Source organism: Pigmentiphaga litoralis (genome assembly GCF_013408655.1).
In the GTDB taxonomy this organism is placed as follows: domain Bacteria; phylum Pseudomonadota; class Gammaproteobacteria; order Burkholderiales; family Burkholderiaceae_B; genus Pigmentiphaga; species Pigmentiphaga litoralis_A.
In genome coordinates this window covers 749327-804461 of sequence record NZ_JACCBP010000001.1, presented here as the reverse complement: position 1 = coordinate 804461, position 55135 = coordinate 749327, and the positions used below count along the sequence as shown (strand labels likewise).

General features: G+C 66.2%; 58 protein-coding genes (2 of these 58 cut by a window edge). 30 read left to right on the top strand and 28 right to left on the bottom strand.

The window, feature by feature from the left end; translation table 11 throughout:
- Positions 1-143: the 5' end (the start) of an aldehyde dehydrogenase family protein gene (locus HD883_RS03465; RefSeq protein WP_179587813.1), read on the bottom strand. Its footprint begins 1360 nt before the window's first position; 143 of the gene's 1503 nt are visible here — the first part of the coding sequence; its start codon is at positions 141-143; its stop codon lies beyond the left edge, outside the window.
- Positions 144-165: 22 nt separating this feature from the next.
- Positions 166-1959 carry a thiamine pyrophosphate-binding protein gene (locus tag HD883_RS03460; RefSeq protein WP_179587814.1) on the bottom strand — a complete coding sequence of 598 codons (1794 nt, stop codon included), beginning with the start codon at positions 1957-1959 and terminating at the stop codon, positions 166-168.
- Positions 1960-2040: 81 nt separating this feature from the next.
- On the opposite strand from HD883_RS03460, the gene HD883_RS03455 reads away from it, so the two are divergent.
- Entirely contained in the window at positions 2041-3303 is a 1263-nt protein-coding gene (locus HD883_RS03455) for a citrate synthase (protein ID WP_179587815.1), read from the top strand.
- A gap of 378 nt (positions 3304-3681) precedes the next feature.
- Positions 3682-4359, top strand: coding sequence for a chemotaxis protein CheB (locus HD883_RS03450; protein WP_179587816.1), 678 nt, complete (start codon positions 3682-3684; stop codon positions 4357-4359).
- Between the two features lie 21 nt (positions 4360-4380).
- Here HD883_RS03450 and HD883_RS03445 read toward each other — a convergent pair whose 3' ends face one another.
- A complete protein-coding gene (locus HD883_RS03445; RefSeq protein ID WP_179587817.1) occupies positions 4381-5886 on the bottom strand; it encodes an aldehyde dehydrogenase family protein in 1506 nt (501 codons plus the stop codon).
- A 141-nt stretch (positions 5887-6027) separates the two neighbouring features.
- Between HD883_RS03445 and HD883_RS03440 the strand changes: the two genes are divergently transcribed.
- From HD883_RS03440 to HD883_RS03430, 3 genes are all read left to right on the top strand, one after another.
- The gene (locus tag HD883_RS03440) at positions 6028-6246 is read left to right on the top strand and encodes a DUF1653 domain-containing protein (protein ID WP_179587818.1); all 219 of its coding nucleotides are present in this window, start codon (positions 6028-6030) and stop codon (positions 6244-6246) included.
- Positions 6247-6249: 3 nt separating this feature from the next.
- The gene (locus HD883_RS03435; protein WP_179587819.1) at positions 6250-6735 is read left to right on the top strand and encodes an NUDIX domain-containing protein; all 486 of its coding nucleotides are present in this window, start codon (positions 6250-6252) and stop codon (positions 6733-6735) included.
- Between the two features lie 119 nt (positions 6736-6854).
- Positions 6855-7373: a CinA family protein gene (locus tag HD883_RS03430; RefSeq protein ID WP_179587820.1), complete on the top strand. Its 519-nt coding sequence runs from the start codon at positions 6855-6857 to the stop codon at positions 7371-7373.
- Positions 7374-7415: 42 nt separating this feature from the next.
- Here HD883_RS03430 and HD883_RS03425 read toward each other — a convergent pair whose 3' ends face one another.
- Positions 7416-8003, bottom strand: coding sequence for a hemerythrin domain-containing protein (locus HD883_RS03425; protein WP_179587821.1), 588 nt, complete (start codon positions 8001-8003; stop codon positions 7416-7418).
- A 155-nt stretch (positions 8004-8158) separates the two neighbouring features.
- Here HD883_RS03425 and HD883_RS03420 point away from each other — a divergent pair, with 155 nt between their 5' ends.
- Positions 8159-8995: a DUF2243 domain-containing protein gene (locus HD883_RS03420; RefSeq protein WP_179587822.1), complete on the top strand. Its 837-nt coding sequence runs from the start codon at positions 8159-8161 to the stop codon at positions 8993-8995.
- A 92-nt stretch (positions 8996-9087) separates the two neighbouring features.
- Entirely contained in the window at positions 9088-9705 is a 618-nt protein-coding gene (locus tag HD883_RS03415) for a hypothetical protein (protein ID WP_179587823.1), read from the top strand.
- Between the two features lie 6 nt (positions 9706-9711).
- Here the strand turns inward: HD883_RS03415 and HD883_RS03410 are convergent, their stop codons facing one another.
- A complete protein-coding gene (locus tag HD883_RS03410; RefSeq protein WP_179587824.1) occupies positions 9712-10404 on the bottom strand; it encodes a DUF4142 domain-containing protein in 693 nt (230 codons plus the stop codon).
- A 105-nt stretch (positions 10405-10509) separates the two neighbouring features.
- Here HD883_RS03410 and HD883_RS03405 point away from each other — a divergent pair, with 105 nt between their 5' ends.
- The gene (locus HD883_RS03405) at positions 10510-11484 is read left to right on the top strand and encodes an SDR family oxidoreductase (protein WP_179587825.1); all 975 of its coding nucleotides are present in this window, start codon (positions 10510-10512) and stop codon (positions 11482-11484) included.
- A gap of 12 nt (positions 11485-11496) precedes the next feature.
- Here the strand turns inward: HD883_RS03405 and nadE are convergent, their stop codons facing one another.
- From nadE to HD883_RS03375, 6 genes are all read right to left on the bottom strand, one after another.
- Positions 11497-12321: an ammonia-dependent NAD(+) synthetase gene (nadE, locus tag HD883_RS03400; RefSeq protein ID WP_179587826.1), complete on the bottom strand. Its 825-nt coding sequence runs from the start codon at positions 12319-12321 to the stop codon at positions 11497-11499.
- A 42-nt stretch (positions 12322-12363) separates the two neighbouring features.
- Positions 12364-13227: a c-type cytochrome gene (locus HD883_RS03395; protein WP_179587827.1), complete on the bottom strand. Its 864-nt coding sequence runs from the start codon at positions 13225-13227 to the stop codon at positions 12364-12366.
- On the bottom strand, positions 13224-14996 hold the full coding sequence (locus HD883_RS03390) for a GMC family oxidoreductase (RefSeq protein ID WP_179587828.1): 1773 nt from the start codon (positions 14994-14996) through the stop codon (positions 13224-13226). Before HD883_RS03390 ends, HD883_RS03395 begins: the two co-directional genes overlap by 4 nt.
- On the bottom strand, positions 14993-15769 hold the full coding sequence (locus HD883_RS03385) for a gluconate 2-dehydrogenase subunit 3 family protein (RefSeq protein WP_257021974.1): 777 nt from the start codon (positions 15767-15769) through the stop codon (positions 14993-14995). The genes HD883_RS03390 and HD883_RS03385 overlap by 4 nt, the downstream gene beginning before the upstream one ends.
- Positions 15770-15845: 76 nt before the next feature.
- Positions 15846-16229, bottom strand: a complete 384-nt coding sequence (locus HD883_RS03380) for a hypothetical protein (RefSeq protein WP_179587829.1) — start codon at positions 16227-16229, stop codon at positions 15846-15848.
- Positions 16230-16325: 96 nt separating this feature from the next.
- Positions 16326-20438, bottom strand: a complete 4113-nt coding sequence (locus tag HD883_RS03375; RefSeq protein ID WP_179587830.1) for a CheR family methyltransferase — start codon at positions 20436-20438, stop codon at positions 16326-16328.
- 288 nt (positions 20439-20726) lie between these two features.
- On the opposite strand from HD883_RS03375, the gene HD883_RS03370 reads away from it, so the two are divergent.
- From HD883_RS03370 to HD883_RS03360, 3 genes are all read left to right on the top strand, one after another.
- The gene (locus HD883_RS03370; protein WP_179587831.1) at positions 20727-21653 is read left to right on the top strand and encodes a DUF72 domain-containing protein; all 927 of its coding nucleotides are present in this window, start codon (positions 20727-20729) and stop codon (positions 21651-21653) included.
- Positions 21650-22090, top strand: a complete 441-nt coding sequence (locus tag HD883_RS03365) for a DUF1810 domain-containing protein (RefSeq protein WP_257021973.1) — start codon at positions 21650-21652, stop codon at positions 22088-22090. The genes HD883_RS03370 and HD883_RS03365 overlap by 4 nt, the downstream gene beginning before the upstream one ends.
- Positions 22091-22168: 78 nt before the next feature.
- Positions 22169-23287, top strand: coding sequence for an alpha/beta hydrolase (locus HD883_RS03360; RefSeq protein WP_306455905.1), 1119 nt, complete (start codon positions 22169-22171; stop codon positions 23285-23287).
- 107 nt (positions 23288-23394) lie between these two features.
- Here HD883_RS03360 and HD883_RS03355 read toward each other — a convergent pair whose 3' ends face one another.
- Both HD883_RS03355 and HD883_RS03350 read right to left on the bottom strand, forming a co-directional pair.
- Positions 23395-24729: an aspartate aminotransferase family protein gene (locus HD883_RS03355; protein ID WP_179587832.1), complete on the bottom strand. Its 1335-nt coding sequence runs from the start codon at positions 24727-24729 to the stop codon at positions 23395-23397.
- A 49-nt stretch (positions 24730-24778) separates the two neighbouring features.
- Positions 24779-26320, bottom strand: a complete 1542-nt coding sequence (locus tag HD883_RS03350) for a cation:proton antiporter (protein ID WP_179587833.1) — start codon at positions 26318-26320, stop codon at positions 24779-24781.
- 84 nt (positions 26321-26404) lie between these two features.
- Between HD883_RS03350 and HD883_RS03345 the strand changes: the two genes are divergently transcribed.
- The 3 genes from HD883_RS03345 to HD883_RS03335 all read left to right on the top strand — a co-directional run bounded on the left by HD883_RS03345 (position 26405) and on the right by HD883_RS03335 (position 31013).
- Complete coding sequence (locus HD883_RS03345) at positions 26405-28042, top strand: carboxylesterase/lipase family protein (protein ID WP_179587834.1); 1638 nt, start codon at positions 26405-26407, stop codon at positions 28040-28042.
- Positions 28043-28206: 164 nt separating this feature from the next.
- Positions 28207-29121: a beta-glucosidase gene (locus HD883_RS03340; RefSeq protein ID WP_179587835.1), complete on the top strand. Its 915-nt coding sequence runs from the start codon at positions 28207-28209 to the stop codon at positions 29119-29121.
- A 17-nt stretch (positions 29122-29138) separates the two neighbouring features.
- Complete coding sequence (locus HD883_RS03335; protein ID WP_179587836.1) at positions 29139-31013, top strand: ABC transporter ATP-binding protein; 1875 nt, start codon at positions 29139-29141, stop codon at positions 31011-31013.
- Positions 31014-31083: 70 nt separating this feature from the next.
- Here the strand turns inward: HD883_RS03335 and HD883_RS03330 are convergent, their stop codons facing one another.
- On the bottom strand, positions 31084-31566 hold the full coding sequence (locus HD883_RS03330) for a host attachment protein (RefSeq protein ID WP_179587837.1): 483 nt from the start codon (positions 31564-31566) through the stop codon (positions 31084-31086).
- Between the two features lie 127 nt (positions 31567-31693).
- On the opposite strand from HD883_RS03330, the gene HD883_RS03325 reads away from it, so the two are divergent.
- Entirely contained in the window at positions 31694-32479 is a 786-nt protein-coding gene (locus HD883_RS03325) for an HAD family hydrolase (protein WP_218863258.1), read from the top strand.
- Here HD883_RS03325 and HD883_RS03320 read toward each other — a convergent pair.
- A complete protein-coding gene (locus HD883_RS03320) occupies positions 32469-33311 on the bottom strand; it encodes an SDR family oxidoreductase (RefSeq protein WP_179587839.1) in 843 nt (280 codons plus the stop codon). The two genes, HD883_RS03325 and HD883_RS03320, sit on opposite strands and share 11 nt — an antisense overlap.
- A 19-nt stretch (positions 33312-33330) precedes the next feature.
- A complete protein-coding gene (locus tag HD883_RS03315; protein WP_179587840.1) occupies positions 33331-33840 on the bottom strand; it encodes a ferritin-like domain-containing protein in 510 nt (169 codons plus the stop codon).
- Positions 33841-34040: 200 nt separating this feature from the next.
- Between HD883_RS03315 and HD883_RS03310 the strand changes: the two genes are divergently transcribed.
- Together HD883_RS03310 and HD883_RS03305 are read left to right on the top strand one after the other, a co-directional pair.
- Positions 34041-34259, top strand: coding sequence for a hypothetical protein (locus HD883_RS03310; protein ID WP_179587841.1), 219 nt, complete (start codon positions 34041-34043; stop codon positions 34257-34259).
- A gap of 77 nt (positions 34260-34336) precedes the next feature.
- Positions 34337-34618: a hypothetical protein gene (locus HD883_RS03305; protein ID WP_179587842.1), complete on the top strand. Its 282-nt coding sequence runs from the start codon at positions 34337-34339 to the stop codon at positions 34616-34618.
- Positions 34619-34635: 17 nt separating this feature from the next.
- On the opposite strand, the gene HD883_RS03300 is transcribed toward HD883_RS03305, so the two are convergent.
- A complete protein-coding gene (locus HD883_RS03300) occupies positions 34636-34917 on the bottom strand; it encodes a hypothetical protein (protein ID WP_179587843.1) in 282 nt (93 codons plus the stop codon).
- A gap of 217 nt (positions 34918-35134) precedes the next feature.
- On the opposite strand from HD883_RS03300, the gene HD883_RS03295 reads away from it, so the two are divergent.
- The 3 genes from HD883_RS03295 to HD883_RS03285 are packed head-to-tail and all read left to right on the top strand — an operon-like array spanning position 35135 to position 36426.
- Positions 35135-35428, top strand: a complete 294-nt coding sequence (locus tag HD883_RS03295) for a KGG domain-containing protein (protein ID WP_179587844.1) — start codon at positions 35135-35137, stop codon at positions 35426-35428.
- Positions 35415-35744 carry a hypothetical protein gene (locus HD883_RS03290; protein WP_179587845.1) on the top strand — a complete coding sequence of 110 codons (330 nt, stop codon included), beginning with the start codon at positions 35415-35417 and terminating at the stop codon, positions 35742-35744. The genes HD883_RS03295 and HD883_RS03290 overlap by 14 nt, the downstream gene beginning before the upstream one ends.
- Before the next feature lie 25 nt (positions 35745-35769).
- Positions 35770-36426, top strand: a complete 657-nt coding sequence (locus HD883_RS03285) for a YbhB/YbcL family Raf kinase inhibitor-like protein (RefSeq protein WP_179587846.1) — start codon at positions 35770-35772, stop codon at positions 36424-36426.
- Between the two features lie 4 nt (positions 36427-36430).
- On the opposite strand, the gene HD883_RS03280 is transcribed toward HD883_RS03285, so the two are convergent.
- Both HD883_RS03280 and HD883_RS28000 read right to left on the bottom strand, forming a co-directional pair.
- Complete coding sequence (locus tag HD883_RS03280; protein WP_373563418.1) at positions 36431-36904, bottom strand: FAD-dependent oxidoreductase; 474 nt, start codon at positions 36902-36904, stop codon at positions 36431-36433.
- Positions 36840-37031 carry an FAD-binding protein gene (locus HD883_RS28000; RefSeq protein ID WP_373563301.1) on the bottom strand — a complete coding sequence of 64 codons (192 nt, stop codon included), beginning with the start codon at positions 37029-37031 and terminating at the stop codon, positions 36840-36842. Before HD883_RS28000 ends, HD883_RS03280 begins: the two co-directional genes overlap by 65 nt.
- Positions 37032-37247: 216 nt before the next feature.
- Here HD883_RS28000 and HD883_RS03270 point away from each other — a divergent pair, with 216 nt between their 5' ends.
- Entirely contained in the window at positions 37248-37439 is a 192-nt protein-coding gene (locus HD883_RS03270) for a hypothetical protein (RefSeq protein ID WP_179587847.1), read from the top strand.
- A gap of 57 nt (positions 37440-37496) precedes the next feature.
- On the opposite strand, the gene HD883_RS03265 is transcribed toward HD883_RS03270, so the two are convergent.
- Positions 37497-39515: a S9 family peptidase gene (locus tag HD883_RS03265; protein WP_179587848.1), complete on the bottom strand. Its 2019-nt coding sequence runs from the start codon at positions 39513-39515 to the stop codon at positions 37497-37499.
- Complete coding sequence (locus tag HD883_RS27585) at positions 39512-41896, bottom strand: hybrid sensor histidine kinase/response regulator (protein WP_179587849.1); 2385 nt, start codon at positions 41894-41896, stop codon at positions 39512-39514. Before HD883_RS27585 ends, HD883_RS03265 begins: the two co-directional genes overlap by 4 nt.
- Positions 41897-42028: 132 nt before the next feature.
- Here HD883_RS27585 and HD883_RS03255 point away from each other — a divergent pair, with 132 nt between their 5' ends.
- Complete coding sequence (locus tag HD883_RS03255; RefSeq protein WP_218863262.1) at positions 42029-42658, top strand: SIR2 family protein; 630 nt, start codon at positions 42029-42031, stop codon at positions 42656-42658.
- Positions 42659-42662: 4 nt separating this feature from the next.
- On the opposite strand, the gene HD883_RS03250 is transcribed toward HD883_RS03255, so the two are convergent.
- Together HD883_RS03250 and HD883_RS03245 are read right to left on the bottom strand one after the other, a co-directional pair.
- Positions 42663-43649, bottom strand: coding sequence for a TIGR03885 family FMN-dependent LLM class oxidoreductase (locus tag HD883_RS03250; RefSeq protein WP_179587850.1), 987 nt, complete (start codon positions 43647-43649; stop codon positions 42663-42665).
- Positions 43646-43936, bottom strand: a complete 291-nt coding sequence (locus HD883_RS03245) for a hypothetical protein (protein ID WP_179587851.1) — start codon at positions 43934-43936, stop codon at positions 43646-43648. The genes HD883_RS03250 and HD883_RS03245 overlap by 4 nt, the downstream gene beginning before the upstream one ends.
- Before the next feature lie 239 nt (positions 43937-44175).
- Here HD883_RS03245 and HD883_RS03240 point away from each other — a divergent pair, with 239 nt between their 5' ends.
- Both HD883_RS03240 and HD883_RS03235 read left to right on the top strand, forming a co-directional pair.
- The gene (locus HD883_RS03240) at positions 44176-45522 is read left to right on the top strand and encodes an SDR family oxidoreductase (protein ID WP_179587852.1); all 1347 of its coding nucleotides are present in this window, start codon (positions 44176-44178) and stop codon (positions 45520-45522) included.
- Positions 45510-45974, top strand: coding sequence for a DUF2269 family protein (locus tag HD883_RS03235; RefSeq protein WP_179587853.1), 465 nt, complete (start codon positions 45510-45512; stop codon positions 45972-45974). The genes HD883_RS03240 and HD883_RS03235 overlap by 13 nt, the downstream gene beginning before the upstream one ends.
- Here the strand turns inward: HD883_RS03235 and HD883_RS03230 are convergent, their stop codons facing one another.
- Complete coding sequence (locus tag HD883_RS03230) at positions 45975-47279, bottom strand: NAD(P)/FAD-dependent oxidoreductase (protein ID WP_179587854.1); 1305 nt, start codon at positions 47277-47279, stop codon at positions 45975-45977.
- Positions 47280-47539: 260 nt separating this feature from the next.
- Between HD883_RS03230 and ctaD (HD883_RS03225) the strand changes: the two genes are divergently transcribed.
- Together ctaD (HD883_RS03225) and HD883_RS03220 are read left to right on the top strand one after the other, a co-directional pair.
- Complete coding sequence (gene ctaD, locus HD883_RS03225; RefSeq protein WP_179587855.1) at positions 47540-49165, top strand: cytochrome c oxidase subunit I; 1626 nt, start codon at positions 47540-47542, stop codon at positions 49163-49165.
- 54 nt (positions 49166-49219) lie between these two features.
- Entirely contained in the window at positions 49220-49750 is a 531-nt protein-coding gene (locus HD883_RS03220; protein WP_179587856.1) for a DUF2244 domain-containing protein, read from the top strand.
- Here the strand turns inward: HD883_RS03220 and HD883_RS03215 are convergent.
- A complete protein-coding gene (locus HD883_RS03215; RefSeq protein ID WP_179587857.1) occupies positions 49737-49898 on the bottom strand; it encodes a hypothetical protein in 162 nt (53 codons plus the stop codon). The two genes, HD883_RS03220 and HD883_RS03215, sit on opposite strands and share 14 nt — an antisense overlap.
- On the opposite strand from HD883_RS03215, the gene HD883_RS03210 reads away from it, so the two are divergent.
- Both HD883_RS03210 and HD883_RS03205 read left to right on the top strand, forming a co-directional pair.
- The gene (locus HD883_RS03210; protein ID WP_179587858.1) at positions 49891-50334 is read left to right on the top strand and encodes an Hsp20/alpha crystallin family protein; all 444 of its coding nucleotides are present in this window, start codon (positions 49891-49893) and stop codon (positions 50332-50334) included. The two genes, HD883_RS03215 and HD883_RS03210, sit on opposite strands and share 8 nt — an antisense overlap.
- A gap of 58 nt (positions 50335-50392) precedes the next feature.
- Positions 50393-50827: an Hsp20/alpha crystallin family protein gene (locus HD883_RS03205; RefSeq protein ID WP_179587859.1), complete on the top strand. Its 435-nt coding sequence runs from the start codon at positions 50393-50395 to the stop codon at positions 50825-50827.
- 123 nt (positions 50828-50950) lie between these two features.
- Here the strand turns inward: HD883_RS03205 and HD883_RS03200 are convergent, their stop codons facing one another.
- From HD883_RS03200 to HD883_RS03190, 3 genes are all read right to left on the bottom strand, one after another.
- Complete coding sequence (locus HD883_RS03200) at positions 50951-51508, bottom strand: DUF4142 domain-containing protein (protein ID WP_179587860.1); 558 nt, start codon at positions 51506-51508, stop codon at positions 50951-50953.
- Positions 51509-51616: 108 nt separating this feature from the next.
- A complete protein-coding gene (locus HD883_RS03195; RefSeq protein ID WP_179587861.1) occupies positions 51617-52522 on the bottom strand; it encodes a manganese catalase family protein in 906 nt (301 codons plus the stop codon).
- A 170-nt stretch (positions 52523-52692) separates the two neighbouring features.
- Positions 52693-53610, bottom strand: a complete 918-nt coding sequence (locus HD883_RS03190) for a ZIP family metal transporter (protein ID WP_257021972.1) — start codon at positions 53608-53610, stop codon at positions 52693-52695.
- A gap of 474 nt (positions 53611-54084) precedes the next feature.
- Here HD883_RS03190 and coxB point away from each other — a divergent pair, with 474 nt between their 5' ends.
- Both coxB and ctaD (HD883_RS03180) read left to right on the top strand, forming a co-directional pair.
- Positions 54085-55116: a cytochrome c oxidase subunit II gene (coxB, locus tag HD883_RS03185; protein WP_179587862.1), complete on the top strand. Its 1032-nt coding sequence runs from the start codon at positions 54085-54087 to the stop codon at positions 55114-55116.
- Positions 55113-55135 carry the 5' end (the start) of a cytochrome c oxidase subunit I gene (ctaD, locus tag HD883_RS03180; RefSeq protein WP_179587863.1) on the top strand. It continues 1909 nt past the right edge of the window, so only the first 23 of its 1932 coding nucleotides appear in the window; the start codon lies at positions 55113-55115; the stop codon falls past the right edge of the window. Before coxB ends, ctaD (HD883_RS03180) begins: the two co-directional genes overlap by 4 nt.

Below are 55135 nucleotides of genomic sequence, written 5' to 3'. Positions count from 1 at the left end.
AGGCCGGGGTTCAGGGTGGGCACGTAACGGCCACTGGCCGGCGCATGCCATTCGCCACCGTAGAACAGGTCGCGATGGGTCGGGATCACGGTGGCGGGATCGATGCTGCCCTTCTTGGGGGCGGTAGACACGGTGCTGCTCATGAAAGGCCTCGTTCGTATCGGTTCATTCGTCGTGGCTGCGGGTCATGCCGGCGGCCATGGACGGGCTGTAGCCCGCGGTCACGTGCACGTCCACCACCACGGCAGCGCCTTCACGCACCGCGGCAATGGCTTCGCGCAGCACGTCGGCCAAGCTGGCGGGGTCGGTGACCGGGCCGACACCCTTGAGCCCCTGGGCGCGCGCCATCATGGCCAGGTCGGGCGCCGGGTCATCGATGCGCTGGCCGATCCAGCGGTTTTCGACCGGGCGGCCGCGTTCCTTGGCCACGCGTTCCTGGTGCACTTCGTCGTTGAAGAAGGACCGGTTGTTGGCCGTGATGATCAGCATCGGAATGCCGGCATTGGCCGCAGTCCACAGGCCCGCATTGCCCATCATGAAGTCGCCATCGCCCAGGATGGACACGGGCAGGCGGCCCGTATCCTTCAAGGCCAGCGCCGACCCCACCGACATGCCCGGTCCGGACCCGATGCCGCCACCGCCGTCGCCGCCCAGGTAGTCGAGCGGATGACGGAAGTGCCACATGTCGCCGGCCCAGCCCAGCGGCAGGCGCATCAGGCAGATGTCATCGTCACCGACCACGTCCTTGAGCGTCGCGGCCAGCGCGTGGATGCTGATCGAACCATCAGCCGCGGCGGCAGGCTTGGCCCACTCGGCCGGCGTGTAGTCGCTGGCCGGCTTGACGTCCAGTCGCGCCAGCAGTTCTTCGACCACGGGTTCGATCCCGCAGGCCAGGTAGATGTCGGCGGGCGGCAGGCCCTGGTGGTCCATGCTCCAGCCGTTGTGGATGTATTGATCGACCGATACCTGGATGACCTTGCAGCCGACGGGCGCATTGCCCCAGCCCTGCTTGAGCGTGCCCGCCAGGTCGACCCAGTCCAGGCTCAGCACCACGTCGGCCTGCTTGAGCAGCGCGCCCGTGTCGCCGGACAGGAAGACGCCCGGGGGCGCCAGGTGCAGCGGATGGTCGGTCGGGAAGGCGGCGCCCGTCTTCAGGTCGGTCAGCACCTTGGCGTTCAGCGTTTCAGCCAGTTGCACGCGGCGGTCCCAGGCGGCCTTGTCCCGTGTGGCGCGGCCCATCAGGATCATCGGGTTCTTCGCCCCCTTCAGCAGCGCCAACGCCTGATCCACCAGCTTGGGATCCGGATAGGTGGTGGGCGGCGGCGCATAACGGGACGCATCGGGCAGCGGCGGGATCGCATCCAGCTTCTGTTCCTGCATGGCCGCATCGAAGCAGACATAGGTCGGTCCGGGCGGCGCGGTTTCGGCGATCTGCTTGGCGCGCAGCAGCGCTTCATACGATGCGCCCACCGATGCCGGCTGGCAGTCCCATTTGGTGTAGTGGCGCACCAGCGCGCCCTGGTCTTGCGCGGTGTGCAGCCAGTCGATCCATGGACGGCGGCGGGCCGCATCGACGGGGCCGGTGGCGCCCATGATGACGACCGGCAGGCGATCGCACCAGATGTCATAGATGGCCATGGTGGCGTGCATCAGGCCGACGTTGCTGTGCACGATGGCGCCCAGCGGCTTGCCGGTGACCTTGGCATAACCATGCGCCATGGCCACGGCATGTTCTTCATGCAGGCACAGCAGCATCTGCGGTTTCTGGTTGCCCAGGTAATTCACCAGGCTGTCGTGCAGGCCGCGAAAGCTCGAGCCGGGATTCAGGCAGACATACGGAATGTCCAGGCTTCGAATCATTTCGGCGAGCGCGTCGCTGCCCCAGATGCCCTCGCTGCGGGAAGGCTGCGGAATGTCGCGCCTGACGGTGGCGGCAGGGCTGGGCACGGGAAGAGTCATGCGGGTCTCCGGTCTTATGGGTGTGGAACGCACTGTAAGATTGAACTTCACATTGATCAATCTTGATTGCACGTTCAACCTATGCCGCCTGATGATGCCGCCCGGATCTACCTGACTTCGGCTGAAGCCACCGCCCTGCTCGGCATCCGTATCCAGACGCTGTACGCCTATGTCAGCAAGGGGCTGATCCGCAGCGTCAAGCAGGTCGGCACCAAGGAACGTCTCTACCGGCGAGACGACATCCTGCGTGTCCAGGCCCGCTCGATGGCGCGGTCTGGCCACGGGGCTGTCGCGGGCGCGGCGCTGCAATGGGGCGAGCCGGTGGTGCCGACCTCGATTACTGAACTGACGCCCGAGGGCCCACGCTATCGCGGCCGGCTCGCCATGGACCTGGCAGTCAGTGGCGGCAGCTTCGAAGCCGTGGCCGAACTGCTGTGGACAGGGTTGTGGCACCCGGATATCGCGTGGCCGCGGCGTGCCCTGCCCCCGTCAGTCGCAACGGCGATCGCCCCCGTGCTGAGCGTGCCGCAAGGCAATGGCGAACTGGCCGAGATCCTGGCCATGGTCGTGCTGCGGCTCGGGTTGGCGCGCGGCACGGTCGAAGAACGCATCGTGGGTGGTCAGACGCAAGACGCCGCGCGCGAGATCATCACCGCCATGGCAGGATGCTTCGGCATGATCGGCCCGGCGCGCAGCTTTCATCGGGGCGGGCGCGGGTCGGTCGCGCAGCGCCTGCTGGAAGCCATGGGTGTCGATGCGCATGCGGCGAACGTGCATGCCCTGCAGGTGGTGCTGGTGCTGTTTGCCGATCACGAATTGTCGTCAAGCACGTTCGTTGCGCGGGTGGCGGCCTCGGTGGGTGCATCGCTGCACAGTTGCGTATCGGCGGCGCTGTGCAGTGCTTCAGGCGTCGAGCTGTCCCGCAACTATGACCGGATCGAAGACTTCCTGCATGCCGGCGCGTCGCGTCCGGCGTTGATGAAACGCGCGGTGGCCCTGCATCAGCAGGGGCTGGGCGTTCCCGGCTTCAGCCATCCGCTTTACCCCGAGGGCGATGCGCGCGCGGTGGGCTTGCTGGCCATTGCACGCGAACGGTCCGACGGCAACAAGCGTCTGCGTATGCTGCTCGATTTTGTCGACCAGGTCTCGCAAGACATGGGCTTGCCACCCCGGCATGAATTGGGTGCGCTGGCGGTAGCCCAAGCGATCGGGCTGCCTCGCTACAGTACCGGCGCAGTGTTCATGCTGGCGCGCACCGCGGGTTGGGTCGCCCATGTGCAGGAACAACGGCGCGCCGGGCAAATGATCCGCCCGCGTGCCAAATTCGTGGCCGCGGGTGCCTAAGCCGATACACATGACGCTTTGGTGACGAGGCGCAACAACCCACGGCAAGCCCGCCAGAGGCAGCGCCAATACGGCGTGCGCGACTGAATCGACCACCCGGAATCCCGTCCATGACAGGGATGAGGCAGGGACAGCAGGCGCATCGCATCCCGGGAGCGGTCGGGCGGCAGAATGGTCAACCCCTTACGCGCCGGATGGCACCTTGTGTCAGTCGTGTTCGGACAGCCCGAGCCGCGCCAGCGGCCGCTCCAGCATTTACAAACCGACATGAAAAGATCTGCCAGCGTTGTGATTTCCGCATAGAGTCGATTAACGAAGGAAGGCGCTGCCATCGAGATGTCGCCGTCTTTCCCCCAGACACCGAGTGACGGAGCCATGATGACCGACGCAACATCTGTGATCGTTGTAGGCGCGTCCCTGGGCGGTCTTGACGCCCTGAGCCGCATCGCCCATCTGCTGAAGCCGGACTTTCCGGCGCCTATCGTCGCGGTGATGCACACTGGCTCCCAAGACCCGCAGCGGATCGCCGATCGCCTGGGCAGCCGCTGCCAGCTACGTGTGACCTGTGCGCAGGATGGCGAGCGGCTGATACCCGGCACCATTTATCTATCCATGCCCAGCCACCGCCTGACGGTCGTGCCACCGGGCACGCTCCGGCAGACCCCGACTGCGGCCGTCAACGGTTCCACCGCGGACGCGCTCTTCCTGTCGGCCGCGCGGGCGTTTGGCGATCGGGTCATCGGCGTGGTCTTGAGCGGCGCGGGGGCGGACGGCACCGCCGGGATGGCGGCCATTCATCAGGCGGGTGGGGTCGGCATCGTGCAGCGGCCCGACGAAGCGGAAAGCACGGGCATGCCGACCAGCGCCATCCAGGGCGACCATCCGGATTACACGGCCTCGATCGAGAAGATCGCGGAGCTGCTCAGCACCCTGGTGCAGCGCGGCAGCGCCAAGGCGGGCCCTGCCGCCCTGCCCCGCGACGATCTGCTGAAAGTGGATACCGGCGGCGCCCAGGCAGCCGCGGTGCTCAAGCTCCCGACCGACCTGGGCGCCTGAGCGACATCGGTCAGGTCAGGATCAGCGGTGCTGCGCAGGCGATTGGTGGGTCGCCACCAGCCGCAAGGCGGTCAGATCCGCGCCCGACAGCACGCCGCCCCGGCCCAGCAAGCGGCCGTTTTCCCAGTTCGACAGCCCCAGTTCGGGCAGGCCCAAGGCATACTGCCCATCCACCCAGCGAGTAAACCCGTCGCCCACGAACGGCGCATCGATGTCGGCCCGGAAGCGGGCGTGCGCAGCGGGATCGGCCGCGATCAGGCTGGCCACGAAACGCGGGCTCCACCGGTTGAACAGGGCAACGGCTTCGTCCACGTCCTGCACGATCGCCAGCGTGACCTCGGGCGTGTCTTCCCACTCCCATTCCTGACCCAGTGCCTCTTCCGGCAGCAGCGTCGCGAAGGGTTCCTGCGACGCGCCTTCGGCCCGCTGCACCTTGACCTGCTGCGTAAAGACTTCGTGCGGCAGATAGGCTTCGCTGCCCGCCAGCACATGCAGGCGCGCGTCCTGACCCCGTGCCGATCCGGCAAGGCGCAAGGCATCCAGAAAGACCGGCACCAGTTCCGCAGCACGCGATACCGGAATGCAGCACACGTTCAAGGTGTTGCAGACCTTGCGATCCAGCGAGTTCTGCACGACCGCGCCAAAGCGCGCGGTGTCCGCCGTGGGATCGGCAACCATCCATGCGCCCCCGGTGCCATGCGCGCTGACCGGGATGCCGGCCTGGCGCGCCACGCTGCCCAGTTCCAGCACCGCATGGCCCGACCCGCGCGCCACGGCCAGCGCCAGGCGGCGGTCGCTGAACAGCGCCCAGCCCGCGGCGCGGTCTTCGGCATCAAGCAGCGTCACGGCGCCGGTCGGCAACCCCGCCGCGGCCAGCGCCGGATGCAAGGCGTGGCGCACGATTGCACGGGCGGTGCCGAGCGCATCGCTGCCAATGCGCAGTACGGCGGCGTTGCCGGTCGCCAGCACGCCGGCCGCATCGGCAAAGACATTGGGCCGCCCTTCAAACACAAAGCCGATCACGCCCAATGGCACGCGTACCGATTCCACCGTCCAGTCAGGGTGATCGACCTTTCCGACCATGGGGCTGATGCCGGTCATGGCGACCCAGCTGCGCAGGCCGGCAATCATGTCGGCGCGCATGCGGTCGGACACGGTCAGGCGGGTGGTCGAGCGTCCCCGGTCCTGCGCGCGGCGCACGTCGGCCTGGTTGGCGTCGACGATGCTCTGCCAGGTCGCCTCGTTTTCCAGCGCGTCGGCAAAGCGGTCATAGAAAGACGCCACGGCGCCCGGCGCGGCGCGCGGCAATTCGCGAAAGGCATCGGCCGCGGCCGATACGGCGTCTTCGACCAGGTGCTGGACGGCGGCCGGAATGTGCAGCAACGCGCCCGTGCGCTGGACCACCTGCAGGCGGTCGCCAGGCTGGAAGGCCGTGGCAAGGGCGTCGGATACCGTGGTGTAGCGGTCGCCGCCGTAGGGGATGACCATGCCCGCTTCAAGGCGGGTCAATCGGGAATCTGCTGTCATGATGTGGGGCATTCAAGAAAAATCCGGCGCGCCGACGCGCCGTCAATCCCATAGGGTAACGCGTCGCGCCGCGCGCCGCCCTGCTGCTACCATCGGGCGGGGCCCTTGCGACCCGCTTTCCACCCTGATGAGACCGACACGATGACCGAAGACGAAGCCCGCCAACTTGCCACCCACCGCCATTACAAGGGCGGCCTGTACCGTGTGGTCGGCAGCGCCCGCCATTCCGAAACGCTGGAAACCCTGACGGTGTACGAGCACCTGTGGCCGCACGAACGCGGCCTGTGGGTGCGGCCGCAGGCGATGTTCGAAGGCACGCTGGAAGACGGCCGCATCCGTTTCGAGCGCCTGACCCGCTGACCGATGGCGATCACCAGCGCGGGCATCCTGATGTACCACGTGCGCGACGGGCGGCTGGAAGTGCTGCTGGTCCACCCCGGCGGCCCGTTCTGGCGCAACAAGGACGCGGGCGCATGGTCGATCCCGAAAGGCGAAGTCGATGAAGGCGAAGACGACGCCGCGGCCGCGCGCCGTGAATTCCACGAAGAACTGGGAACGCGGCCCGAGGGCGATCTGATCCCGCTGGGCGAAGTGCGTCAGCGCAGCGGCAAGCGCGTCCGGGCCTTTGCGCTGGAAGGCGATCTGGACGCCGCCGCCGCGCACAGCATGACGTTCGAGATGGAATGGCCGCCCCGCAGCGGACGGATGGCCAGCTTTCCGGAAGTGGATCGCGCGGCCTGGTTCGACCTTGATGCCGCGCGAGGCAAGCTCATCGCCGGCCAGGTGCCCTTGCTTGATCGCCTGGCCGACCACCTGCAGGCGCCGCGTCCGGACGAGCAAGCTGAGTGACACATGAGCAGGGCTTGCGTGCAAGGGCGACGCCCAAGCATGCACCATCGCCGGGCACACACCCTGCTGAACGCTGAACGCCGCGACAGACGGCAACAGACCTGGGGGACCCACGCACTATGAATTCCTGTGAAACCACTGCCCACTACATGCGCCGCCACGGCCTTGTGCTGGTGACGGCCGAATCCTGCACTGCAGGCCTGATCGCCGCGAATCTGGCCGACATACCGGGCGCGGGCGCAACGCTGGACTGCGCCTACATCACCTATTCGCCCGACGCCAAACGCGAGGTGCTGGGCGTGCCGCAGGAAACCCTGCGCCGCAACAACCTGACCAGTGAACCGGTGGCCGAGGCCATGGCGCGCGGCGCGCTGGCGCGCAGCCGGGCCAACGTGGCGATTGCCGACACCGGTGTGGTCGACGATTCCGATCCCGCCATCCCGGCAGGAACGCAATGCCTGGCCTGGGCGTTTCAATTGAGCGGCGGCGAGGTCGCCGTGTTTTCGACCTGCTGCCGCTTCGACGGCGACCGCCGCGAGATCCGGGAAAAAACCGCCGAGCATGCGCTGGAGCGCCTGCCGCATTACCACCGGCAGGCGCTGCTGCAGCGCGAGCAGAGCCTGAGCAGCGCGGGCTGATCAGGGAAAGCTGAACAGCGCAGCCTGATCAGGGCTGCCTGATCAGCGCCAGCTGCGGTCGTCCCGGCGCATCATGCCGAAGGCGGCCAGACAGGCCAACCCGGCGATCCCGCCCAACAGATACACCGGCGTGGGAATCGACCGGGCCATGTCACAGGCGATTTCGCCCGACCGCGGAAGCACCAGCTGCATGCGGCGTTTGGTCATGGCGGCGCCCAGCTCGCCCAGCCGATCAGCCAGGATGCGCTCGGCTTCTGGCAGCAGAATCGTCTCTTCATCGGCCACGTGGTGCAGCACGTCGCGCATCAGCTCCATGACCGTATCGTCGTAGGCCGGATCGGTCGGCTCCATGCCGCGCAGCCTGGCAATCAGGCGCCGCATCTCGTCGTGCTCGGGCACGCTCTTGCGGATCGCTTCGTTGTCGGTCACTTCACGAATCGCCGGATAGAAGATCTCTTCTTCCAGCTGAGCGTGGATTTCAAGCGCCGTACAGATGGTGTCCACCAGTCCTTGTTTGACGCGGGGATTGGTGTCGATCTTGTAGCGGTGGAAGGTCACCAGGACGTGGCTGTGGTCCAGCCGGATCATGCGCGTGGCGCCGGGGGAAATGGTCGAGAGTGCAAGGTCCATGAGTCACCTGTCTGGGTCGGGGAAGCCTGTGCTTCAGCAACTGCTGTGCCGTGCGCCATGGCATTTCCCATCTCCACGCAACGGCACAGTCCTTGCACTTGCAGACATCCCCGCCGCGCAGCCAGCATTTGCGCGGCTTTCTGACTGGAGTGTGCATGTCCGCTGCATTGCGATGTTCGTTCCCATTGACCGTTGCGGCGCCGATTCGGCGCGGCGCCTTCCTGCTCGGCTTTGCACTGGCCGGTTTCTTCGACGGCATCCTGCTGCATCAGATCCTGCAATGGCATCACCTGCTGAGCGGCCTGGAAGGCGGGCGGTTCGCGGCGATCGGCACGCAGATCCTGGCCGATGGCGCTTTTCACGCGGTGATGTATGCCATTGCGTTGGCGGGCCTGTGGCTGCTGCTGCGCCACCGCGACCCGCTCGCCCGGACACGCGCGACGGCGCTGGCAGGCTATGCGGTCATCGGCTTTGCCGCCTGGCAGATCCTTGATGTGGTGGTCGTGCATTGGGTGCTGGGCCTGCATCGGGTCAGGATGGACGCCGCGACGCCCTGGATCTGGGACCTGGGGTGGCTGATCGTTTTTGGCGTGGCGACAGGCCTTTGGGGCTGGCGGCTGCTGGCGCGCAAGGGGCCATCGGGTCCTGCAGCCGGCAGCCCGTCGCGCGGCGCGGCAGCGGGGGGCACCTTGGGCGCCTTGGTCCTTGCCGCCGCCGTGCTGAACCTGGCCCCGGTCAACGCCCTGGATGACCGCGGCGAAGGCGGCGCCGGGCAGGTCACCCTGGTGACGCTGCCGGGCCAGGGCGCGCGGTCGGCCTACGCTTTCGCGCAGCGTTACGGCGCCGCGATCGTTGATACCAGCAACGATGGCACCGTCTGGCTCATGAATGTCCCCGTGGGGGCCCGCCGCATGCCGCGCTACACCGACGGTGCGTGGGTCGTGGCGGCGGGTGGCTGGGGCGGCTGCGCCGCGTGGCTGGCGGCGCGCTGATCGATTCCGGTGTGCGGCCGCCACCGGTCGGCACGCACCTTGCGAAACCCCGCAGGCGGCGCTAGGGCCGCAATCCAGCAAGGAGAAAGATCATGCAGATTCGTGTGGACCCGGCGCAATTGCCGTCTGCCTATCGCGCCCAGCGCACCGCGCGCGGACTGGGCTGGTTCAGCCTCGCACTGGGGCTGGCAGAGATCATCATGCCCCGCACCATGGCGCGCCTGTGCGGGGTGCACGCCAGCCCGTCGCTGATGCGATGCTACGGCGTCCGAGAAATCATTTGCGGCGTCGGGCTGCTGAGCAACCGCAACGCCCGGCCCTGGTTGTGGGCACGCCTTGGCGGCGATGTCCTGGACATGGGCACGCTGCTGACGCAGGCCGATGCCCACGGCGCTGCATCGGGCCGGCCGCAAGGCGCATTGTTGAATGTCGCAACCATTACCGCGCTCGACCTGCGTACGGCCATCGACTACGAGCCGATGGGTCAGGGACGGACCGTGGACTACTCGACCCGTTCAGGCTTTCCGTCGAACCCGGACAGCATGCGCGGCGTCGCGCGTGGACTGCGGAACACGCCCATGGGCGCCACCGGCGCGGCGGGTGCAATGACGCCGCAGGCTCGGCCCGAAAGCCTGAAGACGTCGACTCCCGTCGGTCGCGCGGGCGCCGCCGCGCCCACGCCGATGGCCCTGGCGCCCGATATCGAATAGCGCGAATCAGCGGGTCGGCACGGCCGTCCCGCGTTCGCGGTCCTGCCGTGGACGTTCGGCGGGCGGCGCCGACTCATCGGGCGCAGTCGTTCGTGGGACCGGATTGCGGGGCTCGCCCAGACCCTGATGCCGGGTCCCGGTCGGCTGTTGGCCGCCGGGCCTGGCGGCCGCTTCCGCCAGTTGCACGTGGCGCCGCATCAGGGTCAGGCCGCGTTCGATCACGGACCGGATGTCGGGGTCCTTGGCGTTGGGCTGGGCCTTTTCCAGCTGCGCGATGCCCTCACGGTTCTGGGCCAGCCCGGCCTCGCGCACATAGGCGTCATCGAAGTCCTTGCCGTTCTTTTGTCCCAACGACGTCAGAAGCTTCTTTTGCGAAGCCGACGGTTCGGTGGGCAGCGACATCTTGCGTACCGATGCCAGCGCCTTCAATTCGGTTTCCGCCTGCAGGTGATCGCGCGTCACGGTACGCGCAAATTCCCGTACCGGATCGGTGGTGGCGCGCGCACTGGCCATCTGGCCAGCTTCGATTTCGAAGCGGCCAAATTGCGCGGCGGCCTGCAGCAGATTGGCATCCGCCTTGGACAGTTCGGCGGCGGTCGAGGCCAGGGCGGGGGCAAACAGGCAGACGGCGCTGGTGGCCACACGCAAGGTCAGGCGGCGCATCGGGCTGATGCGCGTTGCTGAATGAGAAAAGATCATGGGAGGTCTCCAGGTGTGAACTCAACCATGACCCGCAAGCCGCATGCCACGCCGTCCTTCGGGAATGACGCTTGCGAAATGCCGGCTTATTGACTGGAGCGACCCATGATTCCTCGCAACACCACCATCGTGATCACCGGCGCATCGAGCGGCATCGGACGCGCGACCGCCGAATTGCTGGCTGCGCCCGGCGTCAAGCTCGTGCTGGCCGCGCGCCGCCGCAGCGCCCTGGACGTCGTCGCGCGCGAATGCCGGCGCTTCGGCGCCCTGACCCGGGTGGTGCCGACTGACGTGGCCGACGCCGAAGCCGTACGCGACCTGGCCGAGGCCGCCGCCACCTTTGGCGATGGCGAGATCGATGTCTGGATCAACAATGCAGGCATTGGCGCGGTCGGGGAATTCGATCGCACGCCGGTCACGGCACATGACCAGGTGGTGAAGGTCAACCTGCTGGGCTATCTGCATGGCGCGCACGCCGTGCTGCCCTACTTCAAACAACAGGGCACCGGCATCCTGATCAACGTGGTGTCGTTTGGCGCGTGGTCGCCTGCGCCTTACGCCGTGTCGTACAGCGCCAGCAAATACGGGTTGCGGGGCTATTCGGAAGCACTGCGTGCGGAGCTGTCCCGCTATACGGGCATCCGCATCTGCGACATTTTTCCGTCGGTGATCGACACACCGGGATTTGCGCATGGCGCCAATTACACCGGCAAGAAACTGAAGGCCCCGAAGCCGGTGTATGACCCGCGCCGCGTCGCGTCGGCCATCTTGCGGGCGATTGCCGATCCCACCTGCACGCAGATGACGGTAGGCAACGTGGCCAGGGCAGCCCGCCTTGCGAACGGACTGCTGCCCGCCCTGACCCGCCGCATCACGCGCGCCCTTTTCGAACAATACTTTGGCCGTGCCGCGCCATCACCTATCACCGATGGCACGCTGTTCACATCGACAGCGCCCGACAGCCCCATCGACGGCGGCTGGCGGGCGACCAGCGGGATATCGCGCACGGCGGCGGCAGTGGGCGTCATCGCCGCCGCAGGCGTGCTGGGCGCATGGATGCTCGCCCAGCGGCGGGACTAGACCGCCGTCAGATCAGGGCGCCACCGGCAACGCGCGCTTGTGCGCGGTGCCGCGATACACGCGGATCAGTTTTTCACTGGCCGCGGCATCCACTGGCTTGCCTTCCAGGAAGTCGTCGATCTGCTCATAGGTCAGGCCGAACGCGGCTTCGTCGGGCTTTTGCGGCGAATTCGTTTCCAGGTCGGCGGTCGGCACCTTCATGACCAGCTCTTCCGGCGCGCCCAGCCTGCGCGCCAGGTTGCGCACCGCGCGTTTGGACAGTCCACTCAAGGGAATCAGGTCGGCCGCGCCGTCCCCGAACTTGGTGAAAAAGCCCATCAAGGCTTCGGCCGCCTGATCGGTGCCGATCACCAGGCCTTCCTGGGCACCGGCCACCGCGTACTGCGCGATCATGCGCTGGCGCGCCTTGGTGTTGCCGGTCACGAAATCGGCATGCGCCTCGTCGCGATACACCAGGCCACCGGCTTCAAGCGCGGCGCGCATGGCGTCGGTGGCGGGCTTGATGTCCACGGTCAGGCGCTTGTCAGGCTGGATGAAATCCAGGCTGGCCTGCGCGGCCGCCTCGTCAGCCTGTGTGCCATACGGCAGGCGCATGGCATAGAACGTTGCGGGGTGCCCGGCGGCTCGCGCACGTTCGACGGCCAGCTGCGCCAACCGCCCCGCCGTCAGGGAGTCCACCCCGCCGCTGATGCCCAGCACATAGCAGCGGGCACGCGCGTTCACCAGGTAATCGCACAGAAAGGCCACGCGCCGCTCGATCTCGTGGTCCACATCCACGGGGTTGACGACGCCGAGTTCGGCAATGATGTCGCGGGCGTCGGGGCTCGTTGGGTTCATGGTGTCATTCCTCGTCAAGACTGTCCTCGTTCAGAAAAAAGCTCAGGGCTTCAAGCCATAGTAGTCGGCCAGCGACGCGATGTCCGAATCGCTCAGGCGCGAGGCGAAGGATCGCATCTCGCCCTGATCGTCGTTCGCGCGCTGGTTGCCGCGAAACGCGTTGAGCTGCGCGGCGATGTAGGCCGATGGCTGCGCGAACAACCCCGGCATCAACGGGCCGGCGCCGCGTGCGTCCATGCCGTGGCAATTGGCGCAGGCCGGCAAGGCCCGCTCCATGTCGCCGCCGGTGTGCAGCCTTGCTCCTGCCGACGGCGTGTCGCCGGGGGCCGCGGCCTGCACGGCCGGCGCAGCCTGCGCACCGTAGTACTTTGCCACCGACGCAATGTCCGCTTCGGACAGCGTCTTGGCAATGCCTGACATGATCGGGTGCGCGCGTGCGCCGTCCTGGTAGTCCGTCAATTGTTTGGCGATGTACTCGGCCGACAGCCCGGCCAATCGCGGGAAGGACGACGCCGCCGTGGCGGCTTGCGCGCCGTGGCAGGTCACGCACGCCGCCGCACCAGTGCTGCTGCCCGCGCTCGCGATCTTTTCGCCCTGGTCGGCCGCGCCGCCCTGGTCCAGTATCGTTTCCCATCGCGCTTTCGCCACCACGAAGTCGGTGCCGGTGCGCTCGCGCGGCGCGGGGGCTTTGGCCTGCGCCGCGGACGGATCCGGCGCGGGCGGCGGCGGCGACCCGGGCGGCGCCGTGGCGGCCGTGGTGGCAGGCCCCGAAGGCGCATCGCCTGCGCGCGGGTTGCCGTCGATCAGGCTGGTCGAGAAGGCAAGGTGCATGATGCCGACGAAGACAGCGGTGGCGGCCACCGCGCCGCCCACGCCAATGCCCAGGGGCTTGAGAGGGTTGCTCATGTCTTCACCAGGGGGCCAGGTTGCGGCAGGTACTGATTCTTTACGGCATCGACCGTCCAGTAGGCCATTGCGCCAACGGTGCCGGTCGGGTTGTAGCCAGAATTTTGCGGGAACAGGGCCGCGCCCGTCACGAACACATTCGGCACGTCCCAGCACTGCCCGTAGCGGTTCACGACGCTGGTGGCGGGATCGCTGCCGATGGGCGCGCCGCCAGTCAGATGGGTCGATTGGTAGGTGGTGGCGCCGTAGGGCCGCACCCGCGGGTTCGCCTCGGCCAGGGTCACGCCGCGAATGGCCTTGCCGATCTCGAACGCCTTGTCGGTCAGGAAGGCCGACATCTTGATGTCGTTGTCCGGAAAGTCATACGTGATGCGAAGCAGCGGCAGGCCCCATGCGTCCTTGTAGGTGGGGTCCAGGCTCAGGTAACCGGTGGGTGTCGACATGGCCGCGCCCGTGATCGTGATGGGCATGGAATGGTTGTAGTAGCGCTTGGCCGCCTGCTTCCATTCACCGCCCCATCCCGCCGTGCCTTTGGGTACCGGCCGATAGCCGATGGGCGCGCCGCCCACCACCTGGATCTGGATGTAGCCGCCGCCCACGAAGCCCAGCGGTCCGTGATCGAAGTTGTCGGAGTTGAAGTCGTCCATCGTCACAGCCGCGGCGCCCGCGCCCATGAAGGGGTTGATGTTGACCTTCTCGTCAAAGAACAGGTTGACACTGGACGTCGTCTGGTGCGTGTAGGCGCGGCCCACCGCCCCTTCGCGCGTGGCGGGATCGTATGGCTTGCCGATGCCCGACAGCAACAGCAACCGCACGTTGTGGATGCCGAAGGCGCACAGAAAGACCATCTCGGCGGGCTGGAAACATTCTTCGCCCGACGCGTCCACATAGGTCACGCCACGCGCCTTCTTCTTGTCGGGTGTCAGTTCGACGCGGAGCACATGGGCGTTGGCCCGCAGTTCGAAGTTCGACAGCTTCATCGCCGCCGGCAACACGCACACCTGCGGCGACGCCTTGGCGAAATGCTCGCAGCCATAGTTGGAACAGAAGCCGCAGTACACGCAGGCGTTCATGTTCAGGCCTTCGGAATTCTTGTACGGCCGGCTCACCAGCGCGGACGGCTGCACATAGGGGTGGTAGCCCATCTTGGCCGCCGCCTCGCCGAACAGGGCCGACGCGTACGGCACCTTGAGCGGCGGGTTCGGGTACTGCCGGGATCGCCACGGATCGAACGGGTTGCCGTTGGGCTGCAGCTTTTTGTTGAGGTTGCCTGCGTAGCCCGACGCACCGATCAGGTAGTCGAAGCGGTCGTAGTAGGGCTCCAGCTCGTCATAGGTCAAGGGCCAGTCCTGCGGCGTGATGTCGTCCGACAGGATCTTCGCGCCATACTTTTCCGTGTAGTGACTGCGGAACTTGAATTCGGTCTCGTCAAAGCGGTAGTAGGCGCCCGACCAGTGATTGCCCGCGCCGCCCACATGGGTCGCCGGAAACGCGAATTGCCACCGGCGCATCGGCAAGGCCTGCTCGGTGGGGGTATTGCGGAAGGTAAAGGTTTCGACCGCGGTGTTCTGGTGCAGCTCGTGGCGGCGGGTGTACTTCAACTCGTCGTGCACGGTGGGCGCCTGGAAATCGGGCGATGGCCAGCGCGGCTGTCCGCGCTCCAGCACCACGACGCTCTGGCCATTGGCCGCAAGCTCCTTCCCGATGATGGACCCGGTCCACCCTCCCCCCACGATCACGACGTCCTTGGCTGGCAGTGTCTTGCTCATCGCATGGGTCCTCCGTGGCCACCGTGCGCGGCATCGGCAATCGAAATCGGCGGGCGCGTCCACGCCACGCCGTGGCGTTCCACGTCACTCATGTAGCTTGCATAGGCGCCCGGAAAGCCCACCAGCTTCCAGGACGCCATGTCGCGATTGCCACCGTAGACGGGGTCGGCAAAATAGCCCTCCATCGTGGCGTCGAGCAAGGCGGCGAAAAACACGGCCGACGGCAGCGGCGTGGTCTTGATCTCGCCGGCCTGCATGCGCGTGAGCAACTGGTCTTGCGCGGCGGCGTCCAGATCGGCAAATCCGCCCTTGCCATTGCTGGCAGCCGCCTGGTCCAGACTCGCCAACCCGGCGCGAAACATTTGCGCGGGCGTGAACGACAGCTGGTAGCCCTGCTGCGGTTTGCCGGCCACGAACGGACCCTGTTTGTAGAAGTGGTCCCCACTGCCCCACGCCCCCGCCAACTGCTGGTCCAGGAACACCGCCACGCCGGCGTCTTTCGCGCCCGGCCCCAGCGCATCGGTCGGGATCAGGCGGTCGATGGCAGCTTCCACGGCGCGGACTTCCTTGGCATTGAAGAAGCGCCACACATAGGGTCCCGAGGCCGCCGCGGGCGGCGTGCCCGCAGCCGGTGCGGTCGTGGCGGCTGCGCTGGTGGCAGGTGCCTGGGCAGCGCTGGCGCCCGTTGGCAGGCCGGCGGCAGCCGCGGCCGGCCCGCCTGCCAGCAAGGCCTTCAGGACCTCGCGCCGCGTGAATCGAAGGGGGTGTTCCAAACCTGGCTCCTTGGAAGCGGCGGGCTTGACCGCCAATGACCGGGCGCCACCGTGTGCGCCGATGAACGACGCGCGCTCAACGCGGGGTTGACGGCGCGGGGGTATCGCGAGGGGTAATGGCCGGATTGCCGGACGGGGCGTTGCCCGGCGGATTCGTCATGGTCGCGCCGGACTGCGGCCGATTGGCCGGGGCGGCGTCGGTGCGGGGGGTGGGCATCGGGCGGCGCGGCGCGGACGTGGCGGCCGGCGGCTCGGGGGTCTGGCCCATGATGCCGCTGCTGCCGTTCACGCCCGACCCCGGATCGGACGACCCATGCTGCGACGGACCGGAGTGCGACGAACCGTGTTGCGACGATGACGCGGCGACGGCCGCGGACAGGGGCACGGCGGCAAGCGCCATGACCGAAAATGGAGCGGCGGCGGCCATTGCGCCGCTGGCAAGCATGCGGATCACCTTCATGGTGTCCTCCCTCTGGATGACTGACGGTCACGGTCAGCAACATTCATACCGTCAGGAACCTGACAGACACGCCTCGCGCGGGGGCTCGCCCTGCGCCTACTGCAAGTGTTCGAGCACGGCCGCCACGACGCGATCCACGGATACAGGCTTGCACAACCAGGTGTCAAAGCCTTCGAGCGTGCCGGGCTCGGCGCTGCCATGCGCGCCCAGGCCGGTCATGGCGATCGCCGGAATGCCGGCATTGCGCGGTGCCTTCCTCAACCTGCGGATGAGTTCCGTGCCATCCATGCCGGGCATCCGGATATCGGCGATCAGCACGTCGATGTCGTCATCCTGCAGCAGGTCCAGCGCGGCCTGTCCGGTCGTGGCGCCAAGCACTTTGGCGCCTTCGTCTTCCAGCAGCAGGCTCAATGCATCCAGCGCGTCGCGCGAGTCTTCCGCCAGCACGATCCGCACGCCCTGCAGCCGTTGCAGGGCCGGCGTGGCCGCGGCTTCCAGCGCCACCGGGTCTTCGGACAGCCGCAGGCGGATCGTGAAGGTCGCGCCCTTGCCTGGCCCGTCGGATCGCACCTGCAATCGTCCGCCATGGGCTTCGACGAAGTGACGCGACAGCGCCAATCCCACACCCAGGCCCGACGTGGTGCGCGTGGCATGCTGCGCGTCGAGCTGACTCAACAAGGTAAAGATGGAGTCGACGCTTTCCGGCGCGATGCCGATGCCGGTGTCGGCCACGTCGAGCCGCGCTTCGTTGCCATCGTCAACCAACGTGACGAACACATGGCCGCCACGCGGCGTGAACTTGATGGCATTGGCCAGCAGGTTGCCGACCGACTGTTCCAGCCGGGTGCGATCGGCGGACAGCAGCAACGGCGCGTTGATGCCCGACGCCGAGACCAGGACGCCCTTGGCCGAGGCATCGGCCGACACCCCGCTGACACAGCGCGCCACCAGCGCCGCAAAATCGACCGGCGTGCAGGTGATCTTGAGCTTGCCCGTCGATATCCGCGCAATGTCCAGCAGCTCGTCAATGATGCGGGCCTGGTCCCGCACGGCCCGCTTGACCGCATCCACCGCACGGCCGGCGGCGGGCACGCCCATCACGTCGGGCCCGCGCCCCAGCAGTTCCATGTTGAGCTGGATCAGATTGAGCGGATGCCGCAGTTCGTGCGACATCATTGCAAAGAACACGTCCTTCAATTCGTTGGACGCCAGCGTGCGCTGCAAGGCCTGTTCGCGCGCGGTCTGCTCGCGATGCTGCGTGGTCAGGTCGCGGGAAATCTTTGCGAAGCCCGGCGTGCCCTGCCCGGTCAGCGGATACAGCACGCCGCTGCAGTAGAACCGGCTGCCGTCCTTGCGGTAGCGCCAGCGGTCGTCGGACGAATGGCCGCTGCGTCTGGCCTGCGTCAACTCCCGTTCAGGAATGCCGAGTTCCTGTTCATCGCGGGTAAAGATCGAGCCATACGCCTTGCCATGCATTTCGGCGGCGGTATATCCGAAAATGCGTTCGGCCCCCACGTTCCAGCTGGTGATGATGCCCGCCTCGTTCATGGCGATGAAGGCGTATTCCTGCGTGGTTTCGGCCACCAGCCGCATGCGGGCCTGCGCCGCGCTGACACGCGCTTCGACCAGGCGGCGTTCGGTGATGTCGACAAAGATGATCACGGCGCCGTCGACCAGATTGTCGAACGTGCGATAAGGCACGACGCGGGTCAGGAACCAGGCGCCGTCCGTGCTGCGCACTTCGCGCTCGATCCGTGAGGTCGATGCCACGGTGCGGGCGACGTCAGCCGCCAGTTCCGGATATTGCAGCCGATGCGTCATCTGCGCGAGCGGACGGCCCCGGTCCGACAACGCAACGTCCATGACCTGGCGCGCATGGGGCGTGAACCATTGCACGGCCAGCGACCGGTCCACGCGAACGGCCGACAGGTCGCTGGACCGGATCAGATTCTGCAGGTCGTCATGAATGTCGGAGGTTTCTTCGGCCGCTTCGCGCAAGGCGACATTGACCGTGGTCAGTTCCTCGTTGATCGCATGCAGCCTTTCCTTGCCCGCCACGAGCGCGGCGGTCGACATCCGCAGTTCGTCATTGGCCGCCTCCAGCGCTTCATTCGACGTCAGCAGGCGTTCGTTGGAACGGCGCGCCCGCCGCGACTCATCGGCCAGCCGTTCCTGCAGATGGGCGATCTCCGCTTCCAGGGCCGCCACGCCGTCGGACCGCTTGAGCGAGACGACCGCGTTGCCCGACGCCGCCGGCGCGGCATCCGTGACTTCGTGAAAGACCACCAGCATCAGGTCCTGCCGGCTCTGGTCGTCATGGAAGGGCCGCACCGTGATGCGGATCACCGCGCCCGGCGTCTCGTCACCCAGCGCGACGCGGCGCGACTGCGCGGGTTGGCCGGTGGCAATGACACGTGTCAGGGCTTCGATCAGTTCGCGGCGCAACGCTGCGCCGACCAGCGCCAGCAAATGGCGCGGACCGGACTCGGTGTCGGCTTCACGCAGGTAGCGATTCGCGCCCGACGAAAGGTGCACCACTTCGTAGTCCGCCGTGACGACCACGCTGGGTGGCGAATACCGTTCGATGGCGCGCCGATGCACCTCGGCATACACCACCTTGCGCGTGCCTTCGGATGTGTCGGCCACGGATTCCAGCGGGTTGCCTCGCGCGCTGACCAGGGCCAGCGTCGGCGAGCGCTGACCGGGCACGTTGACCCGCGCGCGATAGAGCCCGTGCGTCCCGTCCACCGGCCGGAACCACACTTCGCCCTGCTCCCCCACGCCTTCAGGACCGACGAACAGATAGCCCTCGGGGACCAGTGAACGGTGGAAGGCCCGCAGCAGGGTATCGCGGGCGTCGGCCTTCAATTCCGGCAGCAGCGTGCGGCATACGATCAGGTGCAGTCCCGAAAACGGCGGGTCGCGAAACACATCGTGCACGGCAAACACGACCCGTTCGCGCACGACTTTCTTGACCTGGTATTTGTCGCCTGATTCTTGCAGGAAGCGCCTCAGGCGGGAACGGCCCACATCGGCAGCGATCGACAGCGGATAGGTGGCTGCGCGCGCGGTGGCGATGGACGCCGGATCGCCGTCACTGGCAAAGATGCGCAAGCGATCGGACGCGTCGGTGCCGGCCGCGTCGGCAAGCGCAATCGCCAGCGAATAGGCTTCTTCACCCGTCGAGCAACCCACGCACCATGCGCGCAAGGTCAGGTCGGACGTGGCGCGCAGCACATTGGTCAGCCCGCGCAGGGTGGTCGATTCCAGCACGGCGTAAGCCGCCGGGTCGCGAAAGAACGCGGTGCCCGTGGACTGGATGTCGTGCGCCAGCGCGGCGGCTTCTTCCGTATTGGTGTCAAGGATGCGAGCGTAGCCCGCCAGGTCCGTCACAACGTGCAAACGCGCGCGCCGCTGCATGCGGCGCAGGACAGTCACTGTCTTGTATTGCAGGAAGTCGCGGCCGCTCTTTTGTGTGAGCGTGCGCAGGATCGCTCGAAAACCGGGCAAGGGATACGCGGTGGCGGGCGCACGCACGTCGTTGCGGCCCAGGGCCGACGGCAGCAGGATGCCTGGCGCGGCAGATGCAAACCGCTGCATGGACGCCGGCATGTCGGCGGCGGGCAGCACCATGTCCACGGCGCCTGCCACGATCGCGTGGCGCGGCATTTCGTCGCAGCCCGCTTCGAACGGGGCCTGCGCCAACGCCAGGCCGCCCGCGTGCCGAATGTGCGCAAGACCCGCAGCACCGTCATTGCCATCGCCCGCCAGCAGCACCCCGATCGTCTGATCGCCGAACACCGACGCCAGATTGCGAAACATCAGGTCGATGGCCACACGGCGCTTGCGAGTGCGGGCGACCGGGCGAACCTGCAACGTGGTTGCCGTGACAGAACCCGCCCTGTCGGTCGGCACCACCAGTACCCGGCCTGCTTCAAAAGATCGGCTCTCGGCCACCAGTTCAACCGGCAATGCCGACAGGGCCTTCAAGGCATCGAGGCTGGCCTGCCCGTCCCACTCAGCCGGCACATCCAGCACGACCACGAAGCAGAATTCCGTGTTGGCGGGCACGGCGTGCAGGAAGCCCGCCAGCGCATCCAGGCCAGGCACGGACGCACCCACGCCGGCCACACGATACGGCCGGCTGCCGGGGGCAATTGTCCGCGGTTGCTCTGCAGTCTCGGCAAGGCTGGCGCTGCCTGGGGTCATCGAGCATCTCGGCAATGCGCATACCTGTTCTACGACAGGCGCGCGGGTGAACGATTCACGGATTCTCACATAAATGAGAGCATTTCGGGCCTGGAAGAGCACCCTATTTCCAAGCTTGCGCGTTGCCCACTTCACTTACACACGGTGACACGCTTTCGTGCCGCCCACGCCAACAAGGTTATGGGTGCAGATCCGCAACGCGGCGCGGAAGTTGCTGCTCGTGTAACCGATGCGATGCCCACGGCTGTGCAAGACAGTGGGTTGGGGTTCTGCTCGGCAAGGAGGCATATGGCCAGCATACGCGTAGGTCTGTCGGGATGGCGGTACGGAGGATGGCGCGGCGTGTTCTATCCGCCTGGCCTGGTCCAGCGGCGCGAGCTGGCGTTTGCGTCGCGCCACGTGCCGACCATCGAGATCAATGGATCGCATTATTCCTTGCAGAGCCCTGTCAGCTATGCGACATGGCATGACGACACGCCCGACGATTTCATCTTTGCTGTCAAGGGCCCCCGCTACCTGACCCACATGCTGCGCTTTCGCGGCGACACCGCGATCGTTGCGACTGCCAACTTCTTTGCGTCGGGGATCTTGCGGCTGGGCGCCAAGCTTGGCCCGATCCTCTGGCAGTATCCACCGACCTATCCGTTTGATCCCGCGGCGTTCGAAAGCTTCCTGCAATTGCTGCCCGCCGATACCGATGCCGCGCTGGATTTCGCCCACCGCCACGACACGCGGGTCAAGGTGCCGTGGCTGGAACCCCAGCCCCGCCGGCGCTTGCGCCATGCGATCGAAGTGCGCCATCCCAGTTTTCTTGATCCCGCGTTCATGCGGCTGCTGCGACGCTATCGCGCTGCGTGGGTCATCTCCGACGCGGTCGCGGACTGGCCGTATGCAGAGGACGTGACCACGGATTTCCTGTACTTGCGACTGCACGGCACCGAAACCCTGTACGGCGGCGCCTATCGCGATGATGCGCTGGACCGGTGGGCCGACAGGCTGGCGGCATGGGGCGCGGGGCGCGAGCCCGACGACGCGGTCCGCGTCGGACCCAAGGCCACCCGCCGCGCTACCGGGCGCGACGTGTACTGCTACTTCGACAATGACAAGAAGGTGCAGGCGCCCTATGACGCGCGCCGCCTGATGGACAGGCTGGCCGCCAACGGGTCGATACCCGGCATCGATCTCCCCCTCCCTTTCCTTCAGGAGCAGCCATGACGGCGACCCCCTTGCATTCCCCCTTCGATCTGCAACGCTTTGTCGATGCGCAGCGCCCCGTCGTGGATACGGTGATGGCCGAGCTGCGCGCCGGCCGGAAACGCACGCACTGGATGTGGTTCGTGTTCCCGCAGCTGGCGGGGCTGGGCCGCAGCGACATGGCTCAGCATTACGCGATTCGCGACCTGGACATGGCGGCCGCCTATCTTGATCATCCGGTGCTTGGCCCGCGCCTGGTCGCCGCAGCCAGCTCCGTGCTGGCTCAGCAAGGCGGCACCGCGCACGCCATCTTTGGCAATCCCGACACGATGAAGCTGCATTCCAGCCTGACGCTGTTTGCACGCGTCCCCGGCGCAGATCCGGTGTTCCGCGCGTGTCTGGACCGGTATTTCGGGGGCAAGGAAGACGCCGGCACGGTGGGGTTGTTGCAGGGGTAGATGAGTCTTCGTGAGGCTTGCCGCCCGGGATCGCTACTTGCTCAATGGTAGGTTCACCATTGATTCCGGAGTGTCTTCATGACCGTTACCCGCAACGCCCGTAGTTCCGTCCTGCGACCTGCCCTCATGGCCACCGTCGTGGCATCGCTGGCCACGCTTGCCGCGTGCAGCGCCCCGCCCGATCGCCCTTCTCCCCTGGCCAATGCGGTTGCGAACGCGGGCGCGGCGCTGCGCGCGGATTCGGACATGAAGGCCGTGCTGGATGCCTATTCGAACCTGGACCCCAAGGCAATCGAAAAGATTTCCGTGTCCGAAGCGCGAGCCCAGCCAACCATCGCCGACGCGGTCGACGCCGTGCTGCGCCAGCAGGGCAGATCGACCGATCCGGCTAGCCTTGTGCCGGGCGTCACGTCACGCGACACGACCATTCCCGGCCCGGCCGGTCCGCTGCCCGCGCGCGTATTCACGCCGTCGGGCGCCGGTCCGTTCCCGGTCATTACCTACTTTCATGGCGGTGGCTGGGTGATTGCCGACAAGCAGGTGTATGACGCTGGCGCGCGCGGCATTGCCAAGCAGGCCAACGCCATCGTGGTCTCGGTGGACTATCGCCGTTCTCCAGAGGTGAAGTTCCCGGCAGCCTGGGACGATGCGCTGGCCGCCTATCGCTGGGTATCGCAAAACGCCGGCACCCTGAACGGCGATCCGCAGCGCCTGGCGCTGGCCGGTGAAAGCGCGGGCGGCAACCTGGCCGTGGCGACGGCCATTGCCGCGCGCGACGCCGGCGTCACGCAGCCACGCCATGTGCTGGCCGTGTACCCCGTCGCGCAGACGGGCAGCCTCCTGACGCCGTCGTATGTCGCGAACGCCGCGGCCAAGCCGCTGAACCGTCCGATGATCGAATGGTTCCTGGACAAACTGCTGGCCTCGCCGATCGACAAGCAGGATCAGCGTCTGGACCTGGTCAACGCCCGCCTGGCCGGCCTTCCGCCCGTCACGATCATCAATGCGGCGATCGATCCGCTGCGCAATGACGGATCGATGCTGGAAGAAGCCCTGCGTAATTCCGGCGTGCAGGTCGAACGCCAGGACTATTCGGGCGTGACCCATGAGTTCTTCGGTACGGCGGCCGTGGTGGTCAAGGCGCGCCAGGCCCAGGAATACGCCGGCCAGCGCCTGCGCCAGTCGCTGGGTAACTGAGGCAGGGACTGACTGAGGGACGAGTCAGCCGAAGATAGAAAAAACGCCCGGCTCCGCTTGCGAGACCGGGCGTTTTTTTTTGCGCGCTTGCTTGTGACCTGCGCTATCTAGCGGCCCGCGCCCGTGATGGCCGCATCGACGGCATCCGCCAGGCGCATCACGATGTTATCGAGATCAGCATCCTGGACCGTGAAGGGCGGCGCAAGCAGCACATGGTCGCCCTGCTGTCCATCGATCGTCCCTCCCATCGCATACACCATCAGGCCGCGCGCCAACGCCTCGTCCCGCACGCGGGCATGGACTTTTGCGCCCGGCGCAAACGGGCGCTTGTCTTCCTTGTGCTGCACGAACTCGACGCCCTGGAACAGTCCCCGGCCCCGCAGGTCGCCCACATGGGGATGGTGACCAAACGCCGCCTGCAAACGCTGCGCCAACGCCGCGCCCTGAACCCGCGACGCCTCGACCAGCCCGTCTCGCTGCAATACACGCTGCACCGCCAGCGCCGCGGCGCAGGCCACCGGATGACCGAGATAGGTATGGCCATGCATGAACTGCCCCGAGCCCTGCGTGAAGGCCTCGTAGATCCGGCCTTGCACCAGCACGGCGCCAATCGGCTGGTAGCCGCCGCCCAGGCCCTTCGCGATCGCCATGAGGTCCGGAACGATCCCTTCCTGATCGATGGCATGCAAGGATCCCGTGCGGCCCATGCCGCACATCACTTCGTCGGCAATCAGCAGGATGCCGTATCGATCGCACAGCGCGCGCACGCCCTTGAAGTAGCCGGGCACGGGCGGCACCGCGCCCAGCGTGGCGCCTACGACGGGTTCGGCGCAAATGCCGATGACGGTGTCCCCGCCCAGCCTCAGGATCTCTGCTTCCAGTTCGCTGACCAGTCGCTGTCCATAGGCTTCGGGCGTTTCGTCGGGCCGCTGGTCGCGGTACGCATAACACGGCGCGACATGCGTCACGTCCATCAGCAGGGGCGCAAACTGCGCCCGCCGCCAGGCATTGCCGCCTACCGCGAGCGCGCCCAGGGTATTGCCGTGGTAGCTCTGGCGGCGCGCAATGAAGTGACGGCGCTGCGGCTGGCCGATCTCGACGAAGTATTGCCGTGCCATCTTGAGCGCGGCTTCCATGGCTTCCGACCCGCCACTCACCAGATAGACCTGCGACATGCCCTTGGGCGCGCTGGCGATCAAGGTGTCCGCCAGGGTTTCGGCCACACGTGTGGTGAAGAAACTGGTGTGGGCGTAATCGAGGCTGTCCATCTGCTCGCGCATGGCGGCCAGTACCTCCGGATGGCCATGGCCCAGACAGGAAACCGCCGCGCCGCCCGAGGCGTCCAGGTAGGTTTTTCCGTCCCGGTCCGTGATGGTCAGGCCGCGCGCGGACACGGCTTCGGGCAAGGGGTGACGCAGCTGGCGATGGAAGACGTGGGTCATCGGTAGTGTGTTGGCTAGGGTTCAAAGGGTCGGTCGGACAGCCTCTATGCTAGCCCTGAACGATCTCGGTTTCTTCGGACCGCATGGCCGCGACTTCGGCCCAGTCCAGTTCCAATTCCAGCGCGTGGAAGACGCTTTCGTCGATCCGCCCGCTGCGCCGCAAGCGCGACAGGGTGTTGCGCCGCGCCTCGATCCCCTTGTGCCGCAATGCGTCGATCTCTTCCATGTCGCCGGGTTGATGTCCGCCCTCTTCCACGGCGTGCTCGGCCTGGTAGGCCTTGCGCAAGTGCTTGGCCGCAATGTCCTGGCGGTCGCCCAGGGTCGCCAGCGCAGCGTCCAGCAAGGCGCGACGGGCGGTCACCAGCTCGGTGTCGTAGCCATCGTCCTTCGGAAAATTCAGACGGCGGATCAGCGGCCCCAGTGTCAGCCCCTGCAGCACCAGCGTTCCCAGCACAACCGTCAGTGCACTGAGCACAATCAGGTCGCGCGCCGGAAAATCGCCCGGCAACGCCAGGGCCGTGGCCAGGGTGACCAGCCCGCGCATGCCGGACCATGACACCAGCAAGCCTTGTCCGGTTGACGGGACATCCGGCCATTGGTGCGCGCGGGCCCAGGCCGCCATGCCGCGGTTGTACAGCATGACCCAGACGATGCGCACCACGATCACGATGACCAGCACGCCGCCCGCGAACAGCATGGCGTGACCCAACTCGCCGGGGGCAAGACGGCCAACAATGGTGCGCGCCTGCATGCCCATCAGCAGGAAGGCCAGCACATTGAGCATGAAGACCGTGGCGCCCCAGACCGAATAGGAGTGCAGCCGGTCGCGCGCGGCCTGGCGGTCCGGCGCATCGCGCGCCACCATCATGGCGAAGGTGACCACGGCCAGAATCGCCGACAGGTGCAGACGGTCCGCCACGACCCACACGCCAAAGGTCATCACGAATTCGAACAGCGTTCCGCCCAGCGTACCGGCCAGGCGGGGCGCGCAGTACACATAGAGTTTGGCGAAAACGATGCCCAGCACGATCCCGGCGGGCGCCTCCAGCACCAGCAATGGCGCGATGTCGTTCAAGAGACCGGGGCTGGATGCGGTGGTCACCGCCCAGGTAAAGATCAGCAGCGCCACCGCATCGTTGAACAGGCTTTCGCCTTCCAGCACGGTCAGAGTGCTGCGCGGCAGGGTGAAACGCCCCAGCACGGCGGAGGCGGCCGCGGCGTCGGGCGGCGCCACGATGGCGCCCAGCGCAATCGCCGCCGCCACCGGCAGGCCGCCGAACCACACCGCCGCCGTCGCCACCGCGCCAGTCGTCAACAATACCGCGATGGCGGCCAGCGCCAGCAGGGGCAGCCAGTAACGCAGCAAGGCACGGGGCGGAAAATCGTAGGCGGCGTCGAACAGCGCCGGCGCAATGAACAGCGCCAGCGCCAGTCTGGGCTCGATTTCAAAGGGGGGCACCCAGGGCATCGCGGCGACGGCGACACCAGCCATGGCGAGCATCGTGGGATAGGGAACCGGCCAGCGGCGCGATATTTGCAAAAGCAGGATCGCTGCCAGCATCAGCAGCAGCGACGTTTCGAACAAAGCCATACCAGTTACTCTTCCCCAAGCCAGCCGCCGGGCAGGTCGCCCACTTCATGCTCCCACCATTGCCGCACTGCGGCGGAAACCGATATGAAACTCTTGCAAACGTTGGTGTGGCCCGTGCCTCTTGTCATGATCTCGTTGATGCTGGCGGGGTGCAACGTGCGGCCCGGCAAGGTGCCGCACATCGTCGATGCCGACTCGGCGCAGGCCGTCACCGTCAAGACCCGGTCCGGACCGGTGGTGGGAGCGTCCGCTGCGCCTGGAACGGCGTTCCTGGGCATTCCGTACGCCGCGCCACCCGTCGGCGATCTGCGCTGGAAGCCGCCGCAGCCGCCGGCGTCCTGGTCCGACCCGCGGGACGCCCGCAAGCTGGGGTCCGCCTGCACGCAGGCGATCAGCCTGAATCCCGGCGCGGGCGAAGGCGGCGGTCTGCCCTTTGGTGACGAGGACTGCCTGTTTCTGAATGTCTACCTGCCCGCCGCCCCGCCTGCGGCCGGCAATCCGTGGCCCGTCATGGCCTATCTGCCCGGGGGCGCCTTCGTTCTGGGGGCGGGCGACAACTACGACCCCAGCCGGCTGGCGACCGAACAGAACGTGGTGGTTGTCACCATCAACTATCGGCTGGGCCCGCTTGGCTTTTTGGCCCACCCCGCGCTGACCGCGGAATCGCCATCGGGCGGATCCGGCAATTTCGGGCTCATGGATCAGCAGGCCGCCCTGCGCTGGGTGCGCGACAACATCGCGTCCTTCGGGGGCGATCCGGCGCGGGTCACGCTGTTCGGCGAATCGGCGGGCGCGTGGAGCACCTGCTATCAACTGACGTCGCCGGGCGCGTCCCGGCTGTTCCAGCGGGCCATCCTGCAAAGCGGATCGTGCGTCGATCCGGTGTCGATGGCGCCTGTCGCCGAGGCCGATGCCGATGGCGTGGCGTACGCCGCCAAGGTCGGTTGCACCGATCCGGCTGCTGCCCTGGCCTGCCTGCGCGAGGTGTCGGCACGGACCCTGGTGCGCACCGCGTCGACCCGCCGCGGCATCGTCGGCCCGGCCAGTTGGGGTCCCGTATGGGGCGACGGCGTCGTGCCGCTGCGGCCCGATGTCGCCTTTGAACAGGGCCGGTACGCCCAGGTGCCGGTCATCGTCGGCACGAATCGGGACGAAGGGCGGCTGTTCGCCATCACCACCCGCAACCAGGAAACGTTCGAAACGCGCATCCAGCAGCAGTTCGGCCCCAAGGCCGCGCAGGTGCTGGCCCGCTACACCGAAGCCACCCAGGGGTCCGTGCGTCTTGCCTTTGCGGGGGTCTGGACCGACGCCCGCCTGGCGTGTCCGTCGGATGCGCTGCGTCAGGCCCTGCGGCCGCGCAGCGAAGTCTACGGCTATGAATTTGCCGATGACCGCGCGCCGATCAGCCTGCCCGCCATGATGCAGGGCGGGCCGATGGGCGCCTATCACTCCGGCGAACTGACCTACGTGTTCGGCACGCGATGGGCCCTGGCGGATCCGGCCGACTTTGATGCCGGGCAGGCGGCGCTGGCGACCGCCATCCGGACGGCGTGGGGACGGTTTGCGCACGGCCAGCCGCCTGCGTCCCCGGCGTCGGACTGGCCCGCGTTTGGCGAAGAAGGCCTGGTGCGCATTCTGGCGCCCGGCCCGGTGCGTCAGAGCGCGGACTTCGCGCAGCGGCACGACTGCGCATTCTGGTCAGGCGTACTGGGGGCTGGATGAGCAAGCGCGCTCATGCCTTGCAAGCTCTGGTCAGCCGTGGCGTGCAAGAGTAAAGCGTGAGCAGCGCGCCGCGCCCGTGGCGCGCGATTCGCTGCCCGCCTGCAACCTTTGCCGGGAACATCGATTGCGTTGGGGCCTGAGTCTGTCTATTTCAGGAGCGACCCTTGAGATCGCTGTTCCGGAGTTTTTTCCAGGGCGGATTCGAGTGTTCAACGCATCGTCTACCGGAAGGTGGAGGACTCGATCTGCTCGAGTCCACCGGCCATGCCCGTCACCCCCTGGCCGACTACGACGCCGCGGCGCGGCACGGCCTGACTACCGTCCGCGATGGCTTGCGCTGGCATCTGATCGAGCCGCGACCCGGCGAGTATGACTGGTCCAGCCTGCTGCCCCAGCTGCAGGCGGCGCGGATGCAGGGCACCCAGGTCATCTGGGATCTGTGCCATTACGGCTACCCGGATCACGTTGATCCGTTCAGCCCGGTCTTTCCGCAACGGTTCGCGCGCTTTGCGGCGGCCGCCGAGCGCGGTGGCGAACTCAAACGCCAGCTGGTGCGCGCGGCCATCGCGGCCATGGATGCCATCCGCACGGTCGACGGCCGCGCACGCTTCGTTGCCGTCGACCCGATGATCCATGTGACGGCGCTGGATGCCGCAGAAGCCCCCCTGGCCGAGGCCGCGACGCTGGCCCAGTTCGAAGCGTGGGACATGCTGGCGGGCCGGGTCTGCCCCGAACTGGGCGGCCACCCCGACTTCCTGGACGTTGTGGGTGTCAACTATTACCCGCACAACCAGTGGACGCTGCACGAAGGCGCGCTCTGGCAAGGACAGCCGTACTACCGGCCGATGCGCGAGCTGCTGGCCGGTGTCCACGCGCGGTATGCCCGGCCGGTGCTGGTAGCCGAAACGTTTGATGACCGGCATTGCCCGACGGGACTCTTCGGTTCGCCCGACCCGTCTTTCCTGCGCCCCCTCGACTTCCCGCTTGCCCACGAACTGGCCGTGCAGCGCGCCCGCTTTGCCGACCTGATTGCCCCCAACCTTCCCCATCACGCCGCCGAAGCGGCCAGCAACTTCTGAGTCCACCAGGAAGCCCCATGTCCGACTCGAGCATTGCGCAGGTGCCCATTGCGCAAACCCCTGCTGCGTTCCTCATGAACTACGTCAAGGGGCGGCGGGGCAGCTTTCTGACCCTGGCCGCCCTGGTCGTGGCCGCCGGATCTTGCGCGGTGGCGGTCCAGTACGGCATGAAGCTGATCGTCGATGCCATGTCAGGCACCGACCGCCAGGCCGCCGACGTCTGGCATCCGCTGATCCTGTTCCTGACCCTGATCGGGGTCGAAAGCATCCTGTGGCGGCTCAGCGGCTGGTTGGGCTGCCGTACGATCATCGCGTCGTGCGTCGACATGCGCGTGGACCTGTTCAAGCACCTGACCGGGCATTCCATGAAGTACTTCCGGCAGCATCTGTCGGGCGCGCTGGGCAACCGCATCACGTCAACATCCCAGGCGTCGGGTTCCATCCTGGGGACGCTGACCTGGAACATCGTGCCGCCCTGCGTCGACTTCCTGGGCGCGGTGGTCGTGCTGCTGACCATCGACTGGCGCATGGCGGCCGCGCTGAGCGGCTTTGTCGCCCTGGTCGCCGGGGTCATCTTCACTTTCGGCAGCCGGGGGCGCGTGCTGCATCAGGAATTCGGTGAACAGGCCTCACGCGTGGGCGGCGAAATCGTGGATGCCGTCTCCAACATCTGGGTGGTGCAGGCCTTCTCGGCCCGGCATCGCGAAACCGAAAGGCTGCAGAAGGAACTCGGCGTCGAAGCCCGCGCACAGCGGCGCAGCTGGATGTACCTGGAAAAGGCGCGCGTGCTGCATGACATCTGCCTGTGGATCATGGCGGGCACCATGCTCACCTGGGCCTTGCGGTCATGGCAGGCCGGCAACGTGACGTCGGGTGACGTGGTGGTCATCAGTGCACTGGCCTTTCGTATCCTGCACGGCTCGCGCGACCTGGCGCTGGCCCTGGTCGGCACGGCGCAGCAATTCGGCGTCATCGCCGAAATGCTGAACGTGGTGGCCCAGCCGCACGACCAGCCCGACCTGCCGGAACTGTCCGACAAGCCGATCGCGCGCGGCACCATCGAACTGCGCAACGTCAGCTATGCGTATGCGGACGGCCGGCAGGTGTTCAACAATCTGAACCTGACGATACCGGCCGGCCAGAAGGTCGGCATCGTGGGGCCATCGGGCGCGGGCAAGTCGACCCTGCTGTCCTTGCTGCAGCGGGTTGACGATGTGGGGGGCGGCTGCATCCTGATCGATGGCGAGCGGATCAATGAGATGTCCCGGGACAGCCTGCGCCAGGCCATTGGCGTCGTCCCGCAGGACATCAGCCTGTTCCGCCGCAGCGTGCTCGAAAACATCCGCTACGGCCGGCCCGATGCCACCAAGGAAGAAGTCATTGCCTGCGCCAGAAAAACGCATTGCGATGAATTCATACGTGCCCTGAAGCATGGGTACAAGACCATCGTCGGCGAGCGCGGCGCGTCGCTGTCGGGCGGGCAGCGGCAACGAATCGGCATTGCACGCGCGCTGCTCAAGAACGCGCCGATTCTGCTGCTGGACGAGGCCACGTCGGCGCTCGATAGCCAGTCCGAAGCGCTGATCAACAGTGCACTGATCGATCTGATGAAGGACCGCACGGTCGTGGCGGCCGCGCACCGGCTGTCGACCCTATCGCGCTACGACCGTATCGTGGTGCTGGCCGACGGCCATGTGATCGAGGACGGCACGCTGGACGAACTGCGCAATGCGGGCGGCATGTTCAGCCAGCTGTGGGCTTTGCAGACGATTGAAGGCGATTGCCCCCCTGTGCCCGAGATCGCCACGGAAGCCGCCGCGGTGCAGATCCCCGAGGTACCGTCCCTGCAGGACGCCATCGGCGAGGACGAACTCAGGCCGCGCGCGGCGTGATTGCAGGCCGCGATAGATTGCCCTTGCGGCAAGGCCGGCAGGATCCCGCCGGCCCCGCCTTGTGAACGCGTCAGGCCGTCTTCTCGCCAAAGAATCGTTGGGTCAGCTCGTCGTTCTGGGCATGCACCAGATCCTTGTTGAGTTCGGTCGTCACCAGGCTTGCGACCTGCGGGGGCAAGGCCTTGCGCAATGCGCCAAGGAAACGGGGCGCGGCCGCGATCCGCAATTCATCGAACCGCTTTTGTTGCACTGCCTTGCCGAGATGCTCGGCCACGTGCGTTGCGAACTGTCCGGCTTCGACATGCTGCTCGGCTTCGCCCGCCGACGACGTGACGCTGGACACGGCCTGCAAGCGATGCGGCGTATCCTGCCGAGCTTGATGCGTGGCCGAACCGGAACGCCTGCCATAGGCGTCGCGACGCAGATCCGTGCCAGAGGCATGGGCGTCGGGGTCGGTCAATTCTTCGACCGGCTCGAGCTGCCCGCCGTTTTCAGGCCAGCGCAAGATGCGCGCAATGGCTTCATCCGCCACCAGAACCCAGATTGTTTTCATCAATGTTCTCCTTGAAAGTCCTACCCCTCAAGACGAGCAACACGCATGCCCGGCAGCTCGCGGACGGCACGCTGTTTGCGTGAGACACTCGACCGTCGGCCCGCACCTCACTTTTCGGAGAACCTTCTTGACCGTCTACCTGCCCAACCCGCCCTTTGCGGCAGCATCGTCTGCCGGCCTGGCGATCGATGCCTTTGTGTTCGACATGGACGGCCTGCTGCTCAACACCGAAACGCTGGCCCGTCTCGCGCTGATGCGGGCCGGGCAGGCACTGGACCTGCCCATGACCGAGGCCTTTTGCGCGTCGCTGATCGGCATCGCGGCGGATGGATCGCGCAAGCTGCTGTACGACCGGTACGGCGAAGACGCCCCGGCCGACGATTTTTTCTCGCTGGCGACACGTGAGATGACCGCGCAGATCGATGCGGGCGCGCTGGCCTTGCAACCCGGCGTGGAAGCGTTGCTCGACGGCCTGGACCGTTGCAGCATTCCCCGGTCGGTTGCGACCTCGTCCGGAGGCGACAAGGCGCGCCATCATCTGGCTGCGGCCGGGATCCTTGACCGCTTCGATCACATCGTGACGCGGGATGACGTGGCGGCGGGCAAGCCCCGGCCCGACCTCTTCCTGGAAGCGGCGCGGCGTCTGCGCAAGGCCCCTGGCCGGTGCCTGGCGCTGGAAGATTCCTACAACGGCGTGCGGGCTGCGCACGCCGCGGGCATGCCGGTGGTGATGGTGCCTGACCTGCTGGCGCCGACCGACGAGATGCGCGAAACGTGCCTGGCGATTCTGGACAGCCTGCAGCAGGTGGACGATCTGTTCGTGCGGCCGGCAGGCTTCGGCCCGCTGGCCGAAGCACCGCTGGCCGGAGCACCGCTGACCGGAGCCCGATTCGCCGCGCCGGTCACAGAATAGGCTTGCCTCCCGTAACCGCATACCTTGCGCCACTGACGTAGCTAGCCTCGTCGGACGCAAGGAACACGTACACCGGCGCGACTTCGCGCGGTTGCCCCGGCCGGCCCAGCGGGACCTCGGAACCGAAGCTCTTGACCTGATCGGGTGGCATCGTTGACGGAATCAACGGTGTCCAGATCGGCCCCGGCGCCACCGAATTGACGCGGATGCCCTTCTCGGCAAGCAGCTGCGCCAGCCCGCCCGTAAAGTTGGCGATGGCACCCTTGGTGGCCGCGTAGGCCAGCAGCGTCGGCTTGGGCATGTCCGAATTCACCGACGTCGTGTTGATGATCGCCGATCCGGATTTCATGTGCGGCACGGCGGCCTTGCACAGGTGGAACATCGCGGTGATGTTGGTCTTGAACGTGTAGTCCCATTCGTCGTCGGGGATCTCTTCCAGCGACTCGTGCGACATCTGGAAGGCCGCGTTGTTGACCAGGATGTCGATGCGGCCAAAGGCCTCGACGGCCTGGCGGATGATGCTGCGGCAATGTTCCGGTACCGCGATATCGCCGGGTACCAGGACACATTTGCGGCCGGCTTCTTCGACCCAGCGCTGCGTTTCGCGCGCATCTTCCTCTTCGTCCAGGAAGCTGACCAGGACGTCGGCGCCTTCTCGCGCAAAGGCGATCGCCACTGCCCTGCCGATGCCGCTGTCGCCGCCGGTGATGACGGCGACCTTGTTTTCGAGCTTGCCGCTGCCGCGATAGCTGCTCTCGCCATGGTCCGCCTGCGGCTGCAGTTCGGCTTCGACGCCGGGCGGATTCTGCTGTTGTTCAGGTTGTGTGCTCATGGTGTGCTCCAGATGGACATCAGCGCTTTTCGCTCAACCCGGGGGTGTCGGCGTGCTGAAGGAAGCGCTTGACCAGGATCGGCATGTTGTCCGCCAGCCAGTTGGCCATGGCTTCTTCTTCGACCAGGATGGCTTGGCAGACGCGCTGCGTTTCGGTATCGCCGGCCACCTCGGCCGCCACGATCAGCGACTTGTAGGTCGCGATCTCGAAGTGCTCGAACGCATAGCTGACCAGCGAACCCTTGATGATCTCGTCGGACGACATCGCGGCCGTAAAGCTATGCATCATCGCCATGGCCTTGCCGGTCATGTCCTTGACCGTGGACGTATCGCCGCCCCGGCGCTGGATGCACTGCGCGATCAGCGACGCCTGGTTGCGGGTTTCTTCAATGTGCTGGTCGAGGCGCTGCTTGACTTCGGGATAGGTCTCGATCCGGGCGGACATGGCTGTCAGCATCTGTTCGGCCTGCTCTTCCATTGCGTGGGCGTCGCGCAGCCAGTCCATGAAGTGATCGTTCGAATCGGGCATTGGTGTTCTCCGTAAGCGGAAAGCTTCCTGGGAAGCGAAGCCCCGGCACGTGGCCGGGGAGGCTTGCGAAGGCTTGCAAGGGCTATTCCTGACAGCGCGGGATGCGCCCTGCCACGCGCCAGCGGGTACGCGACTTGCAGCATACGAGCAAGAGCGCGCATTCATGGCGCCCCGAAATGACCTATTTCCTGGAGAACAGCATGCCAGCCGATCAAGACAAGGACGCCCGCGACACCGCCACGCAAGGCGCCGGCCAGACCACCGCGCCTGCCGCGCGTGCCGGGGAAAGCACCGCACGCCAGGACAACGCCCCCGCCAACAACGGCATGGACGATCCCCGCAAGTCACCGGTCGCGGGTAGCGGCAATTCACTGGGGTCGGGCAAGACGGCCAACAACACCGCGGGCAAGGACAAATAGTTGTAATTGCCAACCAATTGCACGCCTTACCGCACGACTCACTGCAAGCTCGTCGCAGTTCAACCTGGAGTATCGCTATGACCAAAGAAACGAAAGACCCCCACAATCCGCATCGGTCCTATGACAATCCGACCGAAACCGTGGACCAGCAGGACGCCTTTCCAGAATCGAAGGGCACCACCGGCGGACGCCCTGGCTCGCAGCAGCCCGACAGCGAAAAGGCGACGCAGTACAACGGGTCAACCGAAGCCGATCCCCGCGAGGACTCGCCCGACCTGTTCAGCCCGCAGGATGATTCGCCCAGTGTGCTGAAGGAAAAGGACGGCGGCCTTATCAAGTCGTCTGGCCGCACGCTGTAAGACGGGCGCGGCCCGGGTCAATCGACCCCGGCAGCGCCTTTGATTTCCCACTCCTTCAGGTCACCCGTCTCAACCGTGACGCCAGCTTGGCCGCCGCGTAGGGCCTTCTGCTGGGCGACGGCGTGGATCGCACGAAAGTTGGCGCGGTAGGCCTCGAGCAACGTGTCGGGCGATCCTGAGGCGCCAAAGTATTCCTTCAAGACCAGGGCGGTAACGCGCGCGTCGCCAGGCCCATCGGGAAAGTGCATCCGGAAACTGACGCCCTCCGCATCCGGTCGGGCAGTGACATCAAACGTCATGGCGGTAATCCTTCTGTTGAAAGTGACACCCTCTCATCAGCAAGGACCTTGCCGCATTCCCTATGGCGTTACGGAACAGCAAGCACTGCGCACGTTGCGCGGGCGTGGCGGCCGCATGCCACCCGCCACGGGGCGCTGCCGGACGCGGAACGAAGCTTGCGAGAAAGCGTGAGCATCGTTCATCACCGCATCTTTATCAGTATCCGACAGGGCAATCATGGCTGACGACAAAACGCAAAAACCTTCGAAGCCGCGGGGCTTCGCCGCAATGGACGCCAAACGGCAACGCGAGATTGCCTCGCTGGGCGGGCAGACCGCCCATCGCCTGGGCAAGGCACACCGGTTCAGCGTGGAAGAGGCGCGGGCCGCCGGCGCCGCAGGGCATCGCACGCGCAAGCAGCAACAGGAAAAGGCAGCCGGGGGCAGCATGTCCGCTGCCGAATCCGATGCGAGCTCCGACGCGGACGAGGAGACGGAGTCGTCCATCGAGGCTGCACATGCCGAGAAATGACCCCCCTGCTCCGCCGGGCAAGCGCCCCGCCGCGCAGGTTGTGCTGCAGGCGACGGCCAAGCTGGCGCGGCGCGAAATCGCCTATCGCGGCTACTGGATCAACGCTTGGGCGCAAGCCGTGGCGGCCGCGCGCGACGCTTTTCTTCCCCGCTTCATGCTGAGCAGCGATCCGCCGGGTACCGCCGGGCGGATCTGGCTGCTGCAGTCGATCCCTTCGGCCGGTGTGCTCGGCGATAGTCAGCGCGCGGCCGATCACGCACTCGCAATGGGCCGTGCCTACGTGGACGCCATCCGCGGCGCCGGCACGGCCGACTGACTTCCTTCCTTCGAGATCCCCCACCGTGAAATTGTCCAGCCTCTCCTTCATGGACGGCGAACCGATGCCCGATCGGTATGCGTTCGCCAAGAACTTGGGCCCGCAGTCGCTGATTCCCGGCGACAACTTGAACCCGCAGTTCACCTTCATTGACGTGCCCGAGGACGCGCGATCCCTGACGCTGCTGTGTGCCGACCTGGACTCGCCGGAAGACCTGTCGCTGGCCGACCGGGAAGGCATCACCCTGGACGGCGATGTGCCGCGCCGCCCTTTCTACCACTGGGTGTTGATCGACCTGCCCCCCGATACGGGCGACATCGAAGAAGGTGCCTACGCCATCGGCGTCTACCGCCGCGGCAAGAGCCAGCTGTCAGATGACATGGCCGCGCGCGAAGGGCTGAACGACCTGACCCATCGGTTCACCAACGATCCCGAGATGGCAGGCTATTACTACGGCTACGACGGTCCCTGCCCGCCCTGGAACGACCCCAAGCCGCACCGATACTGCTTCACGCTGTATGCGCTGGACATCGAATCGTTGACGGTGCCAACCCTGTTCTATGGCAACGATGTGGTCGCCGCCATGGAAGGCCACGTGTTGGCTTGCGCATCGCTGACCGGGGTGTACACGCTGGACCCGTCCGTGGCACCCGTACAGGTAGGTTCGACCACGGCAACCTGACGGCCTAGGAGGACCGGGAGGCCGTTGTCGGTCCGGACTGCGAACCCGCCGGGGCATTCTTCCCCGGTGACCCGCGGCGTGGCCAGAAACGCTCATGGGTGATCCGGCGATCGAACCACAGATAGGTGCTGATGTAAGGCGATGGCTGCATGCGTGCGGCGGCCATGCGTGCGGGCGCCTCGCCAGGCAGGAGGCTGGCGGCCGCCGAGGGCGGCGCCGCCAGCACGCACGCGCGCGCCTGCATCACGTCCCCGCGATCCGTCCGTACACCGGTGACACGGCCATCGCGCCACAACAACTGCGCCGCGCCACGACCCAGCATCACGCAACCGCCGCCCTGCTCGATGACATCGATGGCCTGCGGCACATACCGATCGCTGAGCCCTACCTTGGGAAAGCCGAAGGCCGCGTCGTTATGGCCGATCATTTGCGCGAACACGCGAATCAAGGCCGCTGCCGAACACTGTTCGACCGGCACGTTCAGCAAGGCGATCGATGCCGACGCGCAAGCCCCGGTCGGTCAGCCGCACCGCACACGACAAATCGGCAAGGCCGGCGCCAATCACGATGACGTCCAGATCAAGCACGCGTGGGTCGGAAGGCATGCAGCGGGCTCCGGGAGATGAGCCAGCCCTGCCGCAAGTTTCAGACCAATGCCGAGTCACGTACTGACCGATCTATCGCCGAGTCCGCTACTCAGCCTGAGGACAAGTCCGATGCGTGCGGCGTGGGCGCGCGTTCGACGGGTCTGGCAGGTACGCAGATTGCTCGATGAATGACGCGGCAAGAGCCGCACGATAGTCAAACATTGGAGACAGACCATGACGCAACAAAACGAACAAAACCGCAACCAGCAAAACCAGAACAACGAACAGAACCGGAACCAGCAGAATCAGAACAACGAACAGAACCGGAATCAGCAGAATCAGCAGAACCGGAATAACGAACAGAACCGCAACAACGAGCAAAACCGCAACAACGAACAGAACCGCAACAACGATCAGAACCGTTGATCCGCGCACCGGGTGCGTATAAGCAAACCGCCCTGACGGGCGGTTTTATTTTGCGTGTCAGGTGTCGGCCGTATCCTTCATCCGCTGTTCGCCCTTGCGCTGTTCATCGTGCGGCCGCTGGGGGTCGCCTTCAATCACCCACTGCGTGGCCCAGGACGCGATGCGGGACATCACGTCCTGGCGATGCGACAGCTTGCCCGAGGCTGTGAACTTGTGGCTGGCCCCCGGATACAGGACCAGTTCGGCGGCGCAGGACGCGTCACGCCGCAAGGTCACGAACAGCTCTTCCGCCTGGCACTTCGGGCACCGCTCATCGTCAGTACCCTGAAGAATCAGCGTGGGCGTGGACGCCTTTTCAACGTGCTGCATCGGCGACAGCCGCCGCATGGTCTCGCGATGATGGCGGCGATCGCCGCGCATGGCATAGGGGTCGGAATAAAAGCCGCTGTCGGACGTGCCGTAGTGGGTTTCGATATTCGTGACCGGGGCCATGATTACCGCGGCCTGGAACATGTCGGTATGCCCGATCGCCCACGACGTCAGGTAGCCGCCATACGACTTGCCGGACAACATCAGCCGGTCATCGGCCAGTCCCTCATCCTGCAGGGTCCGGATCGCGGCCAGGTACTGCGGCAGGTCCAGTTCACCCCACCGCCCGCGCAGCCGATCCGCAAACGCGCGACCAAAGCTGGCCGATCCCACCGCGTTCAGGGCCAGGATGGACCAGCCTTGCGACCACAACAAAGACCAGTACGCCGTCGGGTTGTAGTCGAACAGGGTGTAGCTGGCGGGCCCGCCGTGCACGTCCACCAGCAGCGGGGTCGGCCCCTGAGCATCCTTGGGCCGCAACAACCAACCCTCAATCTGTTCCGTGCCGCCGTCGCCATCCGGCACCGTGAACGTGCGGCGCTCGAAGTGCGGCAGGGTGCGCTCCTGCCACCACGCATTGAGCGCGCTCACAACGGATTCATGGCTGCCGTCATGCGCGCTCTGGTATAGCTCGACCGCGGCCACGGGCGAATGCGCGGTGTAGGCCAGGTGGTCGCGCGTCACCGTCAGCCTGGACAGGTGCCGGTCGCCCTGTACCAGCGGTGTCATCTGTCCGTCGGGCACGCGGATGCTGACCAGCTCCACCACGCCGCGGCGGGCCACCAACGCCAGCACGCGGCTCGAATCCCCACGCAGGAACTGGACGCTGTCGCTTTCGGTGGACAGTTCGATATCCGGGTCGCCCAACGGGCGCACGTCGCCCGACGCCACATCGATGATCCACAGGCCGACCTGCGCATCGCCGTCTTGCGCGGTTCCGGAAAAGACGATCCATTTGCCGTCGGGCGACCACGCCGGATACAGCACCTGCGACAACGCGGTCAGGCACCGTGCGTCCCCCGATCCCGCATCGCAGATCCACACGTCGGTGCGATGCGCTTCGTCGCCTTCCCGGGTGCGCACGAACACGATCTGCCGGCCATCGGGCGACCAGCTCGCGCTGCGGACATCGAACGGTCCGTCGGTCAGGCGCCTGGCCTTGCCGCTTGCCGCATCCACCACGAACAGGTGCATCTCGACATTCAGCAGGTAGCCGATCCCGTCGCTTTTGTACGGCAGTTTCCAGGCTACCTGCGGGGCATCGGATCCGGGCAGTTCCGCATCCGCTGGCGTGCGTTCGCCGCGCAGGCGCGGGTCGACCGACACCGCGCACACGGCCGCGACGCGGCTGCCGTCCGGACTCCATTCGAATGCGGATACGGTTCCCGGCAGGTGGCTCAGCTGCGTGGCTTCGCCGCCATGGCGCGGCAGCATGAACACCTGGGCGGCGCCTGCGCGGTCCGATACGAACCCCAGGGCTTCGCCATCCGGCCGCCACCGCGGCATGGTGTCGGTCGAATCGCCCGTGGTCAAGGGCGACGGCGGCGTGCCGTCCAGCGGGAACAGCCACAGCTTGCTCGACGTGCTGTCGTTGTCCGGATCGGGAGTGGATACCGCGCACGCCACCAGATTGGCGTCCCAGGCAGCGTCCGTTTCTGAAATTTCCTGGTGCAGGATCAGGTCGTCACGAGAAAAAGGGGTGGTCATGGGGTCTCCTCGGTCGTGTCCGTTGCCGCGAGCATGGCAACGACTTTCTCGCTCAGTACATCCATGGCAAAGGGTTTGGTAATCAGCTCGGTGTGAGGTCCAAGCTCCTGCTTGGCCGCAACCGCGCTTTCCGCGTAGCCCGTCATCAACAGGGCCTTGAGGTCCGGACGACGCGTGCGGGCCGCGTCGATCATCTGCCGGCCGTTCAGGCCAGGCAGTCCGATATCGGTCACGACCAGATCCAGCTTGGGCGTCGCTTCGATCAACGCGAGGCCCGCCGTTCCATCGTCCGCGCGCAGCACCTCGAAGCCCATGTCGGTCAGCACGCCGACCACCAGCACGCGCACTTCGGGGTTGTCTTCCACCACCAGCACGGTGGCCGGCGCGGTGGCGCGTGGCTCGACCGTCACGGGTACGTCGGCAGGCTGCTCCTCATCGTCGGCGTCGCATTGCGGCAGATACAGCCGCACCGACGTTCCCTTGCCCGGCTCGCTGAAGATCTTGATGTAGCCGTTGGACTGCCGCGTAAAGCCATAGATCATCGACAGGCCCAGGCCCGTTCCCTGGCCGAAGGGCTTGGTCGTAAAGAAGGGCTCGAACGCCTTGGAGGCGACCTCGGCCGTCATGCCGACGCCCGTGTCGGTCACCGTCAAAGCCACGTAGTGGCCCGCGGGCACCGCCGGGTACCAGCTGTAATCGTCGGCCTGCAGGTCCAGGTTCTCGGTAATGATGGTGACGGTGCCGCCTTCCGGCATGGCGTCCCGCGCGTTGATCGCCAGATTCAGGATCGCGTTTTCCAGCTGATGCGGATCGCACCGGGTACGCCATAAGTCGGGCGACGTCACCAGGTCCAGCCGCACGTTTTCGCCCAGCGTGCGGATCAGCAATTCGGACAGGCCTTGCACCAGTGCGCTCGCATCCAGGCTTTTGGGCGCCAGGGGCTGCCGCCGCGAAAAGGCCAGCAGCCGGTGCGTCAGTGCCGCCGCGCGATTGGCCGACGCCATCGCCATGCGCACATAGCGGTCGATGTCGGTGACTCCGCGCGCGGTCTGCCGCTGGATGATCTCGAGCGCACCCAGAATGCCGGCCAGCAGGTTGTTGAAGTCATGGGCGATGCCGCCGGTCAGTTGCCCGACCGCCTCCATTTTCTGCGCCTGCCGCAGCGCATCCTGCGCAACTTCCAGCTCGGCCAGCGCCTGGGTTTCGGCCGTCAGGTCCAGGCCCAGGCCATGAATGACGCCCTCCCCTGGCAGCGCCGTCCAGGCCAGCGTGCGATAGGTGCCGTCCTTGTGGCGGCAGCGGCAGACAAAACGCGGCGCCGGGAAGCCCTTGCGCAGCCGCGCGAGCACCGACGCGGCCACGCCAATGTCGTCCGGATGCGCCAGGCGCAGCATGTCGCGGCCGACCAGCTCTTCGCTTGCCCAGCCCAGCTGCCGGGTCCACGCGGGGTTGACCGACTGCACCATGCCATCGAAATTCATGACAAACATCAGGTCATTCGACAGGCGCCACAGGCGGTCCCGTTCCGCCGTCCGTTCCGCCACCGTGCTTTCCAGGCGGCGCTGGCTGCGCGACAGATCGTTGCGCGCCGCAACGACCAGGTCGATGTCGAACGCAATCACCAGCCAGCTTTCGATCACGCCGTCGTCATCCAGCAGCGGCGCCGCCTGCGCCTTGAACCATCGCCAGGTGCGATCCGATGCCCGCAGAAAGCGCAGCTCCAGCTCGCAACCCTGGCCGGTCGCCAACGCGCGTTGCCACGTGTCCATGACCGTTGCCCGGTCCGCCGGGTGAACGGCCTCGATCCAGTCGTCCACCGCCACGGCGGCGCGGGCGCGGCCGGTGTAGTCGTACCAGTAGGGGTTGATGTAGGTGAAGTGGCCACTGGCCGTCGCAAAGAAGGTCATCTGCGGCGACTTCTCGACCAGGGCGCGGAACTGGGCTTCCCGGGCATGCGCACGGGCCGCGGCCTCGTGCTGTTCGGTGTGGTCCCTGAGAATCTTGAGGTAGCCGATGTGTTCGCCGGTCGCCTCGTCTTCGAAGCGCATCATGATGCCCGAGCCCCAGTACAAGGACCCATCGGCTTTGCGGTGCCAGCGTTCGTCTTCCGACCGCCCGGTCTTGCGCGCCTGCTCCGCCTCGCGGTCGGGCACGCCGTGCGCATTGTCTTCATCGGTGAACATGCGCGCGGTCGTCTGGCCCAGCATCTCGCGCTCGGACCAGCCCATCAGGGCCACGGCGCCGTCGTTCCAGCTCGTCACGCGCATGTCCAGGCCTTGCGTGATGATCGCAAAGTCGGTTGCGCTCTTGAGCACCGCCCGGGCGATACGGTCGTCCGCCGATCTGCCTGTAGCGTGTCCTGTCTCGTTGCCTCCATCCATGGGCGCCGTCCTTCCAGCTGCTGTCGTCAGGAAGCCGCAAGCCGCATGCCCACATGGCAGAGCAGACAGCCTGGGTCGCCCTCTCCGGCACAGGGCTTGCTTGAACGGACGGCCCCACTACTGCTTGCCAACATGAGTCACGATTACCCTGCTGCTGATGACATCTGCCTTGCGTTCGATGCGGAGCCCATTCGCAGCGCCTACCTGCAGGGGCGGCTGATCCTGTTTGCCGGCGCAGGGGTGTCGGCGGGCCTGGGTTTGCCGACCTTCCCGCAACTGGTGGCCGAAATGGCGCGCCAGCTCGACATCGATCCCACCCAGTTCCAGAGCTACGGCGAATTCCGCCAGCTGGCCGAGTACTACAAGATCAAGAAAGGCAATGACGCCCTGATGGACTGGATGGCACGCGAGTGGCATCACCCGGCGATTGACGTGTCGCGCTCACCCATCCACCGGTTGATTGCGGGCAGCCGGTTCGCCCATATCTACACGACCAATTACGACCGCTGGCTGGAAGCGGCGCATGACGCCTACCCGACGCCCTACATCAAGATCGCAAGCGCCGACGACCTGGCGCGCGCCGAAGACGGTGTACGCCAGATCGTGAAATTGCACGGCGATTTGGACAATGGGGCGCCGATTCCCACCGCGCGAACCCCGTCGCGCGGGACGTGCTGGCGCAGTGGGGCATCCGGATGCTGTCAGTGGAAGACAATCAACCGGACGCCGGCGCCGCGCTCTATCACTTCATGCGCGAGCTGACCTGTCAGGACGCCGAGCCCGATACGGCGCGGTCCAGCGCCGGCCGCAATTGCTCGCCGAACACATCGATGAATTCCCGCTGATTGCGGCCCACATTGTGGAGCAGGATTTCCTCGAAGCCGAGCGCGGCGTACTCTGCCAGCCAGTCGGCCTGCCGGCCGACGTCGGCAGAGATCAGCACGTGATCGTCCAGATCTTCGGGCCGGACGTAACGGCTCGCGGCATCGAATTCATCGGGGGTGCGCAGCGTCTCCGACGCCGCCGCCCCGAGCGTGTTGGACCGCCACTGATCGAACGCATGGTCACGCGCCAGGGCATCGGTGCGTGCGTAGGACACATGCACCTGCAGCGCCATGGGCTTGCCTTCACCGCCGCCTTCCCGAAACGCCTGGACGATGGCGGCCACGTCGGCCAACGGCTGGTTGACGGTGATGAGACCATCGGCCCAGGCTGCCACCCGGCGCGCGGTGGCAGGTGTCAATGCGGCGCCCATCAGGCGCGGCGGCGTGTCGGGCAAGGTGTACAGCGTCGCTTCATCCACCCGGATCGGACCGTCGCGGCTGACCGTTGCGCCCGTCCACAATTCGCGGATGATGCCCGCGGCGGCCTCCAGCCGTGCGTTGCGCTCCGCCTTGGCAGGCCAACGGTCCCCGGTGATGTGCTCGCCCAGCGCCTGGCCGCTGCCCAGCGCCATCCACTGGAACCGCGACGGAAACATCGACGCCAGCGTGGCCGCCGCCTGGGCCGTGATGGCCGGGTGATAGCGCCACCCGCCCGGCACGGTGATCATGCCGAAGGGCAAGGTCGTCGCCTGCATGGCCGCGCCCAGCCAGGCCCACGCAAAGCCCGACTGGCCCTGGCGCCGGCTCCACGGTGCGATGTGGTCGGACGACATGACGCAGTCGAAGCCGGCGGCTTCGGCATGCACCGCATGCGCCAGCAGGTCCTGCGGGCTGAATTGTTCGTGCGATGCGTGGTAGCCAAACTTCATTGCCTGCGCTCCATGGAAGCGTGATGGTGGCTGGCTGGCCGATGCGATCGCATCCATTGCCAGCCGGTCGTGACGTTGACCAGCAGACACTGCCGCTCGCTGTCGTGCTTGAGCACCAGCGGCCAGGGGCGCGCAACGGCCAGCCCGCGGTTGACCGCCTCGCGGTGGACCGGATTGCGGGGATCGAACACAACGGGACCGAACGCCGAAGTTTCGTTGTGCGTGAGCGATTCGAGCAGACGAAGCAGGTCCTCGTCCGACACGGTGGAGTTTCTTGGTTCAAACATGGCGTGGCTTTCCTTATGCAACGCTGCGCGCTTGCACTCCCCGGCGCACGCGGCAGACTCCCAATGCCGAGCAAGCGCCGTGCCGCTAGCGCCGATGCAACCACCAGCTGGCCAGGCCCAGCCCGACGCCAAAGGCGGCATAGACGCCGGCCATCCTGCTGGGTATGAAGGTTGCTCAGCAACAAGCGCGCCGCGTGTTCGCTTCCGATCGAACGCCGCATTTCCCGAGGGTTCTGCGCTTGCACCTACTTCTGACCGGCGCCAATGGCTTTATTGGCAAAGCCCTGGCCACCGCGTTGCTCGCCCGTGGCCACACGCTCATCTGCCCGCGACGCGGGTCGCCACTGCCCGGCCCGTCAGCCGGTCAGCCCGACTCCCGCGTTCGCACCTTTCCCCTGGACTTTGCCGATCGCCCGCCGCCTCAAGCATGGCGGTCGGCACTGGACGGCGTGGATGTGGTCGTGAACACCGTCGGCATCCTGCAGGAACACGGCACGCAAACCTTCAGTGCACTGCATGTCGATGCCCCGATCGCGCTATTCGACGCATGCGTGCTGGCCGGCGTGCGCCGGGTGATCCAGATCTCCGCCCTGGGTGCGGACAACGGCGCACAAAGCGCCTACCACCTGAGCAAACGCAGCGCCGACGCCTACCTGATGCGTCTGCCGATCGACAGCGTGGTCGTGCAGCCTTCATTGGTCTATGGCCCGGGCGGCGCCAGTGCGCGCCTGTTCGACACCCTAGCCAGTCTGCCGGTGCTGGCGCTGCCAGGCGGCGGCAGGCAGCAGATCCAGCCGGTCCACTTAGCCGACGCCATCGATGCGATCGTGGCGCTGATCGAATCGGCAGCCCCGTCACAGCCCCCCGGGTCGCAGGTGGTTCCCCTGGTCGGACCGTCGCCCGTCACGCTCAGGGACTATCTCGCGACGCTGCGACGGGCCATGCGCATCACGCCGGCGGCGCCCGTGGTCCCCTTGCCGGTGTCCCTGCTGCGGACGGTAGCCGGACTGGCCGGACGACTGCCCGGCAGCCTGCTGGACGCCGATACGCTGGACATGCTGGAACGCGGCAATGTGGGCGACCCCACTTCCATCACCCGTCTGCTGGGTCGCGCCCCGCGCGGCGCCGATCAGTTCATCCCCGCGCGCACCGCCCCCGCCGTCCGCATCCAGTCGTCGCTGAACTGGGCCCTGCCCTGCCTGCGTATCGCCATTGCGCTGGTCTGGATCTGGACGGGCATGGTGTCCTTCGGCCTGTATCCGGAGGCAGACAGCCTGGCCCTGTTGGCACGGTTGGGCGCCGAGGGCGACTTCGCCCGCGTGCTGCTATACAGCGCAGCCTTGGTCGACCTGATCCTTGGCCTGCTGATCTTCACGCTGCGCGGCGGCAGGCGCCAGTTGCTGTGGGTGGTGCAGTTCGGCCTGATTGCGTTCTATACCGTGGTCATCACCGTATGGCTGCCCGAGTTCTGGCTGCATCCCTACGGCCCGATCCTCAAGAACCTGCCCATGCTGGCGGCACTGTTGCTGCTGTATCAGCTTGAAGACCCCCTACCCGAACAAGGCGCGACCCGATGGACTACCTGATCGTCAAATGGCTGCACATCCTGTCGTCCACCTTTCTGTTCGGGACCGGGGTGGGGTCGGCCTTCTACCTGTTCTTCGTGACCCTGCACCGGGACGTGCGCGCGATCGCCATCGTGACGCGCTACGTGGTCATCGCCGACTGGATCTTTACCGCCACGACCGCCATCCTGCAACCGGTCACGGGCTTTTATCTGCTGCACATCATGGGCATCCCGATGTCGACGCATTGGGTGGCGGTATCGCTGGTGCTGTATGCGATAGCGATCGCCTGCTGGCTGCCTGTCGTGCGCATCCAGATGCGTTTGCGCGACCTGTCGCAGCTGGCCTACCGGGCCAGCGTGCCGCTGCCCGCCGCGTACTGGAAGGCCTTCAAATGGTGGGTGGCGCTGGGCGTGCCGGCCCTGTTCTGCTTCCTGGCGATCTTCTGGCTGATGGTCGCGAAGCCTGCGTGATCAGTGCAACTTGACCCGCGGCTGCGAACGCCGGTTCAAGGTGCGCGCCAGTCCCCGCAGAAGCGCGTGCCACAGGCCCAGCACCGTCACGTAATGCGACCAGTGCGACGACGCATACATGATCCGGGCGATCCACCCTTCCACCTGCATCTTCGGGCCCGACAGGCCGCCCATCAGGCTGCCCACGCCTTCGCTATGCCCGATCGACACCAGCGAGCCGAAGTCGCGGAAACGGAAGGGCTTGCCCGACATCGGACGCCCCTGCATCCGGTCGCGCAGCAGTCCGTACAGATAGGACGATTGCTGATGCGCGGCCTGCGCCCGCGGCGGCACCGTCTTGCTACCGCCTTCCCACGGCGCAGCCGCGCAATCGCCGAACGCAAAGATCGCCGGATCTTCGGTGCGCAGCTGCCCATCCACCACCAGTTGGTTCAGCGGCGTCACGGCCAACCCCAGCGTCGCCAGAAACGCCGGCGCCTTGATGCCCGCGGCCCACACTACCAGGTCGGCCGGAAAGACCTTGTCGCCCGCGATGACGGCGTCACGCCGTACCTCCGACACACGGCACTGAGTGTGGATCGCCACGCCGCGCTCCGTCAGCAACTGCGTGGCCGCCACCGCCACCCGCTCGGGCAGCGGCCCAAGAACGCGCGGTCCGCCTTCGATCAGGGTCATGCGCAGTTCCGCCTGCCGGTCAGGCCGGGACGACCCATAGTCCGACAGGGTCTGCCCGGCCTCGTGCAGTTCCGCCGCCAGCTCGACACCGGTTGCCCCGCCACCCACGATCACGACCTGAACCGTGGCTGCCTTGCCGTCCACGGCCTTGGCATCGGCACGCGCCACCGCCTTCAGCAGTTCGACCCGGAACTGTTCGGCGGACGCGGTCGAATCCAGTGACAGGGCAAAACGCTCGGCGCCCGGCGTATTGAAGAAGTTGCCGTGACTGCCCACGGCCAGCACCAGCGTGTCGTAGGGCAGCTGCCGTTCGGGCAGCACTTCGGCGCCCGACGCATCATTCAACGCCGCGATGGTGACCCGCTGCGCCGCCCGGTCCAGCGCGCTGAAGGCGCCCAGCACAAAACGAAAACCGTTGTGCTGGCCCAGCATCGCGTAAGACAGGCCTTCGCGATGAATGTCGAGCGTGCCCGCCGCGGCTTCATGCAGCGACGGCTTCCAGATATGGGAAGGCGTGCGGTCTACCAGCGTTACCTGGTCCCTGCCAAAACGCCGGCCAAGCCGAACGGCCAGTTCCAGCCCGCCCGCGCCGCCGCCGATGATCACTACACGATGGGGAGTTGCACTCATGCATGTCCTTGAAAAGTCTGCGCGGCCGCGCCGCATGGTTGTGGCAGCCCAAGCAAGCGCCGTACCCCCTTGCGAGCGATCAGCAAGGCGTGCTGCGGATGAACAAGCCTCGCTCATGCGAAAACGCGAAGACACACGAAGCCCGCATAGGGCCGGGTCGCAGGGTCACCCGGCCTCGGCCATCGTCGCCGCGCGGCACACGCATTGCTAAACACGCCCGACGCGACCCGACTCTCCATCCACCCTGCAAGAGGCAATCCATGAGCGCGAGCCTTCCTCACTCAGGCGCCAGCCACCCGGCCGGCCTGGCCCACGACCCTGCGCACGCGCACGATCACGACCACGATGTCCCGACCGGCTGGCGGCGATGGCTGGCCGCAACGAACCACAAGGACATCGGGACGATGTATCTCATCTTCTCGTTCGTGTCCCTGCTTGAAGGTGGCCTGCTCGCCCTCTTCATCCGCACCGAGCTCTATCAGCCCGGCCTGCAGTTCTTCAGCCCCGAGCTCTACAACCAGTTCGTGACCATGCACGGACTGATCATGATCTTTGGCGCGATCATGCCGGCCTTCGTGGGCTTTGCGAACTGGATGATTCCGCTGCAGATCGGCGCGTCGGACATGGCCTTCGCGCGCATGAACAACTTCAGCTTCTGGCTGCTGGTGGCTGGCGGCATGCTCATGGCCGCGTCGTTCTTTTCACCCGGGGGCGCCACGGCGGCGGGCTGGACGATGTACGCGCCGCTCTCGACCCAGATGGGACCCGGGATGGACATGGCGATCTTCGCCATCCACATCATGGGCGCCTCGTCCATCATGGGCGCCATCAACATCGTGGTCACGGTCCTGAACATGCGGGCGCCAGGCATGACGTTGATGAAGATGCCCCTGTTCTGCTGGACCTGGCTGATCACCGCCTTCCTGCTGATCGCGGTCATGCCGGTGCTGGCCGCGGCCGTCACCATGCTGCTGACCGACCGCCACTTCGGCACGTCGTTCTACAACGCGGCCGGAGGCGGTGATCCCGTCCTGTACCAGCACATCTTCTGGTTCTTTGGTCATCCAGAGGTCTACATCATGATCCTGCCCGCGTTCGGGATCATCTCGGCGGTGGTGCCTGCCTTCTCGCGCAAGGAATTGTTCGGCTACGCGTCCATGGTCTACGCCGTGGCGGCGATCGCGGTGCTGTCGTTCATCGTATGGGCGCACCACATGTTCGCGACAGGCATGCCGGTCACGGGACAGCTGTACTTCATGTATGCGACGGCAGTGATCTCGGTACCCACGGGGGTAAAGATCTTCAACTGGACGGCGACCATGTGGCGTGGGTCCCTCACTTTCGAGACGCCGATGCTGTTCGCGATCGGCTTCATCTTCGTGTTCACCATCGGCGGCTTCACGGGCCTGATCCTGTCCATTTCGCCGATCGACATCCAGGTGCACGACACCTATTACGTCGTGGCGCATTTCCATTACGTGCTGGTCGCCGGGTCCTTGTTCGCGCTGTTCGCCGGCACCTATTACTGGCTCCCCAAATGGACCGGCCGCATGTACAACGAGCGGCTGGGCAAGGTCCATTTCTGGTTCTCGATCATCTCGTTCAACATCAGCTTTTTCCCGATGCACTTCCTGGGTCTGGCCGGCATGCCGCGCCGCTATGTCGACTACGCGGTGCAATTCACCGATTTTCATCAGATCGCGTCGATAGGCGCATACTGGTTCGGTTTGTCCCAGCTGTTGTTCCTGTATGTGGTGCTGCGCTGCTATGCAGGCAAAGGCGAGGCCGCGCCTTCCAGCCCGTGGGAAGGCGCGCAGGGGCTCGAGTGGACGATTCCGTCGCCCGCACCCCACCATTCCTTCGCCACGCCGCCCACGGTAAAGTGACCGTGCCCGCCAGCCCCAGTCCGGGTGATCCTTTCTGAACGGAAGCCGTCTGCCATGCCGCCCAGTCCTCTTTCGCAGGCCCGTGTCGAACGCAGCTGGACCCTGCGCCGCAATTGCTGTGTCTCCCCAGGCCAGTGCCTGGCGGGGATCGCCAGCCTGGATGGCGTGCTGGCCATCCTGGGCGCGGGCGCCCTGGCCTACGGCCTGTGGGTCATTACCCTGTTCTGCCTGGTCGATGTGCTGGCCGTCTCGCTCGCGGGCCTGTGCTACATGCGGCACGCCCGCGACGGCGAAACGCTGTCCCTGATGGACGACGGCAGCGTGGTCGTCGAAGCGGAACGTGGCGGCAACAGCACCCGTCAGGTCTTCAATCGCAACTGGGTCCATGTCGATCTGGAACGCACCAGCGACCCCCAGAGCGCCACACTGTGGCTGCGCCAGGGCGCGACGCGCATGCGCATCGGCGAGTTCGTGCCGCGCCATCGGCTTGGGGCGCTGCAGCGCGATCTGCGCCGCGCCCTGCCCTGGGACGGCGCCGCGCATGGCGCACCCTCAAGCGCGTTACAGTCGCTTACAACGACGTGATTTGCGGACGCTTTTCGCCCTCTTGAAAGCCATCGCGCAGCCAATAGATTTGGACTGACGACGTCACCGGCACCGCCGCTTCACCATGCAGCGGCCAGGCAGCCAGGATGTCCGCCGTGAACTTTTTCAGGAGAACAACGATGGCCACTCTGACTTCCGCACGGGATTTTGCCTCTGACTTCGAGGCGATCCGTTCGCAAATGGACGACATTTTCCGCAGCCTGGGCGTCTCGTCCGACATCCGGGCCTACAGCCGCGGCTTTCCTTCGTTGAACATCGGGAGCACACCCGACGCAGTCGAACTGGTTGCGTTCGTACCGGGTGTGGACGCAGCCAGCCTGCAAGTCACCATCGACAAGGGTTTGCTGACCATTGCCGGTGAACGCCAGAGCGCGATCCCCCGCGACGTGGCTGGCCTGAATGTGTATGCCCAGGAACGCCGCCACGGCGCGTTCCGCCGCGTGGTGGAACTGCCGCAGGACGCCGACCCCGATGCGGTCGACGCGAGCTACGTCGATGGATGCCTGCGCATCACGGTGCGCAAGCGCGAATCGTCCAAGCCGCGCCTGATCCCGGTGCAATGACAACCGGTACGTGATCGATCTGCATTGAACGACCTATTGTTGAATCCAGGAGATGACCATGACTCAGACCACCGATATCGCCGTCGCCAAGAACACGCAGGGCACCAACGTCAGCACCGATGCCCGCCGGTCCAGCCAGGTGCAGGCCCCGTCACGCCCCCGCTCGACGGTGATGCCGCACATGGACATTTATGAGACCGCCGACGGCGTGACCCTTATCGCCGACCTGCCGGGCGTGTCGGCCGACCGCCTGCAAATCCGCACCGAATCCGATCGTCTGTTCATCGAAGGCGAAGCCCGCATCGATGTACCGGAAGGCTTCACGATCCTGCACACCGAACTGCGCGACCCGGTCTATCAACGCAGCTTCAGCCTGAGCCGCGAGATGGATGCGTCCCGCATTTCGGCGCAGCTGAAAGACGGCGTGCTGACGCTGACCATTCCGCGTTCGGAAGCCGCCAAGCCGCGCAAGATAGAGGTGCGCACCGCCTGATCGGATGGATCGCTCGGCGACGGGGCGGCTGACCCGTCGGCACAATGAAAACGCCGCCTGGCAGGACCTGCCGGCGGCGTTTTTTTTCAGCACTGCCCCCACTGCGGGCGGCAGAGCTGGTCTTCAGTTCACCGTCTTTTCAAGCTGTTCGGCCATCTGCAGGTGATGCTGCAGCGCCGGCAGCGTGCGCGTCGCGAACGACTTCAACGCCGGGTTCGAGCCTTTCGAGGCTTCCTGCTTGAACAGCGTGACGGCCTCGGTATGGGCCTGTACGCCGACCACCTTCACATAGGCCTTGTCGAAAGCTTCGCCCTGCGCGGCCGACAGCGCCGTCATCTTCTTTTCATCCATGGCAGTCGGACGGGCATCCACCGGCATGCCGATCTGCGACGCGATCTGCTGCAGTTCCGAGCTTGTCCGGGTGTGGTCGTTGATCATGCTCTGCGCGTACTGGCGCACTTCCGGGCGCGTGGCGCGCTGCAGCGCCATCCGGCTGGCGGTGACCTCCATCACGTCAGTCTGGGCGGCACGGCTGACAAACAGCGCGTCCAGGTCCGGGCCGGATGCACTGGCCGGCACGGCCATCTGTGAAGGAAGCATGGCGCACGCCGACATGAGCGCGCCAACAGCGGCAGCGGAAGCGAGCGTACGAACGACGCGCGGAAAACGGGGAAGAGTCATGACCATGGAACACCTAGTTGAAAGGGAGCACTGCAATTTAAGGATGGGGGATAGCAATCGGGCAGCCGCGGCGGGCCGAACGGTCTCGCCTGCCGCGGCGTCGACAGGTCAGGACTTCAGCAGCGGGTCGACCGTACCGGTCACCGTGGCCGAGGCGCCCAGCTCCGCGCCGGTCGTCGGGTTGCTGTTCGGATCGGACTTCGTCCGCAGGGCCATCGCCGTGACGGCGGCTTCTTCGTCTGCCGTCAGCGTCGTGGTCGCAGTGCCGCCGCCATCGAAGCCGCCCTGGTCTTCCCAGTTGGACACCACGTTGAAGTTTTCCGGGCTGTTCCACGGACCGCTGGCATCGCCTTCGCCTTGCGACAGATTGAAGTACGTGCGCGTGAAGCGGGGATCGCCCGGCAGCTTGCCCGGCGGGTAGTTCGGCTCCATGGCATACAGCGCTTTTTCGAAGGACAGCTGATGCGCGACTTCACGCGTCATCAGGAAGCCCAGCGCGTCCTTGACACCTGGATCGTCGGTCAGGTTGATCAGGCGTTCATAGATGATCTTGGCGCGAGCCTCGGCCGCGATGTTCGAGCGCAGGTCGCAGGCGGGGTCGCCGATCGAATCGATGTAGCCGGCATTCCAGAGCTGGCCACCCGAATTGATGTAGGCCGGACCACCGCCATAGAGCACCTGCGTCACGTGCGAATCGTTGCCCGCCCGCTGCAGCGAGCGATACAGATCGGCTTCCTTGTCGATACCTTCCGCCAGCTTGCCCTTGGCGCCCTTGTTCAACATGGCGATCAGGTTGCCGATCACTTCCAGGTGGCTCAGTTCTTCGGTGGCAATGTCCATCAACATATCCTTGCGGCCGGGGTCATCCTCGGCGATGGACTGGTTGAAGTATCGACACGCCGCGGCCAGCTCGCCTTGGGGACCGCCGAATTGTTCCAGCAGAAGGTTGGCCAGGCCGGGATTGCTACCCGAGACGCGAACGGTGTATTGCAGACGCTTATTGTGGGCGAACATGCTTTCTCCTTGAGTTGCGGGTTTGGGTAGCGATGAATTCGCAACTGGCATTCCCGGCCCAGGAAGATCGCTGTACTGCGGCGTTATCGGGTGATCATGCAACTTGCTCAATGCTGAGCGTGCTCATGTATTCGGCATCCTGCTCGTCCATAGCCTGTCTGGCCGCAGGATCAGCCAAGGGCGGTGTCCAGCAGCATCATGACCACGAATCCGACCATCAGGCCGATCGACGCCGACGTCTCGTGTCCCTGGCGATGCGATTCGGGAATGATCTCGTGGCTGATCACGAACAGCATGGCGCCCGCGGCGATCGCCAGCCCCCAAGGCAGCAGGCCGGCCGAGATGCCGATGGCCGCCGCGCCAAAGACCGCGGCAATGGGCTCGATCAGGCCGGACGCAATCCCCAGCGCCACCGCGCTCCACTTGCCATAGCCCACGCCGCGCAGCGCCGTCGCCACCACCAGACCTTCGGGCATGTCCTGGATCGAGATACCCGTGGCCAGCGCCTGCGCGCCCACTGCATCGGTGCCGCCAAAGGCCACGCCGATCGCCATGCCTTCGGGCAGGTTGTGCAAGGTGATGGCCAGCACGAACAGCCATACCCGCTTCATGGCCCGGCCCGTCGGGCCTTCCAGTCCTTTCACGAAGTGTTCATGCGGGACGGCGCGATCCAGCAGCAGCAACATCGCCGCGCCGATCAGGATGCCCGCGCCGACGATGCTGCCCGCGCCCCACGGCCCCGCGCCCAGATCCTGCGCCGACGCCAGCGCCGGAATGACCAGGGAAAAGGCACAGGCCGCCAGCATGACGCCCGCGCCAAAACCCATGATCGTGTCCGAAATGCGTTGCGAGAAGGTCTGCGACAGCAACACCGGCACCGTACCCAGCGCGGTCGCAAAGGCGGCGACGCTGCCCGCAAGCAAGGCGTCATGTACCCTCGGGTTCTGGTCGACCAGGAACTGGTACAGGTCGGTGAGCAGGACGGCCAGACCTGCCAGAACGATCAATGAGCCCAATGCACGCCGGGGCGTGATGGCCGGCGCACGGCCGGAGGATTTGTGCATGCGGTCGAGGGCCGGGTGGGGCATCGAATGTCCTGGTACGACGGGGGATGGGGAGGATGGACGCGAGCGCGCCCATATCAATGCGTCAACCGTTCAATGCAAGAAGCGTTCCGCCAGGCTCAACCGCCCGGAGCGCACGGCGGGCTGCCATTTGCCGCATTCCGCCCCCCTTGCCACGAGGGGATTTACGCGGAAGCCCTTGCAATGCTGAGCAAGAAATGACACGCCCCGCAGTCGCGTTGGACAGCAGCGCGCAGCGCGAGTCGCGTCGTTGATCGGTTGCTGGCTCAGCCGTAATTTGGCATGAAACTCGCTTCAATCTCATCCATCGGGGAAAGCAGCAGCAGCTGCCGCCCCCTGGCTGATGATGCGCTGCGGTCCCCATGACACGGGACCCGGCGGATCACGTCCCTGTCCATCCCTTAGTCGAGCCTCATCATTCGCCCCGCCGCGCTGTTTCTGTTGTTGACGCCTGCAACCGCTTTGGCCGTGCCGGCGATGCACGCCCTGGAACCCGCCGGCGTCCAGGCCTCCAGGATTGCCGACCTCTGGCATCTGACCCTGCTGGTGTGCGGAGGCGTGTTCGCCTGCGTGCTCGCGGTCCTGCTGGTCGCTCTGCTGCGTTCACCGCGCGCCACCGCGCAGACGCGCCCCCTTGTCGTCAACGGCGATGCCACCGAGAAGCGGCCCACGCGCGCCGTGATCTGGGCAACCGCAGTGTCAACCGTGTTGCTGGTCGGACTGGTCGTGGCGGATGTCGTGACCGAACGGGCGCTATCCCGCCTGCCGGTCGCCAATGCGCTGCATATCGAAATGATCGGGCACCAATGGTGGTGGGAAACGCGCTATGCCGCGGACGGTGATCGCCCGGCATTCACGGGCGCAAACGAGGTGCGCATTCCGGTTGGCCGGCCCGTCATCGTGTCCTTGCGGTCGGCCGATGTCATCCACACGTTCTGGGTGCCCAGCCTGCATGGCAAGAAAGACATGATCCCGGGCCGTCCGACCACCATCGAATTTCGCGCCGACACCGCCGGCGAATTCCGTGGCCTGTGCGCCGAATTCTGCGGGGAGCAGCACGCAATGATGGCGTTCTCGGTCAAGGCCGATACCCCGGAAGCGTTCGCGGCCTGGGCCGACCAGCAGGCCCTGCCGGCCCGCGACCCCCTGTCGGCAGACACCCCCCACTCGCTTGCGCCCTCGGCGCCAGGCAGCTTCCCAGCTGCCCGACCCGCGTCCGATCCCCGGCTGGCTGACACGTCACGTGGCCTGGCGGTGTTCCTTGATCGCGGATGCGCGCAATGCCACACGATTCGCGGCACCGGGGCAAGCGGCACGCTGGGACCGGACCTGACCCATCTTGCGAGCCGCCCCACCCTGGCCGCCGGCACCTTGCCCAACAACCGCGGCAATCTGGCTGGATGGATCATCGACCCCAATTCCCTCAAGCCCGGCGCCATGATGCCGATCAACCGCCTGCCGCCCGACGAACTGCAGGCGCTGCTCGGCTATCTGGAGACCTTGCAATGAAGGCCTCTCCCATCCCGTC

Excerpts from the sequence above, each read along its gene's own strand:
- HD883_RS03190 (WP_257021972.1), bottom strand. The coding sequence starts at position 53,610 with ATGCCCCACCCGGCCCTCGACCGCATGCACAAATCCTCCGGCCGTGCG.
- HD883_RS03305 (WP_179587842.1), top strand. The coding sequence starts at position 34,337 with ATGACCAAAGAAACGAAAGACCCCCACAATCCGCATCGGTCCTATGAC.
- HD883_RS03270 (WP_179587847.1), top strand. The coding sequence starts at position 37,248 with ATGACGCAACAAAACGAACAAAACCGCAACCAGCAAAACCAGAACAAC.
- HD883_RS27585 (WP_179587849.1), bottom strand. The coding sequence starts at position 41,896 with ATGGATGGAGGCAACGAGACAGGACACGCTACAGGCAGATCGGCGGAC.
- HD883_RS03355 (WP_179587832.1), bottom strand. The coding sequence starts at position 24,729 with ATGACCCACGTCTTCCATCGCCAGCTGCGTCACCCCTTGCCCGAAGCC.
- HD883_RS03255 (WP_218863262.1), top strand. The coding sequence starts at position 42,029 with ATGAGTCACGATTACCCTGCTGCTGATGACATCTGCCTTGCGTTCGAT.
- HD883_RS03315 (WP_179587840.1), bottom strand. The coding sequence starts at position 33,840 with ATGCCCGATTCGAACGATCACTTCATGGACTGGCTGCGCGACGCCCAC.
- HD883_RS03440 (WP_179587818.1), top strand. The coding sequence starts at position 6,028 with ATGACCGAAGACGAAGCCCGCCAACTTGCCACCCACCGCCATTACAAG.
- ctaD (WP_179587855.1), top strand. The coding sequence starts at position 47,540 with ATGAGCGCGAGCCTTCCTCACTCAGGCGCCAGCCACCCGGCCGGCCTG.
- HD883_RS03310 (WP_179587841.1), top strand. The coding sequence starts at position 34,041 with ATGCCAGCCGATCAAGACAAGGACGCCCGCGACACCGCCACGCAAGGC.
- HD883_RS03435 (WP_179587819.1), top strand. The coding sequence starts at position 6,250 with ATGGCGATCACCAGCGCGGGCATCCTGATGTACCACGTGCGCGACGGG.
- HD883_RS03460 (WP_179587814.1), bottom strand. The coding sequence starts at position 1,959 with ATGACTCTTCCCGTGCCCAGCCCTGCCGCCACCGTCAGGCGCGACATT.
- HD883_RS03370 (WP_179587831.1), top strand. The coding sequence starts at position 20,727 with ATGGCCAGCATACGCGTAGGTCTGTCGGGATGGCGGTACGGAGGATGG.
- HD883_RS03455 (WP_179587815.1), top strand. The coding sequence starts at position 2,041 with ATGCCGCCTGATGATGCCGCCCGGATCTACCTGACTTCGGCTGAAGCC.
- HD883_RS03265 (WP_179587848.1), bottom strand. The coding sequence starts at position 39,515 with ATGACCACCCCTTTTTCTCGTGACGACCTGATCCTGCACCAGGAAATT.
- HD883_RS03345 (WP_179587834.1), top strand. The coding sequence starts at position 26,405 with ATGAAACTCTTGCAAACGTTGGTGTGGCCCGTGCCTCTTGTCATGATC.
- HD883_RS03245 (WP_179587851.1), bottom strand. The coding sequence starts at position 43,936 with ATGTTTGAACCAAGAAACTCCACCGTGTCGGACGAGGACCTGCTTCGT.
- HD883_RS03230 (WP_179587854.1), bottom strand. The coding sequence starts at position 47,279 with ATGAGTGCAACTCCCCATCGTGTAGTGATCATCGGCGGCGGCGCGGGC.
- HD883_RS03425 (WP_179587821.1), bottom strand. The coding sequence starts at position 8,003 with ATGGACCTTGCACTCTCGACCATTTCCCCCGGCGCCACGCGCATGATC.
- HD883_RS03220 (WP_179587856.1), top strand. The coding sequence starts at position 49,220 with ATGCCGCCCAGTCCTCTTTCGCAGGCCCGTGTCGAACGCAGCTGGACC.
- HD883_RS03390 (WP_179587828.1), bottom strand. The coding sequence starts at position 14,996 with ATGAGCAAGACACTGCCAGCCAAGGACGTCGTGATCGTGGGGGGAGGG.
- HD883_RS03360 (WP_306455905.1), top strand. The coding sequence starts at position 22,169 with ATGACCGTTACCCGCAACGCCCGTAGTTCCGTCCTGCGACCTGCCCTC.
- coxB (WP_179587862.1), top strand. The coding sequence starts at position 54,085 with ATGCACGCCCTGGAACCCGCCGGCGTCCAGGCCTCCAGGATTGCCGAC.
- HD883_RS03445 (WP_179587817.1), bottom strand. The coding sequence starts at position 5,886 with ATGACAGCAGATTCCCGATTGACCCGCCTTGAAGCGGGCATGGTCATC.
- HD883_RS03395 (WP_179587827.1), bottom strand. The coding sequence starts at position 13,227 with ATGAGCAACCCTCTCAAGCCCCTGGGCATTGGCGTGGGCGGCGCGGTG.
- HD883_RS03330 (WP_179587837.1), bottom strand. The coding sequence starts at position 31,566 with ATGAAAACAATCTGGGTTCTGGTGGCGGATGAAGCCATTGCGCGCATC.
- HD883_RS03200 (WP_179587860.1), bottom strand. The coding sequence starts at position 51,508 with ATGACTCTTCCCCGTTTTCCGCGCGTCGTTCGTACGCTCGCTTCCGCT.
- HD883_RS03415 (WP_179587823.1), top strand. The coding sequence starts at position 9,088 with ATGCAGATTCGTGTGGACCCGGCGCAATTGCCGTCTGCCTATCGCGCC.
- HD883_RS03365 (WP_257021973.1), top strand. The coding sequence starts at position 21,650 with ATGACGGCGACCCCCTTGCATTCCCCCTTCGATCTGCAACGCTTTGTC.
- HD883_RS03375 (WP_179587830.1), bottom strand. The coding sequence starts at position 20,438 with ATGACCCCAGGCAGCGCCAGCCTTGCCGAGACTGCAGAGCAACCGCGG.
- HD883_RS03405 (WP_179587825.1), top strand. The coding sequence starts at position 10,510 with ATGATTCCTCGCAACACCACCATCGTGATCACCGGCGCATCGAGCGGC.
- HD883_RS03410 (WP_179587824.1), bottom strand. The coding sequence starts at position 10,404 with ATGATCTTTTCTCATTCAGCAACGCGCATCAGCCCGATGCGCCGCCTG.
- HD883_RS03350 (WP_179587833.1), bottom strand. The coding sequence starts at position 26,320 with ATGGCTTTGTTCGAAACGTCGCTGCTGCTGATGCTGGCAGCGATCCTG.
- HD883_RS03335 (WP_179587836.1), top strand. The coding sequence starts at position 29,139 with ATGTCCGACTCGAGCATTGCGCAGGTGCCCATTGCGCAAACCCCTGCT.
- HD883_RS03250 (WP_179587850.1), bottom strand. The coding sequence starts at position 43,649 with ATGAAGTTTGGCTACCACGCATCGCACGAACAATTCAGCCCGCAGGAC.
- HD883_RS28000 (WP_373563301.1), bottom strand. The coding sequence starts at position 37,031 with ATGCCTTCCGACCCACGCGTGCTTGATCTGGACGTCATCGTGATTGGC.
- HD883_RS03380 (WP_179587829.1), bottom strand. The coding sequence starts at position 16,229 with ATGAAGGTGATCCGCATGCTTGCCAGCGGCGCAATGGCCGCCGCCGCT.
- HD883_RS03450 (WP_179587816.1), top strand. The coding sequence starts at position 3,682 with ATGACCGACGCAACATCTGTGATCGTTGTAGGCGCGTCCCTGGGCGGT.
- HD883_RS03290 (WP_179587845.1), top strand. The coding sequence starts at position 35,415 with ATGCCGAGAAATGACCCCCCTGCTCCGCCGGGCAAGCGCCCCGCCGCG.
- HD883_RS03320 (WP_179587839.1), bottom strand. The coding sequence starts at position 33,311 with ATGAGCACACAACCTGAACAACAGCAGAATCCGCCCGGCGTCGAAGCC.
- HD883_RS03205 (WP_179587859.1), top strand. The coding sequence starts at position 50,393 with ATGACTCAGACCACCGATATCGCCGTCGCCAAGAACACGCAGGGCACC.
- HD883_RS03195 (WP_179587861.1), bottom strand. The coding sequence starts at position 52,522 with ATGTTCGCCCACAATAAGCGTCTGCAATACACCGTTCGCGTCTCGGGT.
- HD883_RS03210 (WP_179587858.1), top strand. The coding sequence starts at position 49,891 with ATGGCCACTCTGACTTCCGCACGGGATTTTGCCTCTGACTTCGAGGCG.
- HD883_RS03430 (WP_179587820.1), top strand. The coding sequence starts at position 6,855 with ATGAATTCCTGTGAAACCACTGCCCACTACATGCGCCGCCACGGCCTT.
- HD883_RS03300 (WP_179587843.1), bottom strand. The coding sequence starts at position 34,917 with ATGACGTTTGATGTCACTGCCCGACCGGATGCGGAGGGCGTCAGTTTC.
- HD883_RS03235 (WP_179587853.1), top strand. The coding sequence starts at position 45,510 with ATGGACTACCTGATCGTCAAATGGCTGCACATCCTGTCGTCCACCTTT.
- nadE (WP_179587826.1), bottom strand. The coding sequence starts at position 12,321 with ATGAACCCAACGAGCCCCGACGCCCGCGACATCATTGCCGAACTCGGC.
- HD883_RS03420 (WP_179587822.1), top strand. The coding sequence starts at position 8,159 with ATGTCCGCTGCATTGCGATGTTCGTTCCCATTGACCGTTGCGGCGCCG.
- HD883_RS03295 (WP_179587844.1), top strand. The coding sequence starts at position 35,135 with ATGGCTGACGACAAAACGCAAAAACCTTCGAAGCCGCGGGGCTTCGCC.